The 57,425-nt window shown below is 62.4% G+C and carries 49 protein-coding genes, 1 tRNA gene and 1 pseudogene (2 of these 51 only partly in view); 20 read left to right on the top strand and 31 right to left on the bottom strand.

Annotated elements, in window-relative coordinates; genetic code table 11:
* Together DH08_RS28770 and parC are read right to left on the bottom strand one after the other, a co-directional pair.
* Nucleotides 1-897, bottom strand: partial view of an AI-2E family transporter gene (locus DH08_RS28770; RefSeq protein ID WP_192182646.1) — the 5' portion only. 324 nt of this gene lie to the left of the window's left edge; 897 of the gene's 1,221 nt are visible here — the first part of the coding sequence; it begins with the start codon at nt 895-897; the stop codon falls past the left edge of the window.
* A 192-nt stretch (nt 898-1,089) separates the two neighbouring features.
* Nucleotides 1,090-3,342: a DNA topoisomerase IV subunit A gene (gene parC, locus DH08_RS28775; protein WP_192182647.1), complete on the bottom strand. Its 2,253-nt coding sequence runs from the start codon at nt 3,340-3,342 to the stop codon at nt 1,090-1,092.
* 435 nt (nt 3,343-3,777) lie between these two features.
* On the opposite strand from parC, the gene DH08_RS28780 reads away from it, so the two are divergent.
* Nucleotides 3,778-4,965: a hypothetical protein gene (locus tag DH08_RS28780; RefSeq protein ID WP_192182648.1), complete on the top strand. Its 1,188-nt coding sequence runs from the start codon at nt 3,778-3,780 to the stop codon at nt 4,963-4,965.
* Between the two features lie 114 nt (nt 4,966-5,079).
* Here DH08_RS28780 and aspS read toward each other — a convergent pair whose 3' ends face one another.
* The gene (aspS, locus tag DH08_RS28785; RefSeq protein ID WP_192182736.1) at nt 5,080-6,870 is read right to left on the bottom strand and encodes an aspartate--tRNA ligase; all 1,791 of its coding nucleotides are present in this window, start codon (nt 6,868-6,870) and stop codon (nt 5,080-5,082) included.
* A 126-nt stretch (nt 6,871-6,996) separates the two neighbouring features.
* Entirely contained in the window at nt 6,997-7,755 is a 759-nt protein-coding gene (locus DH08_RS28790; RefSeq protein ID WP_192182649.1) for a DeoR/GlpR family DNA-binding transcription regulator, read from the bottom strand.
* 120 nt (nt 7,756-7,875) lie between these two features.
* Here DH08_RS28790 and DH08_RS28795 point away from each other — a divergent pair, with 120 nt between their 5' ends.
* Nucleotides 7,876-9,108: an MFS transporter gene (locus tag DH08_RS28795; RefSeq protein WP_192182650.1), complete on the top strand. Its 1,233-nt coding sequence runs from the start codon at nt 7,876-7,878 to the stop codon at nt 9,106-9,108.
* 31 nt (nt 9,109-9,139) lie between these two features.
* On the opposite strand, the gene DH08_RS28800 is transcribed toward DH08_RS28795, so the two are convergent.
* On the bottom strand, nt 9,140-9,934 hold the full coding sequence (locus tag DH08_RS28800; protein ID WP_192182651.1) for a GNAT family N-acetyltransferase: 795 nt from the start codon (nt 9,932-9,934) through the stop codon (nt 9,140-9,142).
* Nucleotides 9,935-10,117: 183 nt separating this feature from the next.
* Here DH08_RS28800 and DH08_RS28805 point away from each other — a divergent pair, with 183 nt between their 5' ends.
* Both DH08_RS28805 and rnd read left to right on the top strand, forming a co-directional pair.
* Entirely contained in the window at nt 10,118-11,362 is a 1,245-nt protein-coding gene (locus DH08_RS28805) for an MFS transporter (protein WP_192182652.1), read from the top strand.
* A 73-nt stretch (nt 11,363-11,435) separates the two neighbouring features.
* Entirely contained in the window at nt 11,436-12,587 is a 1,152-nt protein-coding gene (gene rnd / locus DH08_RS28810) for a ribonuclease D (RefSeq protein WP_192182653.1), read from the top strand.
* An 18-nt stretch (nt 12,588-12,605) separates the two neighbouring features.
* On the opposite strand, the gene DH08_RS28815 is transcribed toward rnd, so the two are convergent.
* Genes DH08_RS28815 through guaB form a run of 3 tightly spaced genes read right to left on the bottom strand, consistent with a single transcriptional unit; the run spans nt 12,606 to nt 15,134 of the window.
* Complete coding sequence (locus tag DH08_RS28815) at nt 12,606-13,025, bottom strand: MAPEG family protein (RefSeq protein ID WP_192182654.1); 420 nt, start codon at nt 13,023-13,025, stop codon at nt 12,606-12,608.
* Complete coding sequence (locus DH08_RS28820) at nt 13,022-13,582, bottom strand: hypothetical protein (RefSeq protein WP_192182737.1); 561 nt, start codon at nt 13,580-13,582, stop codon at nt 13,022-13,024. The genes DH08_RS28815 and DH08_RS28820 overlap by 4 nt, the downstream gene beginning before the upstream one ends.
* A gap of 49 nt (nt 13,583-13,631) precedes the next feature.
* Complete coding sequence (gene guaB, locus DH08_RS28825) at nt 13,632-15,134, bottom strand: IMP dehydrogenase (RefSeq protein ID WP_192182655.1); 1,503 nt, start codon at nt 15,132-15,134, stop codon at nt 13,632-13,634.
* Here guaB and DH08_RS28830 point away from each other — a divergent pair.
* Nucleotides 15,121-15,336: a hypothetical protein gene (locus DH08_RS28830; protein ID WP_192182656.1), complete on the top strand. Its 216-nt coding sequence runs from the start codon at nt 15,121-15,123 to the stop codon at nt 15,334-15,336. The genes guaB and DH08_RS28830 overlap by 14 nt on opposite strands.
* A gap of 89 nt (nt 15,337-15,425) precedes the next feature.
* Nucleotides 15,426-16,847: an MFS transporter gene (locus tag DH08_RS28835; protein WP_192182657.1), complete on the top strand. Its 1,422-nt coding sequence runs from the start codon at nt 15,426-15,428 to the stop codon at nt 16,845-16,847.
* A 38-nt stretch (nt 16,848-16,885) separates the two neighbouring features.
* Here the strand turns inward: DH08_RS28835 and DH08_RS28840 are convergent, their stop codons facing one another.
* Both DH08_RS28840 and DH08_RS28845 read right to left on the bottom strand, forming a co-directional pair.
* The gene (locus DH08_RS28840; protein WP_192182658.1) at nt 16,886-17,623 is read right to left on the bottom strand and encodes an RlmE family RNA methyltransferase; all 738 of its coding nucleotides are present in this window, start codon (nt 17,621-17,623) and stop codon (nt 16,886-16,888) included.
* Nucleotides 17,620-18,963, bottom strand: coding sequence for a Ppx/GppA phosphatase family protein (locus DH08_RS28845; RefSeq protein WP_192182659.1), 1,344 nt, complete (start codon nt 18,961-18,963; stop codon nt 17,620-17,622). The genes DH08_RS28840 and DH08_RS28845 overlap by 4 nt, the downstream gene beginning before the upstream one ends.
* A gap of 244 nt (nt 18,964-19,207) precedes the next feature.
* Between DH08_RS28845 and DH08_RS28850 the strand changes: the two genes are divergently transcribed.
* Both DH08_RS28850 and DH08_RS28855 read left to right on the top strand, forming a co-directional pair.
* A complete protein-coding gene (locus DH08_RS28850) occupies nt 19,208-20,137 on the top strand; it encodes a lysylphosphatidylglycerol synthase domain-containing protein (protein ID WP_192182660.1) in 930 nt (309 codons plus the stop codon).
* Nucleotides 20,138-20,337: 200 nt separating this feature from the next.
* A tRNA-Gln gene (locus DH08_RS28855) sits at nt 20,338-20,411 on the top strand.
* A 145-nt stretch (nt 20,412-20,556) separates the two neighbouring features.
* Here DH08_RS28855 and DH08_RS28860 read toward each other — a convergent pair.
* A complete protein-coding gene (locus DH08_RS28860) occupies nt 20,557-21,132 on the bottom strand; it encodes a hypothetical protein (RefSeq protein ID WP_192182661.1) in 576 nt (191 codons plus the stop codon).
* Nucleotides 21,133-21,470: 338 nt separating this feature from the next.
* Here DH08_RS28860 and DH08_RS37230 point away from each other — a divergent pair.
* A pseudogene (locus DH08_RS37230) lies at nt 21,471-21,765 on the top strand (SOS response-associated peptidase family protein); the annotation flags it as partial.
* Between the two features lie 222 nt (nt 21,766-21,987).
* Nucleotides 21,988-22,302: a hypothetical protein gene (locus DH08_RS28865; protein WP_192182662.1), complete on the top strand. Its 315-nt coding sequence runs from the start codon at nt 21,988-21,990 to the stop codon at nt 22,300-22,302.
* 292 nt (nt 22,303-22,594) lie between these two features.
* On the opposite strand, the gene DH08_RS28870 is transcribed toward DH08_RS28865, so the two are convergent.
* The 3 genes from DH08_RS28870 to DH08_RS28880 all read right to left on the bottom strand — a co-directional run bounded on the left by DH08_RS28870 (nt 22,595) and on the right by DH08_RS28880 (nt 27,767).
* Entirely contained in the window at nt 22,595-24,760 is a 2,166-nt protein-coding gene (locus tag DH08_RS28870; protein ID WP_192182663.1) for a tetratricopeptide repeat protein, read from the bottom strand.
* Between the two features lie 502 nt (nt 24,761-25,262).
* Nucleotides 25,263-27,098, bottom strand: coding sequence for a putative bifunctional diguanylate cyclase/phosphodiesterase (locus DH08_RS28875; RefSeq protein WP_192182664.1), 1,836 nt, complete (start codon nt 27,096-27,098; stop codon nt 25,263-25,265).
* A gap of 147 nt (nt 27,099-27,245) precedes the next feature.
* A complete protein-coding gene (locus tag DH08_RS28880; protein ID WP_246801032.1) occupies nt 27,246-27,767 on the bottom strand; it encodes a putative pterin-binding protein in 522 nt (173 codons plus the stop codon).
* 376 nt (nt 27,768-28,143) lie between these two features.
* Between DH08_RS28880 and DH08_RS28885 the strand changes: the two genes are divergently transcribed.
* The gene (locus tag DH08_RS28885) at nt 28,144-28,449 is read left to right on the top strand and encodes a hypothetical protein (RefSeq protein ID WP_192182666.1); all 306 of its coding nucleotides are present in this window, start codon (nt 28,144-28,146) and stop codon (nt 28,447-28,449) included.
* A gap of 88 nt (nt 28,450-28,537) precedes the next feature.
* Here DH08_RS28885 and DH08_RS28890 read toward each other — a convergent pair whose 3' ends face one another.
* The 8 genes from DH08_RS28890 to DH08_RS28925 all read right to left on the bottom strand — a co-directional run bounded on the left by DH08_RS28890 (nt 28,538) and on the right by DH08_RS28925 (nt 39,236).
* Nucleotides 28,538-31,399: a nitrate reductase gene (locus DH08_RS28890; RefSeq protein ID WP_192182667.1), complete on the bottom strand. Its 2,862-nt coding sequence runs from the start codon at nt 31,397-31,399 to the stop codon at nt 28,538-28,540.
* A gap of 4 nt (nt 31,400-31,403) precedes the next feature.
* On the bottom strand, nt 31,404-31,733 hold the full coding sequence (gene nirD / locus DH08_RS28895) for a nitrite reductase small subunit NirD (protein ID WP_192182668.1): 330 nt from the start codon (nt 31,731-31,733) through the stop codon (nt 31,404-31,406).
* A gap of 5 nt (nt 31,734-31,738) precedes the next feature.
* Nucleotides 31,739-34,189: a nitrite reductase large subunit NirB gene (nirB, locus tag DH08_RS28900; protein WP_192182669.1), complete on the bottom strand. Its 2,451-nt coding sequence runs from the start codon at nt 34,187-34,189 to the stop codon at nt 31,739-31,741.
* Between the two features lie 20 nt (nt 34,190-34,209).
* Nucleotides 34,210-35,511, bottom strand: a complete 1,302-nt coding sequence (locus DH08_RS28905; RefSeq protein WP_192182670.1) for an MFS transporter — start codon at nt 35,509-35,511, stop codon at nt 34,210-34,212.
* An 18-nt stretch (nt 35,512-35,529) separates the two neighbouring features.
* A complete protein-coding gene (locus DH08_RS28910; protein ID WP_192182671.1) occupies nt 35,530-35,727 on the bottom strand; it encodes a hypothetical protein in 198 nt (65 codons plus the stop codon).
* 390 nt (nt 35,728-36,117) lie between these two features.
* A complete protein-coding gene (locus DH08_RS28915) occupies nt 36,118-36,915 on the bottom strand; it encodes an ABC transporter ATP-binding protein (protein ID WP_192182672.1) in 798 nt (265 codons plus the stop codon).
* Between the two features lie 10 nt (nt 36,916-36,925).
* Entirely contained in the window at nt 36,926-37,822 is an 897-nt protein-coding gene (gene ntrB / locus DH08_RS28920) for a nitrate ABC transporter permease (protein WP_192182673.1), read from the bottom strand.
* Between the two features lie 97 nt (nt 37,823-37,919).
* Nucleotides 37,920-39,236 carry a CmpA/NrtA family ABC transporter substrate-binding protein gene (locus DH08_RS28925; RefSeq protein WP_192182674.1) on the bottom strand — a complete coding sequence of 439 codons (1,317 nt, stop codon included), beginning with the start codon at nt 39,234-39,236 and terminating at the stop codon, nt 37,920-37,922.
* On the opposite strand from DH08_RS28925, the gene DH08_RS36990 reads away from it, so the two are divergent.
* Nucleotides 39,223-39,351, top strand: a complete 129-nt coding sequence (locus DH08_RS36990) for a hypothetical protein (protein WP_280110147.1) — start codon at nt 39,223-39,225, stop codon at nt 39,349-39,351. The genes DH08_RS28925 and DH08_RS36990 overlap by 14 nt on opposite strands.
* 243 nt (nt 39,352-39,594) lie before the next feature.
* Here the strand turns inward: DH08_RS36990 and DH08_RS28930 are convergent, their stop codons facing one another.
* The 7 genes from DH08_RS28930 to DH08_RS28960 all read right to left on the bottom strand — a co-directional run bounded on the left by DH08_RS28930 (nt 39,595) and on the right by DH08_RS28960 (nt 46,370).
* The gene (locus tag DH08_RS28930; protein WP_192182675.1) at nt 39,595-40,833 is read right to left on the bottom strand and encodes a CmpA/NrtA family ABC transporter substrate-binding protein; all 1,239 of its coding nucleotides are present in this window, start codon (nt 40,831-40,833) and stop codon (nt 39,595-39,597) included.
* Nucleotides 40,834-40,835: 2 nt separating this feature from the next.
* The gene (locus tag DH08_RS28935) at nt 40,836-41,432 is read right to left on the bottom strand and encodes an ANTAR domain-containing response regulator (protein WP_192182676.1); all 597 of its coding nucleotides are present in this window, start codon (nt 41,430-41,432) and stop codon (nt 40,836-40,838) included.
* Nucleotides 41,433-41,519: 87 nt separating this feature from the next.
* Entirely contained in the window at nt 41,520-41,717 is a 198-nt protein-coding gene (locus DH08_RS28940; protein ID WP_192182677.1) for a hypothetical protein, read from the bottom strand.
* 469 nt (nt 41,718-42,186) lie between these two features.
* Nucleotides 42,187-43,578, bottom strand: coding sequence for an ApeA N-terminal domain 1-containing protein (locus DH08_RS28945; RefSeq protein WP_192182678.1), 1,392 nt, complete (start codon nt 43,576-43,578; stop codon nt 42,187-42,189).
* Nucleotides 43,579-43,955: 377 nt separating this feature from the next.
* Nucleotides 43,956-45,389, bottom strand: coding sequence for an aldehyde dehydrogenase family protein (locus tag DH08_RS28950; protein ID WP_192182679.1), 1,434 nt, complete (start codon nt 45,387-45,389; stop codon nt 43,956-43,958).
* A gap of 138 nt (nt 45,390-45,527) precedes the next feature.
* Complete coding sequence (locus DH08_RS28955) at nt 45,528-45,989, bottom strand: GNAT family N-acetyltransferase (RefSeq protein WP_192182680.1); 462 nt, start codon at nt 45,987-45,989, stop codon at nt 45,528-45,530.
* An 87-nt stretch (nt 45,990-46,076) separates the two neighbouring features.
* Complete coding sequence (locus tag DH08_RS28960; RefSeq protein WP_192182739.1) at nt 46,077-46,370, bottom strand: hypothetical protein; 294 nt, start codon at nt 46,368-46,370, stop codon at nt 46,077-46,079.
* On the opposite strand from DH08_RS28960, the gene DH08_RS28965 reads away from it, so the two are divergent.
* Entirely contained in the window at nt 46,309-47,403 is a 1,095-nt protein-coding gene (locus tag DH08_RS28965) for a YeiH family protein (protein ID WP_192182681.1), read from the top strand. The two genes, DH08_RS28960 and DH08_RS28965, sit on opposite strands and share 62 nt — an antisense overlap.
* Before the next feature lie 218 nt (nt 47,404-47,621).
* Here DH08_RS28965 and DH08_RS28970 read toward each other — a convergent pair whose 3' ends face one another.
* A complete protein-coding gene (locus tag DH08_RS28970) occupies nt 47,622-48,119 on the bottom strand; it encodes a GAF domain-containing protein (RefSeq protein ID WP_192182682.1) in 498 nt (165 codons plus the stop codon).
* 222 nt (nt 48,120-48,341) lie between these two features.
* Between DH08_RS28970 and DH08_RS28975 the strand changes: the two genes are divergently transcribed.
* From DH08_RS28975 to DH08_RS29000, 6 genes are all read left to right on the top strand, one after another.
* Entirely contained in the window at nt 48,342-49,298 is a 957-nt protein-coding gene (locus tag DH08_RS28975) for a COG2958 family protein (protein WP_192182683.1), read from the top strand.
* 163 nt (nt 49,299-49,461) lie between these two features.
* The gene (locus tag DH08_RS28980) at nt 49,462-50,439 is read left to right on the top strand and encodes a GlxA family transcriptional regulator (RefSeq protein WP_192182684.1); all 978 of its coding nucleotides are present in this window, start codon (nt 49,462-49,464) and stop codon (nt 50,437-50,439) included.
* A gap of 86 nt (nt 50,440-50,525) precedes the next feature.
* Nucleotides 50,526-51,824, top strand: a complete 1,299-nt coding sequence (locus DH08_RS28985; protein WP_192182685.1) for a M24 family metallopeptidase — start codon at nt 50,526-50,528, stop codon at nt 51,822-51,824.
* Between the two features lie 27 nt (nt 51,825-51,851).
* Nucleotides 51,852-52,529, top strand: coding sequence for an isochorismatase family protein (locus DH08_RS28990; RefSeq protein WP_192182686.1), 678 nt, complete (start codon nt 51,852-51,854; stop codon nt 52,527-52,529).
* A 17-nt stretch (nt 52,530-52,546) separates the two neighbouring features.
* The gene (locus DH08_RS28995) at nt 52,547-53,596 is read left to right on the top strand and encodes an alpha/beta hydrolase (protein ID WP_246801028.1); all 1,050 of its coding nucleotides are present in this window, start codon (nt 52,547-52,549) and stop codon (nt 53,594-53,596) included.
* Nucleotides 53,597-53,863: 267 nt separating this feature from the next.
* Nucleotides 53,864-55,504, top strand: a complete 1,641-nt coding sequence (locus DH08_RS29000; protein WP_192182687.1) for an ABC transporter substrate-binding protein — start codon at nt 53,864-53,866, stop codon at nt 55,502-55,504.
* 45 nt (nt 55,505-55,549) lie between these two features.
* On the opposite strand, the gene DH08_RS29005 is transcribed toward DH08_RS29000, so the two are convergent.
* Nucleotides 55,550-56,638 carry a LacI family DNA-binding transcriptional regulator gene (locus tag DH08_RS29005; RefSeq protein ID WP_192182688.1) on the bottom strand — a complete coding sequence of 363 codons (1,089 nt, stop codon included), beginning with the start codon at nt 56,636-56,638 and terminating at the stop codon, nt 55,550-55,552.
* 262 nt (nt 56,639-56,900) lie between these two features.
* On the opposite strand from DH08_RS29005, the gene DH08_RS29010 reads away from it, so the two are divergent.
* Nucleotides 56,901-57,425, top strand: partial view of an ABC transporter substrate-binding protein gene (locus DH08_RS29010; RefSeq protein ID WP_246801034.1) — the 5' portion only. The gene runs 261 nt beyond the window's last position; the window shows 525 of its 786 coding nt (coding positions 1-525); it begins with the start codon at nt 56,901-56,903; its stop codon lies off the right edge, out of view.

A 57,425-nucleotide genomic window follows, 5' to 3' on the forward strand; every position in this document is an offset into this window, starting at 1 on the left:
CCCCGCCACAGGCGAGCCGCTGGCGGCGAGATAGATCGAGACAAGCGTGAAGGACAGCGGTGCGCCGCCTGGGATCAGTGCCATGACGCCGGTCAAGGCGCCGAGCGTCACCGGCGAAGGCACGCCGGCCAGCCAGTAGGCGATGCCCAGCACCAGCCCCTCGCCGATCGCGATGATGGTCATGCCGGTCACGGTCGAGGAGATGGTCGCCGGTACAACCCGCGAAATCCGCTCCCATCTCATCGGCAGGATGCGCTCGCCGAGGCGGTCGACCTGGCCGGCGAAATGCTCGCCATCGCGATAGGCGAAGAACAGCGCGATCATCATGAACAGCAGCGTCAGCAACAGGCCGAAGGCACTGCCGCCGGCCGCCAGCACGCCGCGATAGATGCTGCCGATGTTGGCGCCGCTGACCAGCTGGATCAGTTCGCCGATACCGCCGGGATGGCCAAAATTGGTCGTCCATTGCTCGTTCAGCCATTCGCCGACGATAGGCATGGTGGCGATCCAGTGCGGCGTCACCGCACCGTGCCGGTTGGTCTCGATCGCCCAGGCGACCCATTCGCGGACCTCGTTGATGGCATAGGTGCCGGCGAGCGCGATCGGCACCACCAGGAAGGTCAGGATGAACAGGATCGCGAAAGTCGCGGCGATGGTGCGGTTGTCGCCGACGGCGGCAAGCAGCCGGCGGTAGAGCGGCCAGCTGGCGAAGGCGATGACCAGTGCTGCCAGCACCGGAAACAGGAAACCGTGGAAGAAGTAGACGCCGGCGGCGACGATCAGCACCAAAAGCCAGCGCGCCGCCGACAGCGGCGGGATGACGGCGGATCTCAGCGGCGCCGACAGGCCGAACAGGCGCTGCTGCCGCTCCGGTTTCTGGATCTCACTCCGCTTCAAACGCGCGTTTCTCCCCTGCCCATCCTACTGCTTATGCACGATCATAGTGCAGCAAACGTGACCATAGTCCAAATGTTTGGGTGGCGGCTCTTCCCTTCTCCCGTTGTGGGAGAAGGTGGATCGGCGCGAAGCGCTGAGACGGATGAGGGGTGCTGGAAGAAACGAGGCGTTGGTTTCGAGAGGCGCGCCTTGCTACCCGAACTTGCCCGTCCGCGGGAACCCCTTCGGCACCATGCGTCCGGCCGACGCCCGTGCGCCGATCCACTCCACCAGTTCCTCGCGCGACTTGATGAAGGTGCGGTCGGCCGAATCCTGCCAGGACAGGCCGCTTTCGAGTGTGAACGTCTTGAGATCGAGTACGCCGCCGTCCTTGTATTTCTGCAGGCGAACGCCTTTGCCGCGGCCCATCTCCGGGATCTCGGCCAGCGGGAAGATCAGCATCTTGCGGTTCTCGCCGACGATGGCGAGATGGTCGCCGGTGACCGGCAGGCACCGCTTGGCTTCGTCCGGTGCCTTGACGTTCATCACCTGCTTGCCCTTGCGGGTGTTGGCGACGACCTCCTCCTCCGGCACGACAAAGCCGTTGGCGTCGTAGGACACCAGAAGCAGCTTGCGCTTGGGATCGTGGATGAAGGCGGTGACGATGTCCTGGTCGTTGTCCATGTCGACGATGATGCGGATCGGCTCGCCATGGCCGCGCCCGCCCGGCAGCCGGTCGGCGCCGATCGTGTAGAACTTGCCGCCGGTGGTGAAGACCAGGATCTTGTCGGTCGTCTGGGCATGGAAGGCGAGCTTGAGGCTGTCGCCCTCCTTGAAGGTGAGCGTCGAGTGGTCGCTCAGATGACCCTTCATCGCCCGCAGCCAGCCCTTTTCCGAGACAACCACGGTGACCGGCTCGCGCTCGATCATGGCGTGCGCGATGTCGGTCAGGTCATGCTCGGGCGCGTCGGCGAACTGGGTCCGGCGCTTGCCGAGCTCGGTCTGCGGGCCGAACTTGTCGCGGATGCTGGTGACTTCCCACTTGATCGTCGCCCACTGCTTGGCGTTCGACGCCAGCAGCGCCTCAATCTGTTTCTTCTCGGCGGTGAGGCCGTCGAACTCCTTGCGGATCTCGATCTCTTCGAGCTTGCGCAAGGCGCGCAGGCGCATGTTGAGGATGGCTTCGGCCTGGGAGTCGGTGAGCGACCAGCGGGCCATCATCACCTGCTTGGGCTCGTCCTCCTCGCGGATGATCCTGATCACCTCGTCGATGTTGAGGTAAGCGATCAAATAGCCGGCGAGGATTTCCAGCCGCCTTTCGATCTCGCCAAGCCGATGCTTCGAGCGGCGGATGAGCACGTCGCGGCGATGCTCCAGCCACTCCTTGAGCACGCCCTTCAGCGACAGCACGTTCGGCACCTTGCCGCGCGACAGCACGTTCATGTTGAGCGGGAAGCGGCTTTCAAGCTCGGTCAGCTTGAACAGCGATTCCATCAGGATGCCCGGATCGACCGAACGGCTCTTCGGCACCAGCACGACGCGGATGTCCTCGGCGCTCTCGTCGCGGATGTCTTCCAGAAGCGGCAATTTGCGCGCCATCAGAAGCTCGGCGATCTTTTCGATCAGACGGGCCTTCTGGACGCCATAGGGAATCTCGGTGACGACGATGCTCCAGGTGCCCCTGCCCTGGTCCTCCTGGCTCCATTTCGCCCGGACGCGAAAACCGCCGCGGCCGGTCTCGTAGGCTTCGAGAATCGAGGCGCGGCTGTCGACGATGATGCCGCCGGTCGGGAAATCCGGCCCTTGGACGAATTCCATCAACGCCGTCACCGGCGCGTCCGGATTCTCGATCAGGTGCAGTGCCGCATCGCAAAGCTCGGCGGCGTTGTGCGGCGGGATCGAGGTCGCCATGCCGACGGCAATGCCGGACGAACCGTTGGCCAGCAGGTTCGGGAAGGCGCCGGGCAGCACGACCGGCTCCTCGTCCTCCTCATTGTAGGTTGGCCGGTAGTCGACCGCGTCCTCGGTGATGCCGGCGAGCAGCTCGGTCGCCACATCGGTCATGCGCGCTTCGGTGTAACGCATGGCGGCGGCGTTATCGCCGTCGATATTGCCGAAATTGCCCTGCCCGTCGACCAGCGGGTAGCGCATCGAGAAATCCTGCGCCAGGCGCACCAGCGCGTCGTAGATCGACTGGTCGCCATGCGGGTGGAACTTGCCCATCACCTCGCCGACGATACGGGCGCATTTGGCGAAACCCTGGTCTGGATTGAGCCTGAGCAGTCGCATGGCATGCATGATGCGGCGGTGCACCGGTTTCAGCCCATCGCGCACGTCCGGCAGCGCCCGGTGCATGATGGTCGACAGCGCATAGGCGAGGTAGCGCTCTTCCAGCGCCTTCTTCAGATCGACCGGTTCGACGTGGTCACCGCCGCCATCTTGAGGCGGCAAAAGCCTTTTTCCCATGGCGCTGCACTAGCCGAGCGGGTGATTCGCGGCAAGACGCGGGTGTGGGAATCCGCACTTCGTAAGGCCTTGGGGCGGTAATTAAGGGCGAAGCCCGGGCGGCGGCGGCACCTCAAATCCACCATAGGGGTGTGATGGACTTCACGGAATTGCCGGCGCGGCCACGTCTATGTGCAACAGCATCGGAAGCGGTGCCGGCGCCGGCCAACATCAATCTGTTACAAGCCCTGTCTAAGGCATGACGCGATGACGCATGGAAATCCGATCTTCATGACAAATTCACCGCACCACGCAAAGACCGAGGATCGGGTTTGCCTTTCGTCGTGATTTTCGACCATTCTGTCCGACAACGCCTTTATCCCGTCCAGTTCGTCTCAGAATGGTGATGGCGTAACCGATGAAGACAATTTTTCAGGAAATCTCAGGGGACTTGCAATGACAATCCAACACTCATTCCGCAAACTCGCTTTTTCGACCTTTTTGCTGACGCTGCCGCTGAATGCCGCTTTCGCGCAGGACACTGCCGTCGCTGACCGGCTCAAGGCGACGCTTGCCGCTCAGGGCGTCGACATTTCCTGGACCGGAGTGACCGGCGACGCCACCAGCATGGTCCTGCAGGGCGTGTCGGTGAAACCGGCGGCCGAGAAGGAGGCGCTGCCGATCGGCGACGTCAAGCTCGAGGGCGTGACCGAGGCCAATGGCGGTTATGACGTCGCAACCGTGTCGACCGCGGCGTTCCAACGCACCCAGGACGGCATCACGCTCGATCTCAGCCCCTTCGTCATCCATGACATGACTATTCCAGCTGACGGCGCCACCGGACCGACGGGATCGATGCTGATGTACACATCGGCCGAACTCGCCAACATGACGGTCAAGGTCGCCGACAAGACCGCCTTCTCGATGGACGGCCTCGCCATCGAAATCACACCGCCCGCCGACGGCAAGGCGATGGAATTCACCGGCACGACGGAAAAGTTCAATGCCGACCTAACCCTCGTCGAGGACCCGAAGTCGAAGGAGGTCATCGACGCGCTCGGCTACCAGAACATCACCGGCAATATCGACGTGGCCGGCACCTGGCAGCCTTCGGACGGCAAGATGGAACTGTCGAAATACGACATCGCGGTCGACAATGCCGGCAAGTTCGGCATGACCTTCGACCTCGGCGGCTACACACTCGATTTCGTCAAGTCGGTGCAGGAGATGCAGAAGAAGATGGCGGCGCAGCCCGAAGGCGCCGACAATTCGGCGCAAGGCATGGCCATGCTCGGCCTGATGCAGCAGCTCTCCTTCAACGGCGCCTCGATCCGCTTCGACGACGATTCGCTGACCGGCAAGGTGCTGGAGTATGTCGGCAAGCAGCAGGGCATGTCGGCCAAGGACATCGCCAACCAGGCCAAGGCGATCGTGCCGTTCGGCATGGCGCAGCTCAACAATCCGGAACTGACGGCCGAAGTGACGGCCGCGGTAAGCAAGTATCTGGACGACCCGAAGAGCCTCGAGATTTCGGCCGAGCCGCCGGCCTCGGTGCCGTTCGCGCTGATCATGGCGGGCGCCATGTCCAACCCGCTCGACCTGCCGAAGACACTGGGCGTCAAGGTCAAGGCGAACGAAGACTGATCGAGACCGTCTCACGAGATGAAAAAGCCCGGCAGCGATGCCGGGCTTTTTGTTGGATTGTCGAATCGAAAGAATCGGTTCCGGCCGTTTTTTAAAGTGCCGGCAGAAACGGAATCAGGCGTCCTTCTTGGTGGCCGCAACGCGCAGCGCCAGTTCGCGGAGCTGCTGCGGGCTGGCTTCCGAGGGCGCGTTCATCAGGAGATCGTAGGCCTGCTGGTTCATCGGGAACATGGTGACTTCGCGCAGGTTCTTGGCCCCGACCAGAAGCATGACGACGCGATCGATGCCGGCCGCCATGCCGCCATGCGGCGGCGCGCCGTACTGGAAGGCACGGTAGAGGCCGCCGAAGCGCTCTTCGACCGTCGCACGGTCGAGCCCGACCGTCTCGAAGGCCTTGACCATGGTTTCCGGCAGATGGTTGCGGATGCCGCCGGAGGCAATCTCGAAGCCGTTGCAGACCATGTCGTACTGGAACGCCTTGATGCCGAGCAGATCCCCGCCGTTGAGCGCATCGATGCCGCCTTGCGGCATCGAAAACGGATTGTGGGCGAAGTCGATCTTCTTCTCCTCCTCGTTCCATTCGAAGAACGGGAAGTCGACGATCCAGCACAGTTCGAAGCGCTCGCGGTCGACGAGGTTCAATTCCTCGCCGGCGCGCGTACGCGCGGCACCGGCGAAGGAGACGAATTTCTTCGGGTCGCCGGCGACGAAGAAGGCCGCGTCACCGTCGGCAAGGCCGAGCTGCAGGCGGATCGCCTCGGTGCGTTCCTCGCCGATGTTCTTGGCCAGCGGTCCGGCACCTTCGAGTTTCTCGCCCTCCTTGCGCCAGAAGATGTAGCCCAGCCCCGGCTGGCCCTCGCCTTGCGCCCAGGAATTCATGCGGTCGCAGAAGGCGCGCGAACCGCCGGTCTTGGCTGGAATGGCCCAGATCTCGGCCTTCGGATCGTTGGCGAGGATGTTGGCGAACACCTTGAAGCCGGACTCGCGAAAATGGTCGGAGACCGCCTGCATCTCGATCGGGTTGCGCAGGTCCGGCTTATCGGTGCCGTATTTGCGCATGGAGACATCATAGGGAATGCGCTGGAATTTCTGCGTCACCGGCTTGCCGTTGGCGAAGGTCTCGAAGACCGCGCGCAGGACGGGCTCCATGGTCGACAACACGTCGTCCTGCTCGACGAAGCTCATCTCCAGGTCGAGCTGGTAGAATTCGCCCGGCAGCCGGTCGGCGCGCGGATCTTCGTCGCGAAAGCACGGCGCGATCTGGAAGTAGCGGTCGAAGCCCGACACCATGATCAGCTGCTTGTACTGCTGCGGCGCCTGCGGCAGCGCGTAGAAAGTGCCGGGATGGATGCGCGACGGCACCAGGAAGTCGCGCGCGCCCTCGGGCGACGAAGCGGTCAGGATCGGCGTCGAGAATTCGGTGAAGCCGACCTCGCCCATGCGCTTACGCATCTCGGCGATGATCTTTGTCCGCGCCACGATGTTCTTGTGCAGCGTCTCGCGACGCAGGTCGAGGAAACGGTATTTGAGGCGGATGTCCTCGGGATAGTCGGGCTCGCCGAACACCGGCAACGGCAGTTCCTTGGCCGCCGACAGCACTTCGATCTCGCGCGCGAAAATCTCGATCTCGCCGGTCGGCAGATTGGCGTTGGTTGTCTCGGGCAGGCGCGCCTTGACCTCGCCGTCGACGCGGATCACCCACTCGCCGCGCACGGTCTCGGCGATCTTGAAAGCCGGCGAATCCGGATCGGCGACGATCTGGGTCAGGCCGTAATGGTCGCGCAGGTCGATGAACAGCAGGCCGCCATGGTCGCGCACACGGTGCACCCAGCCGGACAGGCGAACGGGCGTGCCGACGTCGCTCTTTCTCAACTGGGCACAGGTGTGGCTGCGGTAACGATGCATTGTCATGGGTGAAGTCCGGATGCTGGGTTGCGGGCCGTGCGCCCTGCTCGAAATTTGCGCGAAAAGCGCATGAGAGGCCGGCTTTGTCAAGGCAAGCGGGCGGTTCCGGTGCGGCGCGCCAACTGTTCAGGCGAAGTGGATTTCAGCGCCCTGGTGTTCGAAATCCGCGAGGATAGCGGCCGGCGCCGTCTTTTCGACCACCAGATGGCGGATCGCTTCGGGTCCGGCGACGCGGTAGGGCGCCGCCGTGGCCAGCTTGTCGTTGGTGACGGCGATGACGATGCCGGCGCTGTTCCTGGCCATGGCCCGCTTCACTTCGGCCTCCGCCGAATCGAAGGCCGTCACGCCGCGCGAGGCATCGAGACCGCAGGAGCCCAGGAAAAACAGGTCGGCGCCGAGCTGCGCGACGGCAGCCAGCGTATCGGCGCCGACGCAGGTTCCGAGGTCGCGGTCGAACCTGCCGCCAAGCACGATCAGTTCGACCAAGGCGTGATCGGAGAGAGCCGAAGCGACGCCAAGCGAATTGGTGGCTATCGTCAGCGCGAGATCGCGCGGAATGGCGCTGGCGATCGCGGCATTGGTGGTGCCGCCGTCGATGAACAGGCTCTGCCCGCTTGAGAGCAGAGCCACCGCCGCGCGCGCCAGCCGCATCTTCTCCTCGACCGCATGGCTACCGCGCAGGCTGACCGGCGCGGCGGCGAAAGGTGCGGCCGCGACCGCGCCGCCATAGACGCGGCGGCATTGCCCGGCCTTGGCCATTTCCCTCAGGTCGCGTCGGACCGTATCTTCCGAAACGCCGAAGCGGCTCGCCAGTTCGCCAGCCAGCACCCTCCCCTCCGCCGCAAGCCGGTCGCGGATGAGTTGGTGCCGTTCATCGGTGAGCATCGCATGATCCTGTTTCTTCCTGCACGTTCTTGCATGTTTTGCATGTTTGTGCAAGAAGCGGGGTGTACCGAGCCGCTTGACAAACCAACCGCCGGTTTCTCTTTCGTTGAAAGCACCGCGATGACTTTTGGCCTCAGCCTTGCCCCTCAACACCGGGTCTATGCCGGGTTTGCGATCTATTCGTTCGCCATGGGCAACATCTTTCCGCGGCTGCCAGACATCAAGCACGCCATGGGCATTGAGGACGGCACGCTCGGGCTCAGCCTGATCGGAACACCGATCGGTACCTTGACCGCGCTGACGCTGGCGACCCCTATTCTGGAGCGGTTTGGCTTCCGTCGCGCGCTGCTCGGGCTGGTGCCATTGGTCGCCGCCGCCTATGCCATCGCGGTGCATGCGCCGGGGCCTGTAGCGCTGTTCCTGATGCTTTTTCCGGTCGGCCTGATGATCGGCAGCATTGAGATCATGCTCAATGTCGAGGCCGACAGAACGGAATTCCTGCTGAAACGCCGGATCATGAACCGGGCGCATTCGTTCTGGAGCATGGGCTTCTTCGGCGCCGGCCTGTTCGGCGCGACGCTCGGCCATCTCGGCATGTCGCCTCAACTGCACCTGGCTATCGTCGTGCCGATCGTGGCGATATCGATGGCGCTGTTTCTCGGCGGCTACGAACCGGCGCCGAGCCGCTTCGCCGGCAATGGCGACAAAGCGCCCAGGCTGGCAAGGCCGACATTGCCGATCCTCGTCCTCGTCGCGGTGACGCTGTCGGCGATGCTGCTGGAAGGCGCCAGCATCGACTGGTCGGCGATCTACATGCGCACCGTGTTCGATTCCGGTCCCTTCGTCGCCGGCTTCACGGTGGCGTTGTTCGCCTTCTCGCAAGCGACCACGCGCTTCTTCGCCGACAGCTTCGTCGACCGCCACTCGCCAAGCGGCGTGGCGCGCGTGCTGCTGGCGAGCATGGCGGCGGGCGTGCTGCTGGTCTTCCTGTCGCCTGCCCCGTTCCTGTCCATGCTGGGCTTTGCCCTTCTGGGCATCGGCAGCAGCGCCCTCTTCCCACTGGCGATCTCTGCGGCCGCCCAGCGGACGGATCGCCCGGCGGCCATCAATGTCGCGGCGCTGTCGCAGATTTCCTTCGTCGCCTTCCTGCTCGGCCCGCCGCTGCTCGGCTTCGTCTCGGACCATTGGGGGATTCGCTCGGCCTTTGCCATCGGCATCCCGTTCATCGCGCTCAGCCTGCTGACCGCCGGCTCGCTTGGGCGGCGGCCTTCCTCGAATGAGGCCGCAACGCCGCTGGGCGAAGCGTCCGAACCGAAGCAAGAGAAAATACTGGCGCGGGCCGGCGAGGCATAGACTGGTCTCCCGTCATCAAGTCCCCAGGCGGTCAGTGGGTGAAGCGCGCACTTTCACTAGGCGTGGCAGCACCGCACACGACAGCAGGATCTGGACGAAGCCCGCATGATTCCACCATTCGTCTGGAAGGCATGTTCGATGCCGATACGAGCTCATAGATGTGCGTTGCATGCAGATCGCGAAACACACTGAGGATCATGCGAGCGTTGATGTAGGCACCGAGTCCCCGGCCCCTATGCGATTCCGCGACCGCAACCAGTCCGCCCCATGCATATCGGTGATAGGCACTGTAGGGATTGTGAGGCAAATAGCCATGCGCGGTTGCCGCGACAGCTCCTGTCTCGTCGCCCACCACCACTGTCGTCGCCGGTCCCAAGGTTCCTGCCAGCAGTGATCCCGAAAATGGCACGACGCCCGACGCCGCCATGAGCGCCTGGGTACGGGTCGTATACTCACCATCCGGCTCGGCCGGCATGTCTCTATCGACAAATCCGTCGGGCAATCCCCGACCGACAATCGCTTCCGATGCCACCAAGGCACTTGCCTGGTCGGCCACGAACACGTCCCAAGTGTCGAAGCGGTAGCCCCGCTTGGCCAATCGCGACTTGAGTTCGTCCACCTTGCCTGCAGGCATCATACGAAAACCGAAGATGCCGTCGCGATCAAGGATCTTGTCGATCAGCTCCCACCCGAACTGATCGGGATCATCACACCCCATCGTGCGCCCAATCTGGCACGCGCCAGGGGTCTTTCTGATGAAGTTGACACTCGCCTCAGCCTCAGCTTGCACGCGCTGCTGAAGCTTCGTGCCGAAATAGCCCGGCATGGAAAGTCCCCACCCTTTTGTCATAAGCCCCATGGAGTGTAGCAAGCCGCGGAAAACAACCAAGCTGCTTTCTGTTGGAACCAGCCGGGCTGCCTTGTTGGCTCAACACTGCCGGGAATTGCCGCTGGCATTGGCGGTAGCGATGGTTCAAGAAGGATCAACGAAAAGTGATTACCTTCCTTCATGTCCTCCATCCGCCCGCTGATCCCGCTCCTCATCGCCGCCGGCATTCTGCTCGGCGGCAATGGGCTGCAGGGCACGCTGATCGCGCTGCGTGGTGCCCAGGAAGGGTTTTCCGCCACAACTATCGGCCTGCTGGGCACGTTCTACTTCGCCGGCTTCCTGCTCGGCTGCCTGGCCGTCACCCGCATCCTCAAGGCGGTCGGCCATGTCAGGACCTTCGCCGCGCTGGCGGCGACCGCATCGGCCGGCACGCTGCTGCTGGTTTTGGTCATCGACCCGGTGATGTGGTGCGCGGTACGCTTTGCCGGCGGCTTCTGCTTCGCCGGCCTGTTCACCGTCATGGAAGCCTGGCTCAACTCCGGCGTCACCAACAAGGACCGCGCGCGCGTGCTTGCCATCTACCGCATGGTCGATATCGGCTCGGTGACATCAGCGCAGTTCCTGATCCCGGTCTTCGGCGCCGGCGGCTTCACCATCTTCGCCATCATGTCGATGATGATCACGCTGTCGCTGGTGCCGGTATCGCTCGGCGACCGCTCCAACCCGACGCCGCCGGAAGACGTCAAGCTCGATCTCGCACGCGTCTGGCGGATCTCGCCGCTCGGTTGCTTCGGCTGCATCTGCGTCGGCGTCACCAACAGCGCCTTCCGTACGCTGTCGCCGGTCTATGCCGAACAGCTCGGCATGTCGGTGGCCGACGTCGTCACCTTCGTCAGCGTCGGCATCTTCGGCGGGGCCCTCATCCAATATCCGCTGGGCTACCTCTCCGACCGCCGGGACCGGCGCACGGTGCTCCTGGCGACGACTTGCTGCGCCATGCTCGCGGCGCTGGTGCTGGCGTTCATTCCCGGCAACGACCCGTTCCTCAACTTCGTCATCGTCTTCATCTTCGGCAGCTTCGCCATGCCGCTCTATTCGCTGTCGGCGGCGCATTCCAACGATCGCGCCGACAAGGGCGAATTCGTGCTGATCAACGCGGCGCTGATGCTGTTCTATTCCTTCGGTGCCATCGGCGGCCCGTTCGCGGCCTCGACGGCGATGCAGTATTTCGGACCGGGCGCCCTGTTTGTTTTCACCGCTGTCGTGTACGCCATTCTCATCATCGTGATCCTTTACCGGATGCAGGTGCGCTCCGGCGTGCCGGCGGGCCACCGCAGCCGGTTTACCGCGCTGTTGCGCACATCGACGGTGTTTGCGCGGCTGGCGCGGCGGAACGGTGATTCCGACGGATCGACGGACACATGACCGTGCGGCGGCTTGACGAAAGCCCGCGCGGCTGAAATTGAAAGAGACCTAATATGATGCCAAAAGCGATTTGATGCACGTCATCACCACCCAAAGTGAACTCGAGACCGTTGTCGCCGCGTTCGAAAAGTCGGATTTCGTCACCGTCGACACCGAATTCATCCGCGAAACGACCTTCTGGCCGATTCTCTGCCTGATCCAGATGGCGACACCCGGCGTGACGGCGCTGATCGATCCGCTGTCGCCGGACATCGACCTGAAACCATTCTTCCGGCTGATGGCCAACGAAGCGGTGGTCAAGGTCTTCCACGCGGCGCGGCAGGACATCGAAATCATCGTCCATCTCGGCGATCTCGTGCCGCATCCGGTGTTCGACACACAGGTGGCGGCGATGGTCTGCGGCTTCGGCGACAGCGTCTCCTACGACCAGCTGGTGCAGCGCATCACCGGTGCCCGGCTCGACAAGTCCTCTCGCTTCACCGACTGGCGCCATCGTCCCTTGTCCGACAAGCAGCTCGACTACGCGCTGGCCGACGTCACCCATCTGATCGAGGTCTACCAGCACCTCAGCGCCGAACTGGTACGGGAAAACCGCGCCCATTGGCTGAACGAGGAAATGGAGGTGCTGACCTCGCGCGAGACCTACGATCCGCATCCTGAGGACGCCTGGAAGCGGCTGAAGATGCGGCTGCGCAAGCCGCAGGAGCTGGCGATCGTGCAGGCGGTGGCGGCATGGCGCGAGCGCGAGGCGCGCGAACGCGACGTGCCGCGCGGGCGGGTGCTGAAGGACGACGCGATCTACGAGGTCGCGCAGCAGGCGCCGCGCGATGCGGCGGGACTTGGCCGCCTGCGCACCACTCCGAAAGGCTGGGAACGCTCGGCGACGGCAACCGCCCTGCTCGGCGCGGTCAACACCGCGCTGGCTTTGCCGAAGGAAGCGATGCCGAAGCTGCCGAAGAGTTTCCAGCCGCCGGAGGGCTCGAATGCCGCGTCGGAGCTGCTGAAAGTGCTTTTGCGCATCGTCGCCGAAAAGGAAGGCGTGGCGTCGAAGGTGCTGGCTTCCAGCGACGACATCGACCGCATCGCCGCCGAGGGCGAGGCCGCCGACGTGCCGGCCCTGCAGGGCTGGCGGCGCGCGGTGTTCGGCGAAGCGGCGCTCAAGCTGGTGCGCGGCGAGATCGGCATCAAGTTCGACAAGCGCAAGATCGCGCTGTTCGATCTGTAGCGACTGCGCTGGCGCGGCTCAGACCGCCCCGAGCAAATGAAACGCGAACCAGATCCAGGCCAGCAGCAGGACAACCGCGCCGAAGAAAAAGGCGCGGCTGCGCAGCATCACCCGGTTGCTGGTCAGATGCACCCACGCATGGACATAGCGCGACAGGATGAAGATCCAGGTCAGCGCCAGCGTCAGGTAGTTGACGCCGTTGGTGACGAAAAGCGCCAGGCAGAGCGCGTGGAACAGCACCGGCAATTCGAACTGGTTGATCAGATTGTTGGCGACGGTGACGCTGGAGGCCGGCTCGGTCGAACGCACCTTGTACTGACCGACCTTGGCCTCGCCGGACTTGATGGCGAAATACCGGCGACGGGCCATCACGAGATAGACGATATAGACAAGCAGCACATGCGCCAGGACAGGCCAGAAGATCGCAGTTTGATTCACGATCGCTCCCCGCCCTCAGCGGATCGCCGCTGCCCCGCCAGGTAAAAGACCGCGATGACGGCGAAGGGTATCGCTAGCAGCGCGAATTTGGTGACGGTCAGCGCCGAGGCGAAAGCGAGCGAATCGGGATTGGCCGACTGGAAGTCGGACAACAGCCGCGCCACCGCGAAGTTCTGCGCGTAATCGGCGAGCGTGTAGGGCAGCACGAACACGACCGCCAACAGCGCCTGGACCGGCGCGATCATCGCCCGGAAATTCCTCAGCCGCCGCCCGGTTGCCAGAATCAGGCTAACCAGGGTCAGCGACAGCAGCGCCGGGAACAGCAGATCGAAGGTCAGGTAGTGCCAGACCAGGATGATCTCGCCGCCGCGCCGGCCAAGCGCCGTCAGCCAGGCCATGCCCTCGTCCGGGGTGAAGCCGGCAAGGCGCATGTCGAGCGACGGCAGGCCGCCGCTCAAACTGCGGAAATAGAGGAATTCCATCGCATTCATGGCGACAAAGACCGCCGCGGTGGCGACACAGAGCGCCGCGGCGTGGCGCGACAGCCTGAGCACCATCGCCGTCAGGCTACGCCAGAGCGCCTGCCGCTCCGGCTGATCGGCCTGATCAAAGTCCACCCGGATAGTTCGGGCTTTCGCGGGTGATCGTGACGTCATGGGCGTGGCTTTCACGAAGTCCGGCGTTGGATATGCGCACAAAAGTGGCGCGGTCGCGGAAATCGGCAAGATCGCGACCGCCGACATAACCCATAGCGGCTTTCAGGCCGCCCGCAAGCTGGTGCAGTACGCCGGACACAGGTCCTTTGTAGGGAACCTGCCCTTCAATGCCCTCCGGAACCAGTTTCAGCGTGTCGCGGACCTCGGCCTGGAAGTAGCGATCGGCGGAGCCGCGGGCCATGGCGCCGACCGAGCCCATGCCGCGATAGGCCTTGAAGGAACGTCCCTGGTGCAGATAGACCTCGCCCGGGCTCTCGTCGGTGCCGGCGAGCAGCGAGCCGATCATGGCCGCACTGGCGCCGGCGGCGAGCGCCTTGGCAAGATCGCCCGAATATTTGATGCCGCCGTCGGCAATCACCGAGACGCCTGATTTGTGCGCCGTCTCGACCGCCGACATGATGGCCGAAAGCTGTGGCACGCCGACGCCGGCGACGATGCGGGTGGTGCAGATCGAGCCCGGACCGATGCCGACCTTGACGGCGTCGGCGCCGGCATCGATCAGCGCCTGCGTGCCTTCTGCAGTGGCGACGTTGCCGGCCAGGATGCGCACCGAGTTGGACAGCTTCTTGGCGCGGGTGACGGCATCGAGCACGCGCTGCGAATGACCGTGCGCGGTGTCGATGACCAAAAGGTCGACGCCGGCATCGATCAGCCGCTCGGCGCGCTCGAAGCCGTCATCGCCAACGCTGGTGGCGGCGGCGGCCCGCAGGCGGCCCTGCGCATCCTTGGTGGCGTGCGGGTTGAGCTGCGACTTCTCGATGTCCTTGACGGTGATCAGGCCGACGCAATTGCCATTTTTGTCGACGACGACCAGCTTTTCGATGCGGTGCTGATGGAGCAGACGCTTGGCCTCGTCCTGGTCGACATTCTCCTTGACCGTGATCAGGTTCTCACGGGTCATCAATTCGTAGACTTTTTGCGCAGGGTCGGAGGCGAAACGCACGTCGCGATTGGTCAGGATGCCGACCAGGTGGCCGACCGTGTGGCCGCCCGCGCCGCCGTTCTCGACCACCGGAATGCCCGAGATCGAGTAGGTCCGCATCAGCGCCAGCGCGTCGGCGAGCGTGGCGTCGGGACCGATGGTAACGGGGTTCACCACCATGCCGGATTCGAATTTCTTCACCTGCCGCACCTGCTCGGCCTGCTCGGCCGGCGAGAAATTACGATGGATGACGCCAATACCGCCGGCCTGCGCCATGGCGATGGCGAGCCTCGCCTCGGTGACAGTATCCATGGCGGCAGAGAGAATCGGAACGTTGAGGTCGATGTCGCCGGCGATGCGGGTACGGATGTCGGTTTCGCCGGGCATGACCTCGGAATGGCCGGGCTGCAGCAGCACGTCGTCAAAGGTCAGCGCCAGCGCGCCGGTGGACGTTTCGATGATTTTTGCCATGGCCAGCCCTCGGAATACAAAAAAGCGCTGGACCGTAATGGACAGCGCCGACTCGTTTCTTCCCTTTCAGGATTGGCGCTGGCTGGTAACACGTCGCGGCGCCGATGAAAAGCCGATCGTTGCAACGCGATCGCAAAGTCTGGGATTTGTCCTGACAGCCGCCACCAAGGATTGCGGTCGCACAAAAGTGACAGCAAATTAATGCGACATCCGGACCGAGGCATGATAACCGCCCCTGGTGTCGGCTTGCCCCCGGTCGACGACACAGAGAATCAAGTCCGGACGCGTTTTGTGAACCGCACCATTCCGCTCATCCTGGCGGTCGCTCTTTTCATGGAAAACATGGATTCGACCGTCATCGCGACGTCATTGCCGGCGATCGCCATCGACATCCACACCAGCCCGATCGCGCTCAAGCTGGCGTTGACCGCCTATCTGGTGTCGCTGGCGATCTTCATTCCGATCAGCGGCTGGATGGCGGATCGCTTCGGCGCCAAGAATGTCTTTCGCGCCGCGATCGCGGTGTTCATCGTCGGTTCGGTCGCTTGCGCGGTTTCCAATTCGCTGCCGGCCTTCGTCGTGTCGCGCTTCCTGCAAGGCATAGGTGGCGCCATGATGACTCCGGTCGGGCGCCTGGTTCTGGTACGCGCGACGCCGAAGAGCGAACTGGTCGCCGCCATGTCCTGGCTGACCGTTCCGGCGCTGGTCGGACCGCTTGTCGGGCCGCCGATCGGCGGCTTCATCACCACCTATTTCACCTGGCACTGGATCTTCCTGATCAACGTGCCGATCGGGCTCATCGGCATCTGGCTTGCCACGCGCTTCCTGCCGGAAACCGAAGCAGCCGAGACGCCGCCGCTCGATTTCATCGGCTTCGTGCTGAGCGGACTGGCAGCGTCAGGCGTCGTCTTCGGCCTGTCGGTGGTCAGCCTGCCGGCCCTGCCGCCGATTGCCGGCTTGATCACCGTGGCCGTCGGGCTGATCTCGGGCGCCCTCTATCTCCTGCACGCGCGTCGCGCCCAAAACCCACTGCTGGCGCTGGAGCTGTTCCGCAACCAGGTGTTCCGCTCGTCCGTGCTCGGCGGCTCGCTGTTTCGCATCGGCATCGGCGCGGTGCCCTTCCTGCTGCCGCTGATGTTCCAGATCGGCTTTGGGCTGACGCCGTTCCAGTCGGGCATGATCACCTTCGTGTCGGCGATCGGCGCCATCGGCATGAAATTCGTCACCGCGCTGATCTTCCGGGTGGCGGGGTTCCGCCGCGTGCTGATCGTCGGCTCGCTGGTGGCGGCGGCATCGATTGCCGTCTACGGCCTGTTCACGCCCGACACGCCCTATGTGCTGATGCTCGCCATGCTTTTGGTCGGCGGCTTCATCCGCTCGATGTTCTTCACCGGCGTCAATGCACTGGCCTATGCCGAGGTTGCGGCCGCCGACACCAGCAAGGCGACGCCCATCACCGCGGTTTTCCAGCAGTTGTCGATCGCGCTCGGCGTGGCCGTCGCGGGCGGCGTCCTGGAAGTGTCGACATCGATCCACGGCGGGCCGCTGACGCTCGGTGATTTCCACATCGCCTTGTTCATCGTGGCGGCGATATCGGCGGCCGCATCGCTGTCGTTCATGCGGCTGGCGCCCGATGCCGGCAACGCCGTTTCGGGACATGGCCGATTGACAATGCCCAAGGAACTGGAGCCGGTCAGCACGCCGGGGAGCTGACGCCACGACTTCGTCGTCCCAGAGTCTCCGCGACGTTGCTACGCTCCTGCTTCGCCCTGGGATGACGAAGGTGGGAGTTCTCGCCCTTTGAAATCCTTCGCCAGCAGATAAAGCTCCACCGACTCATCCCGCGACGCCGGCGGCTTGACGTGGTGCACCGAGCGGAAATTCTTCTTGAGCATGGAGAGCAATTCGTTTTCGGCGCCCCCCTGAAAAGTCTTGGCGAGGAAATGGCCGCCGGGCTTCAGGACCGAAAGCGCAAAATCCGCCGCCACCTCGCACAAATGCATGGTGCGGATGTGGTCCGTCCGCTTGTGGCCGGTGGTGGGTGCTGCCATATCGGAGAGCACGACATCGGGATTGCCGCCGAGCGCCTCGGCGAGTTTCTGCGGCGCCTCGGGGTCGAGGAAATCCATCAAAAGAACCGGCGCGCCGGGCACGGCATCCATTTCCAGATAGTCGATGCCGATGACATGCGGATTGTCCGCCGTCGACTTGGTGCGTGCCGCCGCAACCTGGCACCAGCCGCCGGGGGCGGCACCGAGGTCGATCACCTTCATGCCGGGCTTCAGCAGATGGTGCTTGTCGTCGATCTCGATCAGCTTGTAGGCCGCGCGCGAGCGATAGCCGTCGGCCTTGGAGCGCTGCACATAGGGGTCGTTGATGTGGCGCTGCAGCCAGCGGCGCGACGATTCCTTCAGGCCACTCTTCTTCTTGATCCTGGTCTTCAGGACGCGAATGCCGGCCGAACCTGGCTTTTCCGGTTTCTTGCTCATTGCCGGCCGCGCCCATCGTTACGCCAGACGCAGTCGTCGGCCATCAACTCGCTCAATATGCCTTCGCGCAGGCCGCGGTCGGCGACGCGCAGCCGCTCGGACGGCCACACGGCCCGGATCGCTTCCAGTATGGCGCAGCCGGCAAGCACCAGGTCGGCACGATCGGCGCCGATGCAGGGGTTGGCGACGCGCTGCTGGAAATCCCAGCCGACCAGTTTTTCGACCATGCGGTCGACGCTGTCGCGGTCCATCCACAGCCCGTCGACGCGGCGGCGGTCGTAGCGTTCGAGGTCGAGATGGACGCCGGCCAGCGTCGTCACCGTGCCCGAGGTGCCGAGCAGGTGGAAATTCGGACTGGCGAGCACATGTGCCAACCGGTCGCGCCCGTCGAAGGCCTTCAGCCGGACCGCGACATCCTCGACCATGGCGGCGAAGATCTCGCGCGTCACGGTACGACCGCCAAAGCGCTCGGCCAGCGACACGACGCCGACGGGCAGCGAGGTCCAGGAGACGATGTGGTTGGCGAGCCGTGGCGAACGACGCCCGGTGAGGTCGATCAGCGCGATCTCGGACGAGCCGCCGCCAATGTCGAACAGGACGACGCCTTGTGTGTCGCGCTCGACCAGCGAGCCGCAGCCCGATACCGCAAGCCGCGCCTCGGTCTGGCGGTCGATGATCTCGAGCTTCAGCCCCGCCTCGCGCTCGACGCGCGCGAGGAATTCGACGCCATTGTCAGCCGAGCGACAGGCTTCGGTGGCGATCAGCCTCGCCTTCCTGATCTTGCGGTTGCGCAGCTTGTCGCCGCAGACCTTCAGCGCCTCGACGGCGCGGTCCATGGCGGCCTGACCGAGGCGGCCATTGGCGGTGAGCCCCTCGCCCAGCCTGACGATGCGCGAAAAGGCATCGATAACCCGGAACTGGCCATGGCGCGTCGGCACCGCTACCAGCAGGCGGCAATTGTTGGTGCCGAGATCAAGCGCGGCGAACACAGGCAGTTCCTGCATCGGCGGCCGGCCGTACTGCGGCCGGGCCGCTACCGGCGAAGGCGCGGCTTCGGGCTGACGGGTGACCGGCGCGACACTCGCGACTGGCGCCGGTGCCTTCGCGGCAGGATTGTCGTCGCGGGCGAAAACCTTGCGGCCGCGCCGGCGCTTGCGCCGTTTTCTTGATTTGCCTTTCTGGTGCTGGGCCTCGCCCGCCTCGTCAGCATGTCTGCTGCCTGGCCCCGCATGGCGTTCGTGATGCCGCCCGGCGGATGGGCTTGCCTGACCTGGCGGCGTCGGCGAAGCCCTGGACACGCCCACTGCCGGCGCACCAGCGCCGGTGTCGTGGTCTTCCACTTCAGTTCCTTCCGGCGCCGCGCGAACCGGAGACCGGACGCAGCAGGCGCTTAAATGTTTCAAGTTGCGGCCAGACTAACAGCGCCGGGCCGGATCACCAAGAGTGCACGTGGGTGAATTTTCGCGGCGCAATGCGCCGGCAACGCTTGCCTGTTGAATAGCCGGCTTCAATCAGGCATGTCTGAAATCGAGGGCGGACTGGGAAAGAGATGCGGGGCCAAAGCCTGACGATGAGCTGCGACGCATGAACTGGAGACGCTATCTCTGGCCGGTCATCGGCATTGCGGCAGTCATCTTCTCGCTCCTGCTTTTGTGGCACGAACTGCGCGGCATCTCGATCGACGATGTCTGGGACGGCATCGTCGCGATTCCGGCGCGCGGCTGGCTGCTGGCAGCCTTGAGTTCCGTCATCGCCTATGCCTCGCTCGCCGGCTACGACCACATCGCGCTGCTCCATATCGGCAAAAAGGTCTCGTGGCTGTTCGTCACCTTCTGCTCGTTCACCACCTATGCGCTGTCGCACAATATCGGCGGTTCGGTCATCTCGGGCGCCGTGATCCGCTACCGCGCCTACGGCACCAGGGGGCTCAGCGGCCAGGATGTCGGCGTGCTGGTCGCCATCTGCTGGATCACCTTCGTGCTGTCCAGCCTGCTCGTCGGCGGCCTCGTGCTGGTGTTCGAACCCGAGATCATCGACCGTTTTTCCGGCGCCCCGCACCATGGACTGGCGATCGCCGCCGGCCTCGCCATGCTGATCCTCGTTGGCGCCTATGTCTTCGGCAGCTGGCTACATCTGAAGCCGCTCAAGATCGGCAGCTTCCAGCTGCACTATCCGGCGCTGCCGATCGTGGCGCGGCAATTGCTGATAGGTCCGATCGAGCTTTTGGCGGCGGCGGCGATCATCTTCTTTGCGCTCCCCGCCGGCAACCCGGGCTATTTCGTCATAGTCGGCGTCTTCCTGGTGTCGTTCTCGGTGGCGCAGATCTCGCATGCGCCGGGCGGCCTCGGCGTGTTCGAGGTGGTGTTCCTTGCCGGTCTGTCGCACATGGACCCGGTCGGCGTGCTGGCGGCGCTCCTGGTGTTCCGCCTGTTCTACCTGATCATCCCGCTGATGATCGCGCTCTGTGTGGTGCTGTTCTTCGAACACTCGCAATACAGCCGGACGGAGAATTGAGGTGCTGGGCGAATTGAGGCGCCGGGTAAAGCTCGGATGACTTTCTCGGCCTGACGACGCGCCGGTGAACGCGGCGTTGGAACAGTCTGATCAAACCTGGTGATTGAAACGCGGCGCAGGCTTGACTATTTTCCGGCGGCGGCTACAAGGCAGCCGCAACGGCGAATTTGCCGTCAGCTTCGCGTGGTCTCCGCGCCTGCTGGGGAATAGGTTAACGGTAGACCCACGGACTCTGACTCCGTTAGTCCTGGTTCGAATCCAGGTTCCCCAGCCATCTCTATTTTTTCAATAAATCAGCCAGTTGGCTCGTTTCAGAAAATCACAACCGGACCAGTTTAGCGGCCTATCCGGTCGGCCCGCTCGCAGACCAACGTTCAACTAGCGAACCAAAAGCCGCACCGGCGACTACAGCCTAGCGACTACTCATCTCGCCTGTTGGCGGAGTGCGAGAGATTCAAACGAGACAAATCGATGAGAGGGCGGGTATCACTAGGGATGATTCTTTCGATGGCAGTTATTCTTCCGCTTGGGATCAATAAGAGCCGTTTATCTACCCCCATTGCTACAACATATGTCGAACCAACGCTAATAATATTCACACTATAAGCAAGATCCTTACCTTCCACGTATATCCAGTGATCCGGAGCTTTGATGGACACAATGACTGCGGCATTTGCTAACCCGTAAAGTAGTGGAACAGCCATGTAGCTAAATAATGTTGTCAGAATCATTTCTGTTGCAAATTGCCTTGATGACACTATTATCATCCATGCAACCTTCAGGGCAACGATCATGAGGATTACAAAAGTCAAATATAGCCAAATCTTTTGTGTAAGTTCCAGCAAAAGTGCTATCACAAAAACCGGGAAGCTCAATACAACCTTAACCAATACATTATTTTCAACTATGTGAAGTTTCTCTTCGACCCACGTCCATAGGCTGTGAAGTTTCCCACTGCTTGGTGTGGCGCTAGGCGCGCGCGCCGCACTCTGCATGCCAGCTCGATACGACGAGAAGCCGTCATGCATATTGGACGCGTTTTATATTAGATATACGACTGTAATGACCCCCAAACTTACGCTATCGAGAGGAAGCAGCTTACCAATCTGATGGGTAAGGGACGCCGCAATAGAAAGGGCAGAGGCGATAGCTATTATGGTCGGCGCATTAGAAATTATCTCAGCTAGTGAAAGTTCATTGATCTCAGTTCCTTTTCTGCCATCTTCAATCGCCTCCTTGTGAGTCATTGGCATGTGATTCCCCTCCACTCCGATACGATTGACGCGAGAAAGCAAAAAAGGAAAGCTCGCCGGCACCTAGTTGAGGCGCCAGCATGTGCAATCTCTACAACATCACCACGTCGCAAGCGGCTATCCGCCAATGGACTCGCACCTTGCGAGACATATTGGGCAACTTTGAACCGTCCATAGACATCTGTCCGAACCGGCCCGGCCCTGTGGTCCGCAATGCGCTGGACGGGCAACGCGAGCTTGCTAATCTGTTGTGGGGCATGCCGACGCCGCTGGAGCGGGTGAAGGACAAGGCCGACTACGGCACTACCCAACATACGCAATCCGCAATATGGCCACTGGCAGCAATACGTCGGCATCGAGCACAGATGCGTTGTGCGTCCGGGGTGTCGCCCTTTGTGGTGGTGCCAGTATGGTCCTTAACGGGTATCAGCCGGGCGGACTTTTGCTCTTACCGACAGTATAGCAGAATCTTGGGAGCGCCGTGAAAATATATCGGCACCTTGTTGAAATCCCACGGCGATCTCGGTGCAAGGCGAACTATTAGGGCGTTGCCCCGCCTAATAGTTTCAAGCTACCGTTGATCAAAAGGAGATCAGAATGCGTGCAGTCGTCGTATTGGGTTTAATGCTTTGCGCCGGTACTGCACGCGCTGGCGAACTAGAGGCTCTTCTCAACGAGAAAATTGGAGGCTGCTTAGTCATTCCAGTCTTTGCGGACGTTCCATTCAAAGTGACTTTTGAGGTCACATTAGATAAGGCCGACAAGGCCAAGACTGTTTCCGTGATCACCTATGAACCTCATTCCGATGCGATGGCGAAGGCTGCTCCGTTCCTTGCAAATGGCGTGAAAAGGTGTTGGCCGCCAGGGATCAAAACCAATCCAGTTCGTTTCACATTTTCGATGAGCGAATAGCACGCGGAACTACGTGCCCCATGCGATTGGTGGCGTATGGGCTATCTTCCGCGATTGTTGGCGAGATTGCCCGGTCGTTGCGCGCGCCTTCTCATCGGCCACCACGCCCCGCATCGTCGCCTCTAGCTGCCGGCCCATTTTCTTGGCCAGGTCATCGTTCTGCGCGGGCGTGCCGGCACTCGACGGCAGAAACGTGGATAAAGCGTCCTGACCTCCATTGTCGACGGGCTGCCGCATCTGACCAAACGCCGAATTCGCGCCGAACACTGGGGAGGGCGATTCTCAAATGGTCTCATTTGATGGTCGAGAACTCAAAACGATCAAAACGGAAAACTGCCGTATACTCGTGGCCCTGCCCCGGCGTCCCTGCAGGATTGCGGAAGATCGCGCCGCAGGTTGTCTGAACTTTCGGAATAGCGTCGCACAGGAAGTTCTCCTGCACCCAACTGGTTCCTTTATCTATCCATGCGCCTCCCCCGCGCAGGTCATGACCGAGGATGAGCGACCTGATCTCCGAACCGGTAAGCCGGTCCTTCGCATCCAAATCGAGCTGTTCTGGCAACTCCGGCACACCGGCCTTGTCCAGGCCGTTCAGCAGGCGCCCGATGTCAGCCGGGTTCTTGAACACAAAATACCTCTGCGTAACCAGCTGATTTGCCCCTCCATCCTTTCGTTCCAACATGACGTTCCTTAGCCCGTCGCTATAGGCGGCGACCTGGTCACTACGCCCGAGATGTGCGTAGGCCGAAACCAATACCTGCAGGCCGTAGAATTTCGGCCATGGATCGGGCGATTGGAGATCGATCCTTTCAAGGTAGTCGACGGCTTCCTCGAAACGACCCTGGCCAAATGCAGCCAGCCCAGTCTGGTAGTGCCGATGGTCATTGCCGCCTGGGTCGACACGGTTGGCCGCGTCGAGATAGTCGCGGGCCTCGTTCGGCCTGCCATTGAAACTCAGGGCTTCTGCCAGCCCGACATAGTTCAGGGGATCGCTCGGGTCGAGCGCCACTGCCTTGAACATAACCGCGACTGCCTCGTCGGACCGGTGCTCGCGAACCAGCAAACTGGCGACGAGCTGATAGTAGGACGGCGAAGGATGCTTGGCCGCCTCCCCCAGGTACTTGTAGACGTTGTACAGCGCACCGATGTCCGAAACGACTAAAGCTTTGCCCCGCGGCCCGTCTATGTCCCAATAGGCCCAGGCGAGCGAGGCTGCCGCCGCGCCGAAATTCGGATCGAGTTCCAGCGCCTGCCGGAAAAACCTCACCGCCTGCGCAAACTCGTCTGGAGTATTGCGACGATTGTAGATTTCCATGCCCTGGAGGTAAGCCTCGTAGGCTGCGGGATTGCGCGTGCCGCCCGCGACATCCGCCTTGCCTTGGGCGCTGACGAGACGGAGCTTGAGCGCGCCTGCGATGCTGGCAACGACCTTGTCCTGCAGCGCAAACACATCCGTCCACTGGCCGTCGAAACGTTCTGCCCAGAGATGACCGGTGGTCGAGCCGTCGATCAATTGCGCGTTGATACGCATGTCGTCGCCGACCCGACGTATCGAGCCCTCCAGTATGTACCGGACACCAAGCGCTGCGGCGAACTCAGCGGGTTTAGTCTCCTTGGCCTTGTAGGTGGAAGCCGCGTTTCGCGATACGACGAACAGGCCGGGTACGCGTGCAAGTTCTGTGGTCAGGTCCTCGGTGAAACCGTCAGCCAGATAGGCTTGCGCCTTGTCGTCGCTGAGATTGTCAAATGGAAGCACGACGAGGGATGGCCGGGTGTCGGCTTTCGCATTGGCCGTCAGAGCGGTGGGCCGAAGCGGTGGCTCCCACGGTCGCCACCACGCTGCTGCAAGGCCGACTGCGACAGCAAGGACCCCAAGTGCGGCGGCCAGATTGCGCCTGAAGCGCGGGTGTCGATTGGCCGCCATGGGCTTTTCCGCCACCGCGGGATCGAGAAGCACCCGGTACGCTTGCACCGGTTCGGCGATGTTCTTCAGCTTCTGTTCGCCCATCGGCTCAAAGCCGAAAGCCAACTTCTTCTCGACCTCTTTGGCGACCTTTCCTGAGACGCAGATGCCGCCAGGTTGCGCTAGCTGTTGAAGCCTGGCAGCGACGTTGACTCCCTCGCCATACCGATCCTCACCCTCGACAATCACCTCGCCGAGATTGATCCCGATCCTGACGCGAATCCGATGATCTTCGGAAACGGCGGCGTTGCGTTCCACTAGGCCGCGCTGCAACGACACGGCACATTCGACCGCGTCCACGACGCTGCCGAATTCGGCCAGCAGTCCATCGCCTATCAGCTTGAAGATGCGGCCGTGGTGGCGGGCAATCTCGGGCTCGAACAGTTCCTTGCGTCCAGCACGAAGGCGCTCGAACGTGCCGGCCTCGTCGCGCTCCATCTGGGTGGAATAGCCCACAACATCGGCGGCGAGAATGGCGGAAAGCTTGCGGTCCATCGGCCTGGCCCATCCCCGACGGATTATAGAACTAGTTGCGCTGAAATGAAAACGACTGACCTCACCAGCGTCCGCCGTGGGCGTCTCGGGATCCAGCAGCCGTCGATAAAACTCGCGGAAGGAGTTCGCAGATACGGCCGCATCAGCGGCACCAATCCTGTCATCAAGGATGACGGAACTGTCGCTTTGATGCAGAGCGCCAAGCAATGGTGGAACAGTGCGTTGGCCCAGCCTATGACAGCTACGCGACCTGGCTACCTGCAGTCAACAGCGAGTTGGTCGTCCCGAAAAACGGAGAAAGTTTCTTTTCAGCGCCCCCTCTACCCAGTTTTCTGAAACTGAACAGGCGGCGGCAACACCTCCGCTACGCAGCCAGCCTGATTTGCTCGAGTTCATCGAACAGATGCCGGATTTCTGGGCTTGGCGCGAGACAGCAAGTTCGACAAGCGTTCAAGAACGGCAGCCAATTCAAGTTCCAGCGATGAAAAGTCCACGCAAATGATCAGGCCGAGAGGTTCAGTCTGGACCTGGCCTTGGCTTTGAGGCTGCCTCGCCGTGCGATCAGCTGATTTGTCAGCACTTTCACGTCGATGGGTTCCGACATGAAAAACCCCTGGGCGCCGTGGCATCGTTCGGCGATCAGGAAAGCCAGCTGCCCTTCCGTTTCGACGCCTTCGGCCATGACGACCAGGCCAAGCGAATTGGCCAATGCGATGATCCCCCTGACCACGTCCTGCTTCTTCCCGGATGACTCCAGATCGTTCAGGAACGATCGATCTATCTTCAGGCGATTGAGGTCGAGGTCGGCAAGGTAGCCGAAACTCGAATATCCGGATCCGAAATCGTCGAGCGCCAGACTAACGCCGAGGTCTCGAATTTTCGACAAAGTGTCCAAGGCGACCCTGCTGTGGATGAACACGCCTTCCGTTATTTCCAGCTGCAGGCGCGACGGCGGCAATCCGGTCCGCCGCAGCACCTCGACGAGGTGAAGGAAGAAAGCATCCTCCTGCAGGCTCTTGCCCGAAGCATTCACCGCGCAGACGAAATCGTCGGCGGAAATCGACATCCAATGCGCTGCCTGCGCGCAGGCCTTGCTCAGCACGTTCTTGTCGATTTCCAGTATCAGATCACTCCGTTCCGCTGTCGGAATGAATGAGTCCGGCAAGCGAACCGTCCCCGAAACGCCGTCGCGCCAGCGGACCAGGGCTTCGGCACCGATCATGCGCCCGGTCGCCAATTCGAATTGCGGTTGCCAGACAAGGAAGTACTCGTCGTCATTGAGCGCTCGCTTGATCGCCGCTTCCTCGCCGAGTTGCACGTCGATCTGGCTGAGGATAGCGGGCGAGTAAGTCACGAATCCGGATCGTCCCTCCGCTTTCGCGACATAAAGGGCGCTGTCTGCGTTGCGCAGCAAGGTGGAGATATCCGACCCATGGTCCGGGAAGGACGCCATGCCGATGCTGGCACCAATGCGCACCTGATGGCCGTCCAGATCGGCAAAGCGGTTCAATTGCTCGCGAAGACGCTGCCCCAAATCCGCCGAGTGGCTATCCCCGATCGCGATGACGGCGAACTCGTCGCCACCCAAACGGACGGCGGCCACTTCATCAGGCAGTTCGACCGCCTGCAGGGTTTCGGCAACGGCTTTCAGCAACAGATCGCCGATGTGGTGGCCGAACGTGTCGTTGACGCCCTTGAAATGGTCGAGGTCGATCAGGAACAGCCGAAGTTGCTTGCCGGCCAACCTCGCCCGCTCCAGCAGCCCGTCCCGGTTGGCGGACATCCAGGCGCGGTTCTTCAACTCCGTCGTCGCGTCTTGCCAGGCGAGAAATTCGAGTTTCCTGATCGTCTCGCGACGACCGATCAGCAACACGGCTGTTCCTATCGCGAGCGCCGACAAGACGGTCAAGGCAAAGGCGATCTGGTAGTTGAACCTGTTCAGGTTCTTCTCCGCCGAATAGAGATCGACGTTAACTTCCTCCCCATATTTGTAGTATTCATCGTTCATGCGAGCGACAATCTGGTCGAGCTCGTTTCCCACCTCCTTCAGGCTCTTTTCGTCCAGAGGCACGCCGGCCGCAATGATGGCGTCAAGTTGTTTCACCGCGTCGTTGACCCGCGGCACGATACCGGCATAGGCGGGGATTTCGCTGATGGTGTCGCCGCCGTCGATGCGCTCGAAACGGATGTAGATCAGGTCGTTCGCGGTCGACAGTTGCTCGAGGCTTTCCGGTGATTTGGGAGCCGCCTGGGCAAGCGAAATCATGTCCCGCAGATGCGTCACGTCGCGTATAGCAATGTGGAACTCACGAATTGCGAAGAAGCCGAAACGCGGCATCGCGGTCTCTATCCTGCTTATGCTCGTGAAGAGCACCGCGATCAGCGCGGCTGAGCAGATGGCTGCCGACGCCGCCGCGGCCGCGTAGGTTGCAGGAACCCGCCAGGCTGTGCTTTTAAACCACATGGCTGGACGTCACGCTGGGGTTCAATTGGGTGGCGCGATCGTCTTTATCAACCAGATCCATCGCGGTTTGCGAACCGGCGTATCAAAGGCCGGATGGTCTTCGAGAGGGTAGATCAGCCGCGTGGGACCTTGCGTACGCCTTGTCAGCAGCTGGCCGTCCTGGCGCGTGGCAAGAAGAAGCGGACCTTCCGTCCAGTCTTCCTTTGGGATTGTCTGCACATAGTCGTCCTGCGCGCGCAGCACGACGGATCCCTCGCCGTCCAATCCAATCAGCTTGAGCACATCCCGGAACAGAACACCCTGAAACTTCAGTTGCCCCTTTTCAAAGGGACTTGGGGTGGAAACGCTGTAAAGGCCGAGCTTTTCAAGCTGCCGCAATGTGACCGGGATCGATTCCCCGTTCTTCTCAACTTTGAAGGCGACGGTGTCGGGCGGCTCCGGATATTTGGCTGGCTCCAGGGCGAATGCCGGCAACACGCCGATTGCGGAAACAACCAGCAGGATCAGGCTGCGGCGAAAGGCGAATAATCTCCCTTTGAGCATCGACACAACGCAGTCCTTTCCATTTTATGGTCAGCACCAACTCTTGCCGGCTCGCCGATACTGTCGGCGGAACAGCTATCTTTCCATCGAATGATTGTTTTTCAGTTAGCTTTTGGTTTCACGCGCTTGACTTGCGGCTGCAAGGCAGCGCTTGCAGCGTAAGCAGCCGCTTCGCAGGGGTTCTTTGCCGCCCGGCTTTCGACCCGGCACCGGCCGCCCCGACAAGCAAACCGTCAAGCAGGCGAATATATTAGCGATCAACGATATATTAACGGCTGTCATGCAGCCTTTCGGCATTGGGGGCAGGAACCAACCTCCGATCGACGTTCCAGCGCCCCTCTGGGCCGGGACGTTCGACCGATGCGGAGCAAAACGCATGAGTGTCGAAACAGCACTGGCACAGCTGCTGCGGATGATCCACTGCCGCGCCCTGACTTTGGCGGCGTTGCCGGACGATGAAAGAGATATGCACTACGATCTCATCCGCCTGTCATGTTGCGGAGCCGCCGAACAGATTGGGCAAAGTCCCGACAAGGCTGCCGTCACTGCAAACAGTGTGGTTGAATTTACGCGCGCAATGGTCGGGGTCATTGAGGCAGGGCGCGGGCCAGACGCAGGGCGAACCGCCAATTGGCCGCTGGGCGACAGTTCGACAGTTTGGCAGCCTGGGCGATCGCAGTAGGCCTAATCGCCGGTCGCCTCGCCCATGCCTGCCAGCCTTCAAAAGGGCGACGCGTCACCAAGGTCCAGAGGCCTGCGCTGCGCCCTTTTCACTCCGCCGCCTGTACCCGCCTCGCCTCGATTATCGCGCGGATCTCGGCGCGGCAGGAGCCGCAATTGGTGCCGGCCTTCAGCGTCTCACCGATGGAAGCCACGGTCGTGCAGCCGGCAGCCACCGCCGCCGCGATCTGGTTGGCGCCGACGCTGAAGCAGGAGCAGACCGTGGCGCCGGCATCCGGCCGCTCGGCGCCGGCGCGGCCGGCGACGATGCGGAAGCGCTCGCGCTGGCCGGCATGGGTTTCTTCGAGCTGTTCGGCCGCCCAGCCACGCGACACCGCGACCGGGCCGGGGGCGACGAACAGCGCGCCTGCGAGGCGCTCGCCGTCGAAGGCGGCGATGCGATGCTGGCCGGCGTCGCGGTCGTGATAGGCAAGCATGTCGGGTGACGCGCCGAACAGCGCAGCGGCAAAGCCCGCCCAGTCGATGTCGTCGTCGGCGAAAGCGAGTTCGACCCGCCAGCCGCCCCGGCATTTGGCCACGGCCCAATAGGTCGCGGCAACCGGCGCCGGGCGTTGTCGCATAACCGCAAAGCCGAAGGCTTTGGCCGCGAACTTCTCGATGCGCACCGCGACATGTTTCAAAGCCGGCTGGCCGGAAACGGGATCGGTGAGCGACGCCGTCAGCGCGTCGAGCCGGCCCTTGGCGGCAAACTGGTCGGTCCAATGCATCGGCGCAAACAGGCTGCCCTGGCGTTGGCGCGATGTCACCAAGGCTCGCACGAGCACCTCGCCACGCGGGCTGGAGATACGCACGATGTCGGCATCGCCGATGCCGAAGTGCTGCGCATCCGCCGGGTGGATTTCGACGAAGGGTTCGGCGATGTGCTGGGACAGGCGCGGGCTTTTGCCGGTGCGCGTCATGGTGTGCCAGTGGTCGCGGACACGGCCGGTGTTGAGGATCAGCGGGAATTTTTCGTCCGTGCGGGTTTCCGCGACGGGGCGGACGGCGATGAAGTGCGCCCTGCGATCTGGGGTGTAGAAATTGCCGTTAGCGAAGAAGCGGGTGGAAGGACTACGCGCTGCCTGACCATCCTTCTCGGGTTGACGTCCAGCTTGAACGCCCCCCTCTGGCCTGCCGGCCATCTCCCCCTCAAGGGGGGAGATTGGCAGTTTCGCCGACGGCGCTCGCTCTGAAACGTTGGTAATTGGCGAAGGCGGTTGCGACCGCTGATCTCCCCCCTTGAGGGGGAGATGGCCGGCAGGCCAGAGGGGGGTGGCTTGGCTCGGCGCTGGCCATTGGAATGGAACGAGATCTTCGTAGGTGTCCGCATCGATCCCGGCATACGCACCAATATCAAAATCCCGCGCCCCATCATTCTCATACGCCGATAGCGCCGCGTGCTCCGCAAAAATCTCCGCCGGCGTTGCATGGGCAAACCCCTCGCCAAACCCCATCAGCCTCGCCACCTCGGCGACGATCCACCAGTCCGGCCGCGCCTCACCGGGCGCGGGCAAAAAGGCCCGCTGGCGCGAGATGCGGCGCTCGGAATTGGTGACGGTGCCGTCCTTCTCGCCCCAGGCTGTTGCGGGCAGCCGGACATGGGCATGGCGGACCGTATCGGTGCTTGCCAGCACGTCCGAGACGACGACGAAGGGGCAGGCCTTGATCGCCGCCTCGACGGCATCGGCATCCGGCATCGAATCGACCGGGTTGGTGGCCATGATCCACAGCGCCTTGATGCGCCCATCGCCCACCGCCTTGAACATGTCGACCGCTTTCAGACCGGGCTTGTCGGCGATGTCGGGCGCGTTCCAGAAGCGGCGCACGCGCGCTCGATGCGCGGGGTTTTCGATCTCCATATGGGCAGCGAGCATGTTGGCCATGCCGCCGACCTCGCGGCCGCCCATGGCGTTGGGCTGGCCGGTGACCGAAAACGGCCCTGCCCCGGGCTTGCCGATGCGCCCTGTGGCGAGATGGCAGTTGATGATGGCGTTAACCTTGTCGGTGCCCGAGGACGACTGGTTCACCCCCTGGCTGTAGACGGTGACGGTTTTTTTCGTCCGGGCAAACAGGCTGTAGAAGCGGCCAAGCTCGTCCTCGCTGAGGCCCGTGGCTTCTGCGACGCCGGCAAGGTCGAGGTTCGAGGCGGCGAAAAGGGCCTTGCCGAAGCCGGTCGTGTGCTCGGTGATATAGGCGCGGTCCAGCGCATTGTGCTGGCCAAGATAGGCGAGCAGCCCGGTGAACAGGGCCACGTCGCCGTCCGGCGCGATCGCCAGATGCATGTCGGCGATGTCGGCGGTCATGGTGCGGCGCGGATCGATCAGCACGATCTTCATCTCCGGCCGCTTTTCGCGCGCCGCCGCGATGCGCTGGTAGAGTACCGGATGGCACCAGGCGAGGTTGGAGCCGACCAGCACGATGAGGTCGGCAAGCTCGAGATCCTCGTAGGTTCCCGGCACCGTGTCGGAACCGAAGGCGCGGCGGTGGCCGGCGACCGAAGAGGCCATGCAGAGCCGCGAATTGGTGTCGATATTGGCCGAGCCGACAAACCCCTTCATCAGCTTGTTGGCAACGTAATAGTCCTCGGTCAGCAACTGCCCGGAGACATAGAAGGCGACCGAATCCGGGCCATGCTCGGCGATGGTCTGCGAAAAAGTCAAAGCGACGCGCTCGAGCGCCTCGTCCCAGCCGACGCGGCGGCCGTCGATCTCCGGATGGAGCAGCCTGCCGTCGAGGTCGATGGTCTCGGCAAGGGCGGAGCCCTTCGAGCAGAGCCGGCCGAAATTCGCCGGATGGTCAGGATCGCCGCGGACCGACACTTGCCCGTCCGCGGCGACCTTCGCCAGCACGCCGCAACCCACCCCGCAATAGGGGCAGGTGGTCCTCACCTCGCGCACTGCGTCGATCTCCATGATTTCAGGCCGCGCGGCTGGCCAGCGCTTCCAGCGCGATGAACAGACGCTCGCCATCGATGCGCACCGGGATGGTGCGCACAACGCCCTCATCGGCGCCGAGCGCCTTGCCCGTTTCCAGCGAGATCACCCAATTGTGCAGCGGACAGGTCACCGCCGCGCCGTGGACGATGCCCTGGCTGAGCGGCCCGCCCTTGTGCGGGCAATGGTCGTCAATGGCGTAGACCTGATCGTCCGCGGTGCGGAAAACGGCAATTTTGCCCTCGGGCGTAGCAACGCAGCGCGCACCGCGCCGGGGGATGTCGGAGAGCGTGCCGATAGCGATCCAGTTCATCATGCTCACTCCGCTGCCTCGGCGAACCCGACCGATGCCATCGGCCGGAATTCGTGCTTGTCCTTGCCGGAGACGCGCTCGGACCATGGATCGACCTGGGCGAATTTCTGCGAGAATACGAAGCGCTCGTAATAGGCCTTGCGCTTCTCGCCATCGTCCATGATCTGGCGCTTGATCTCGGGGATGCCGATGCGCTTGGCCCATTTGTAGATGCGCTCGAGATAGCGGCCCTGCTCGCGGTACATCTGCGTCAGCGCCACGATATGCTCCAGCGCTTCGTCCTCTGTCCTGACCAGGCCGAGCACTTCGGTGCCCTTGATGTCGAGGCCGGCGGCTCCGGCGAAATGGATCTCGTAGCCGCTATCGACGCAGATGACGCCGACATCCTTGCAGGTCGCCTCGGCGCAGTTTCGCGGGCAACCCGACACCGCCATCTTGACCTTGGCCGGTGTCCACGAGCCCCACATGAACTTCTCGATGCGGATGCCGAGACCCGTCGAATCCTGCGTGCCGAAGCGGCACCAGTCGGAACCGACGCAGGTCTTCACCGTGCGCAGGCCCTTGGCGTAGGCATGGCCGGAAACGAAGCCGGCCTGGCCGAGATCGGCCCACACCGCAGGCAGGTCTTCCTTGCGGATACCCAGCATGTCGATGCGCTGGCCGCCGGTGACCTTGACCATCGGGATCTCGAACTTGTCGACGACATCGGCGATGGCGCGCAACTCGGATGCGCTGGTCACGCCGCCCCACATGCGCGGCACCACCGAATAGGTGCCGTCCTTCTGGATGTTGGCGTGGACGCGCTCGTTGATGAAGCGCGACTGGTAGTCGTCGGCGTAGTCGTTCGGCCAGTCGCAGACGAGGTAGTAGTTCAGCGCCGGCCGGCATTTGGCGCAGCCGCAGGAGGTCTTCCATTCCAGCTCCTGCATGACGGCGGGAATGGTCTTCAGGCTCTTGGCCTTGATCAGTCGGCGGACCTCGTCATGGCCGAGCGTGGTGCAGCCGCACATCGGCTGCACGGCGGCCGGGTTGTAGTTGTCGCCGATGGTCAGCACCATCAGCTTCTCGACCAAGCCGGTGCAGGAGCCGCAGGAGGCGGACGCCTTGGTGTGCGCGCGCACATCGTCGAGTGAGGTCAGGCCCTTGGCCGTGATCGCGCCAGTAATCTTTCCCTTGCAAACGCCGTTGCAGCCGCAGATTTCCGCATCATCCGGCAAGGCTGCAACGGCCGCCATAGGGTCCAGCGGGGCACCCCCCTGGTAGGACTGGCCGAAAATGAGCGTGTCGCGCATCTCCGATATGTCAGTCTGCTTCTTCTTCAAATCATTGAACCAGGCGCCGTCGGCCGTCTCGCCATAGAGCACGGTGCCGATGATGCGGTCGTCCTTCAGCACCAGGCGCTTGTAGACACCGGCCGCAGCGTCGCGCAGCACGATCTCCTGGCGGTCCTCGCCCTCGGCGAAGTCTCCCAGCGAGAACAGTTCGATGCCGGTGACCTTGAGCTTCGTCGGCGTGTCCGAATGGACGAAGGCCGCAGCCTCGTCGCCGGCAAGCTGGCTGGCCGCGACACGCGCCATCTCGTAGAGCGGTGCCACCAGCCCGTAGACCATGCCGTTGACCTCGGCGCATTCGCCGAGCGCGAAGATGTCGGGGTCGTTGCTGCGCATGCCGGCATCGACGACGATGCCGCGGTTGACGGCGATGCCAGCCTCCTTGGCCAGCGCCGCGTTCGGCCGGATGCCGACCGCCATCACCACCAACGTCGCCGGGATTACGGTGCCATCGGCAAGTTCCACCTGCTCGACCTTGCCGTTGCCGGTGATCGCCTGGGTATTGGCCTTGGTGATGACCTTGATGCCGCGCTCTTCCACGGCGCGCTGCAGGAGGTAGCCAGCGGCCGGATCGAGCTGGCGCTCCATCAGCGTCGGCATGACATGCAGCACGGTGACGTCCATGCCTTGCGCGTTGAGACCGGCCGCGGCTTCGAGCCCGAGCAGGCCGCCGCCAATGACCACGGCCTTGGCCCGCGACTGGGCGGCAAGCATCATCGCGCGGACGTCGTCCAGGTCGCGATAGGTCAGCACGCCCGGCAGATTGTGGCCCGGCACCGGGATGATGAACGGCACCGAGCCGGTGGCGATGACCAGCTTGTCGTAGGGCTCGGTCACGCCGTGATCAGAGGTGACGGTCTTGGCCTGCCGGTCGATGGCGACGATCTTGTGGCCCTTGTAGAGGGTGATGCCGTGCTTGATGTACCAGCCATCGCCATGGATGATGATCTCCTCATAATCCTTTTCGCCCGACAGAACCGGCGACAGCATGATGCGGTCGTAGTTCACGCGCGGCTCGGCGTTGAAGATGGTGACCTGGTAGCGGTCTGGCGCCTTTTCCAGCAGATGCTCCAGCATGCGCCCGGGGGCCATGCCGTTGCCGATGATGACGAGTTTTTCGGTCATATTCCTGATCCGCTCCAGTCTCACTCAGCCGCGTAGGAAAGGGCTGAAGTTTCGGCAGATGCCGCGCGCTCCATCCGCCGGATGGAGACGTGCATCCAGGCAAAGCAGGTGGCGACGATGACGAAGAGCAGCATGAAGCAGCTCGACCATACGCCCGTGAGGTCGTTGAGGGCGCCAAAGGCGATCGGCAGGACAAAGCCGCCGAGCCCGCCGATCATGCCGACAACGCCGCCGACCGCGCCGACGCTGCCTGGATAATAGGCCGGAATGTGCTTGTAGACGGCGGCCTTGCCCAGGCTCATGAAGAAGCCGAGTATCGAGGCGACGGCGATGAAGGCGACCGGCCCGATGGCGAAGTGGAAGGGGATCGGCCCGCTGATGCCGTGAACGACATAGTCGGCCGACGGCAGCGACAGGATCAGCGTGGCGACGGACGACACAGCGAAGGTCCAGTAGAGCACGGTGCGAGCGCCGATCCGGTCGGAGAGCACGCCGCCATAGGCGCGGAAGATGCTTGCCGGGATCGAATAGGCAGCGCCGATCATGCCGGCTGTCGCCAGCCCGAAGCCGTAGACCCCGATCAGGTAGCGCGGCAACCACAGCGACAACGCGACGAACGCACCGAAGGCGAAGAAATAGTAGAGGGCGAAGCGCCAGACCTGCAGGTTCTTCAGCGGCGCGAATTCCTGCCAGAAGCTTCTCGCGGGCGCCGCCTTGCCGGCGCGGCGCTCACGGATGACCGGATCGTCGCTGGTCGTGAACCAGAAGACGACGGCCATGACGACGAGTGCCGCCGCCCAGATCAGCGCGACCGACTGCCAGCCCCAGGAGAGAAGCACGAACGGAGCCAGGAACTTGGTGACCGCGGCCCCGACATTGCCGACACCGAAGATGCCGAGGGCCGTGCCCTGCTTGCCGGCGGGGAAAAAGCGCGAGACATAGGCGACGCCGACGGCGAAGGAACCACCGGCGAGCCCGACGCCGAGCGCGGCGACCAGCATCTGCCCGTAGGTGTGCGCAAAGGCGAGCAGGAAGGTCGCGACCGCCGCCGCAAGCATGGTCGCGGTGTAGACCAGCCGTCCGCCAAAACGGTCGGTCCAGACGCCGAGCACCATGCGCACGAGCGAGCCGGTGAGGATCGGCGTGCCGACGAGCAGGCCGAACTCCGTCTCGTTCAGCCCCAGCTCCTGCTTTATGCGGACGCCGATGATTGAAAAGATCGTCCACACCGCGAAGCAGACAGTAAAGGCGATGGTGGACATCATGAGCGCCTGCCTGGGGGCACTATCCTGGCTGGGCGCGGCTGGGAGATTTGCAGTCATTTCAGGCTCCGGTGATTGTCAGCGGCGCGGCATCGGCGAGCTGGATGAAACCGAGCTCTGCGCGGTCACCGCGGGACCCTGGCCGTTAGTCTTGGCGCCTGCGGGAAAGAGGAGGAGCGCGGCGGTGAACAGTGCCGCGGTCAGCGCGCTGCTGGCCAGAAAATCGCGGCGCGTGAAGTCCGCGAGGGACGCGCCAGTTCCGATCCGTTTCGTCATCGTCGTCTCCGTTGGGCGCCGCTTGGGACCAGCGCCGTCGATTGCGTGTTCGGTCAAAACAAAAAAGCTGCCGGCCAGGCCTCGCGCGTCCGCCCATCCGGGATCGCGTGTTGACCTGAGCGGCAGCTTTGCCTGTGGCGCCCGTCATTGGACGCCGTGTTTCTTGGCCCATGCGGGCCTGCATTCTGGAAAGCAGGAAGCGTGCCAACTCGACAGCGCGCTGGATTATCGAATGAACTCAATGCGAAGCCGCAGCATCGCGACTTTTCAAGCCCGGCTGCGGATCAAAGATTAGTCAGAATGCCTTGCACGGCAGCATAATATTTGTGCAATGCGGTATATCGCCTAATGCCGATGCAGATTCCCCGTTGCCGATGATCGGTCATGGCCCTACTCCGCGGCTTCGACGAAGCGGTGGCGTTCGTAGAGGAACTTCAGCACCGCCTCGCGGCAGCGCAGGAAGGTGCGGTCGGAAGAGAGCTCGACGCGGCGGCGCGGCCGGGCCAGCGGCACGGCAAGCACCTCGCCGATGGTCGCCGCCGGACCGTTGGTCATCATGACGATACGGTCGGAGAGCAGCACCGCCTCGTCGACATCATGGGTAATCATGATCGTCGTCGAGCCAAGCCTGGAATGGATGTCCATCACCGCGTCCTGCAGATGCGCGCGGGTCAGCGCGTCCAGCGCGCCGAACGGTTCGTCGAGCAGCAGGATCTTCGGTTCCATGGCGAGCGCACGCGCAATGCCGACGCGCTGCTTCATGCCGCCCGAGATCTCGGCCGGGCGCTTGTCCCTGGCATGCGCCATCTGGACGAGGTCGAGATTGCGCATGATCCAGTCGTGGCGCTCGGCCTTTGTCCTGGTCGAACCGAAGACTTTCGACACCGCCAGGTTGATGTTCTCGTAGACGGTGAGCCAAGGCAGCAGCGAGTGGTTCTGGAACACCACGGCGCGCTCCGGTCCCGGGCTGTCGACCTCCTTGTCCTCGAGCAGCACGGCGCCGGCGGAGACCTTGGTCAGCCCGGCGATCAGGTTGAGCAAGGTCGACTTGCCGCAGCCGGAATGGCCGATGATGGAGACGAATTCGCCCTTGTCGATGGTCAGTCTTATGTCTTTCAGCACCTCGCTGACCTGGCCGCCGCGGGCAAAGGATTTGTCGATATGGTCGAGCTTCAGATAGGCCGTCATGGCGCTTTCCTCACTTTGCCGTTGTGCCGCGGGTGACGAAGGCGCCGACCGCCGCGACCAGGCGGTCGAGGCAAAAGCCGGTGACGCCGATATAGGCAAGCGCGACGATGATGTCGGGCAGCCGCGACGAGTTCCACGCATCCCAGATGAAGAAGCCGATGCCGACGCCACCGGTCAGCATTTCGGCGGCGACGATGGCGAGCCAGGACAGGCCGATGCCAATCCTCAAGCCGGTGAAGATGTAGGGCGCTGCCGCCGGCACCATGATCTTGACGAAGAACTCGATCTGGTTGAGCCGCAGGATACGGGCGACGTTGCGGTAGTCCTCGGGAATGTTGCGGACGCCGACGGCGGTGTTGATGATGATCGGCCAGATCGAGGTGATGAAGATGACGAAGATCGCCGACGGGCTGGAATCGCGGAAAGCCGCCAGCGACAGCGGCAGCCAGGCGAGCGGCGGCACGGTGCGCAGGATCTGGAACACCGGGTCGAGGCCGCGCATCGCCCAGATAGACTGGCCGACCAGGGCACCCAGCGCGACACCGACGATTGCCGCGAGGCCAAAGCCGATGGCGACCCGCTGCAGCGAGATCAGCACCCGCCAGGCGAGGCCGATATCCTGCGGACCATTATCGAAGAAGGGATGCGCGATCAGGTCATAGGCCTCGGTCCAGACCTGACTCGGCGGCGGCAGGCTGGCCGTCGGCGACGAGCAGGCGATCTGCCATACGACAAGCATGAGCACGATGACGACGGCCGGCGGCAGCAGCGTGCCGGCCAGTTTGCTCAAGATCGCGAGCAGGTCGAAGCGACGCCGCGCCTTGGTGGCGAAAGCGATCACCCTCGACGGCTCGGCCGGCGCTGGAAACACCTTCACCTTGGTGTCCTCGATGGCTTGGATTGACATGTCTGAGGGTAACTCCGTGGTCGGATCTGGCGACAAGCGGCTGATGCCGCTTGCGCCTGGCGCTGGAGGCGACAACGGCGCTAAGGCGCCGTTGCGCTTAAGCCGATGCCTTGATCTTCAGGCTGTCCAGATAGGCCGACGGGTTGGCCGGATCGAAGGTCTTGCCGTCGAAGAAGGTCTCGACGCCGCGAGACGACGATGCCGGAATATCAGCAGCGGCGACGCCGAGGTCCTTTGCCGCCTCGCGCCACAGATCCTCGCGGTTGACCTGGTCGACCAGCGCCTTGATGTCGGTGGTCGGCGCGAACTTGCCCCAGCGGATGTTTTCGGCGAGGAACCAGCTGTCATGGCTCTTGAACGGATAGGACACGCCGTCCTTCCAGAACTTCATGTAGAGGTCGGTGCCAGAGGCGACGCGGCCGTTGCCGTAGTTGATGTCGCCCTTGAGGCGGCCGATGATGTCGGCGGTCGGCACGTTCATCCATTGCCGCTTGCCGATGATGGCGGCCATCTCGTCCTTGTTTTCCTTGGCCTCGCACCATTGCTGGGCTTCCATGACGGCCATCAGGATGGCCTTGGTGGCGTTCGGGTTCTTTTCGATGAAGGCTGCGCGCAGGCCGAGCGCCTTTTCCGGATGGCCCTTCCACAATTCGCCCGTGGTGGCGGCGGTGAAGCCGACGCCCTGGTGGACGAGCTGCTCGTTCCACGGCTCGCCGACGCAGAACACGTCCATGTTGCCGACCTTCATGTTGGCCACCATCTGCGGCGGCGGCACGACGATGGTCGAGACGTCCTTGTCGGGATCGATGCCGCCTGCGGCCAGCCAGTAGCGCAGCCACAGGTCATGCGTGCCGCCCGGGAAGGTCATGGCGGCCTTGACCTCCTTGCCCTCGGCCCTCTTGGCGGCGAAGGCCTCCTTCAGCTTGGAGGCGTCGAGGCCGACGCCGGTGGCGGCATATTCCTGCGCGACCGAGATGCCCTGGCAGTCGTAGTTCAGCCGCGCCACGATCGCCATCGGCAGCGGCTGGTTGTTCTGCGTCACCTTGCCGGTGTGCATCAGGTAAGGCATCGGCGTGAGGATGTGGGCGCCGTCGATGCCGTTGGCCTCGCCGCCGAGCATCAGATTGTCACGCGTCGCGCCCCAGGAGGCCTGCTTCAGCACCTCGACATCGGGCATGCCGAACTTGGCGAACAGACCCTTTTCCTTGGCGATCATCAGCGGGGCGGCATCGGTCAGCGCGATGAAGCCGAGCTTGGCGCCGGTCACTTCCGGAGCGGCCGGCGCCGCATAGGCGCCGGAGGGCAGCAGCGCACGCGCCGCCGCCAGGGTTGCCGCGGTGGCAGCACTTGCCATCAGGAAATTGCGGCGGGTCATGCCCTCGAGAGGGGCTTCGGTCTTGATGCGTTTCGTCATCGTCATCTCCGGTTGGGCGCCGCTCGGGATCGGCGCCGTCGATTGCGTGTTCGATCAAAACAAAAAAGCCGCCGGCCAGGCCGCGCGCGTCCGTCCATCCGGGATCGCGTGTTGACCTGAGCGGCAGCTTTGCCTGTGGCGCCCGCCATTGGACGCCCGTTCCGTGACCCTAGAAGAGCCTGCCTATGACAAAGCAGGAACCGTGCCAGTTTCGAGCCGGAGCGAAAATATCAATGAAATCAGTGGTAGATGTGGAGGACAACTGCGCCGGGCTACAAATCAAACAGGCCAAAGATTGTTCATTAGCGCAAGCGCACGCACAATTTTTGTGCATTGCACAAGAATGGCGCGAAAATGATCAGGCCTCAGCGCGGGCCGATTTCTGGCCGGCAATGTAGGCGTCGATCTCGTCGGGATCGAAGATCTGGCCGTCGAAGAAACCGTCGGGACCGAGCACCAGACTTGCCCCTGCCGAACCGACCGGCGTCGCGGCCTTCAGCGCGCCCTCGACCTTGGCATTGGCGCCGGGAAGCGCCACGCCGAGCGGCTTCAGCGCCGAGCGGTAGAGGTCGGGCCGATAACACTCCCTGGCGATAGCAAGGTTCTCCGGCGTGTGCGCGACATGCCCCCAGCGTACCATCTGCGTGTAGAACCACAGCGCGTGGCTCTTCCAGGGAAAATTCGCCGCCTTGTCGAAAGGCACGAAGAAGTCGTCGATCGCCCGCTTCGCGCCGCCGCCCAGATCGAGATGGCCGGTCAGGATCGGCATCTGCACTGCCGGCGGCAGGCCGAGAAAGCCGGGCTGCGCCATCAGCGCAGCCAATTCCCCGTGGTTGGCCGGATCCTGGCACCAGCGGGCCGAATGATGCAGGGCGCGCAGCAGCGCCGCCAGCGCATCCGGGTTCTCCTCGGCCCACGCCTTGCGCACACCAACCACCTTCTCTGGGCTATTGCGCCACAGCAACGCCTTCACGGTGACGATATGGCCGGTGCCGGCGGCGACCGAGGCACTGTTCCACGGTTCGCCGACGCAGTAGCCGTCAATGCGGCCGGCGGCCAGCGCATCGGCCATGAAGGGCGGCGGCACGATGACGATCTCGATCTCTTGGGTCGGATCGACGCCGCAGGCGGCGAGCCAGTAGCGCAGCTCGTAATTGTGCCCGGAATGCGGATGCACGACGGCGAAGCGCAGCGGATCGCGGCCGGCCCCTGCCCGTTCGCGGATCAGCGCGCGAAGGGCCGCACCGGCGCGCGCCGGGTCGAGGTCCGGCTCGGCGCCGTGCGTCGCCATGCCGGCCCAGACGGCATTGGAGATGGTGACGCAATTGCCTCCGAGCCCCAGCGAGAACGGCACGATCGTCTCCGAAGCGAGCGGCGTCAGGCCGAGATTGCAGGCGAGCGGCATCGGCCCCAGCATATGGGCGACATTGAAATGACCGATCGCCATGCGGTCGCGGATGTTGGCCCAGGAGGTCTCGCGGTGCAGCGTGAGCTCGATGCCTTCGCGCGCGGCAAAGCCCAATTCGCGCGCCGCGACCAGCACGGCGCTGTCGAAGAGCGGCATGAAGCCGGCGGTGATCTGGTGCGCAGCAGTCATGCCTATTCGTCCTCCGAGAGCAGCCCGGCGGCGGTCACCAGGCTCTGGGCGATGTCGCTGATCTTGCGGTTCTGGTTCATCGCCGTCTTGCGCAGCAGCGTGTAGGCCGCCTCTTCGCTCAAGCCGCGCGACTTCATCAAAATGCCCTTGGCGCGGTCGATGACCTTGCGGCTCTCCAATTCGCTGCGCGCCTCCTCCAGTTCGCGCGCCATGCGCGAGAAGGCGTTGAAGCGGCTGACCGCCATGTCGAGGATCGGCTTGACGCGCTCCTGCCGCAGACCATCGACGACATAGGCCGACACGCCGGCATCGACGGCCGCCTCGATCGAAGCCTGGTCGGAGCGGTCGACGAACATGGCGATCGGCCGCTTCACCGCGCGCGACAGCTGGAACATGTTTTCCAGCATGTCGCGGTTCGGGTTTTCGAGATCGATGACAATGACATCAGGCTCGATCTCGGCAATGCGTCGCGCGATGCCGGTGACGTCATGGATGACGGTGACCCGCTCATGCCCGGCCTCCCGCAGCCCGGCCTCGATGATCGAGGCACGGATGCGGTTTTCGTCGATCACCAGAACGGCGAGTGAGGAGCGGACCATCGCTCCAATATGTCGAAGCGGGGGGATTGTGCAATGCGGGATGAAGGCCGCGCTCGGCCTGAAGAGGCGCGCGCTGGAAATTGACAGCTATGATTTTGTCGATGCGGATCCGCCTGTGACTGCAAGACAGCGCGCGGCGCGTTGTCTTGTTGTCAGCGTTGTCTTTGAGAGCACCTGCGCCAGGTATTTGGGGGTGCAGCCCATATCTTCGGCTACCGCCACAATGGAATTGCGGCCATCAGAGTTCGGCGTGTCTAAAATTGTGTAATTGATTGCGAAATCCATCTGACGCTTTGCTGCCGTGAAGGTAATTGTTCCGAAGGCGATTTATTATCAAAAGAATTGCGATCAGTTCATGCCTTGGTCCTGTTCGAACGTCGTCAAAAACCTCTAACACGCGCGCCTCCCCAAGGCCCCGCAGGCCCAGGGGATCATAATGTCGTGTCGGGTGGCCGCCGCTATAGTATCTATCTCGGTAGTACCCGAACGCGTCAGAGAATGCCTTCTGGGCAAACGCGGCTCCTCGCGGTAGCCGATCGACTGCATCGATTATTCCGCGAGCATCTGCCGTAGCTGGATGGGAAATCTTCAATTCGAATAGTGCCCAAAGAACGGGGAAATCTCGAATTGCCATTCGCTCTTGTGGACTGAGCCGACGCCAAGAACCGTTCGTGTTAGCACCCAGCCACTGTCCTACATTCATAGTTCCCCCCAATTATTTTGCGTGAAAGAGCAACCTTGCCCGCGCCGCCTTCTATGCGCCCCCGCCTCTTAGCTTCTGAGCCACTTCAGAGGATTTGCCGACTAAGTCCGAAATTTCGGCTTTTGAAAATCCCAAAACCGTCAACAGTTGGAGTTGAAAAATTGCCTCCATCTTAATATAAATTGGCCATATTGCTTTTCCCGTCGCCGCTCTTGTCTTCAATCTTTCATCAAAGTGGGTAAGGTAGTTTCGTGTATCAATCTTTCTTACAAAGCTTTCTCTATCTCTGCTTCCACCAAGAATTTCCTTGAAAGGAGCAATAATGTTCTTTAATCTTTTTGATAGGCTAATTTCGTTGCCATAAGCGAGCCTGCTCTCGAGCCATTCCTTCTTGTCATCGGGGCACGCTGATAATAGTCCTTCTTTTATGGTAGAAAATTCTGCGTCATCCATCGTCTTCTCGTCGCAAGTTCTCCGGCTATATGTCTCAAGACCCTGAGCCAATGCTAAGAACTTGCTATCTAAATACTTATGGCCTACCAATTTTGCTGCAAAGTATAATCCCATAGAGGGTGCTATAATATCATAAGCAGAAAACCAATTGCGAATGAACCTTTCTGCCTCATGCCTAATGTCAGCATATCGAAATAGCATTCTGTGACTCGAAATCGCGGGAATCTCTGCAGAAAACGGCAAACTTGAGTAGTAAATCGATATTTCTACTGGCCTTGTTTCTTCACCAACAATCCCTATATTTACATTTTTTAACATAGTCGTTACTTCATTTATAGATACGGTTTGATCTATTGCAAAACACAGCATATTTGCTATCTTATGTGCCACACTTGTAAAATACGAAAACCGTTTTTCCTCTTTTGAGTTTATTCTAAAGTAGGCTTTTTGAGTCACCTTCGCCTCGGAAATTTTTGAAGGCGCCGGGAGTGTGTATGCAAACAAGACAGAAATGCCTGTTCCATCACCTAGATGATATACTAACTTCTCTGGCGGATTGTACGAAATCGATGCAGATCTAAACTCATTAAAGTACTCTATTTCTATTCCACTTATCTCCAACCATTCGTCCAAACCCTCGACGGAAAACGTCATCTCAGTAAATAGAACGTCCTCCCCTTCGTCGTACGAAACTCCAAAGAAGGCCTTGTTTACTACAATTTTTGATTTTGATATCCCTACAAAAGCATAATTCTTGTACTTATAGAAACAATCATCCAACGTCACTAGACCATGCTTTTCGACATTCCCAATTATACGCTTCAGCTCGTAATCTTTTTTCTCGATCGAAGGATGTTCCTTGAACAATCCGACAACATCGAGCTTGATATCTCCGCCATCTGCGATGGATAGAGTTCCGGGTAATTTGTGATCAGCCTTGTCCGGAAGCCAGAAATAACCTGACAGTTCGATTTTCTCGCGAACCCTCATACGAGCCTCCCGCAACGCCCACCTAAGAGAATGCAAGTGTGTCTTAGACTATTCTGGCTGCGATCGCGATGCGCCCAAGGAGTATTCTTCGATCCGCTGCCTATGCGGCGCTACATCGGTGTCCCGGTCGGCCGTATTTGTGCCTCGGCATGTTGAAGCCGCGAACACTCGCACGGCCAAGCGAAACCCGCCAACGCCCATGCTGTTGATTTTCCTAAGAGGGCGTTAGATTCAGAGACGATGCGCGGGGCCAATATGTTGGCGAAAGAGAGAACTGGCGCTGGGTGACCGCCGGTGGAGGCCTCCGACGGCGTGTCGACGATGCGCCGAAGATCGGTTGCATCGTCGTCTGATCGGGCGATAAATTGCAGCCAAGCCTACTCCGCCGCCTCGTACCCAGCGATACCCTTGATCTCCAGAAAATCCTCCAGCCCATACTCCGCATATTCGCGGCCGTTGCCGGACTGCTTGTAGCCGCCGAAGGGCAGGCCGGCGTCCCAGGTCGGGTAGTTGATGTAGACGTTGCCGGTGCGCATGCGTGTGGCGACTTCGCGGGCTTTCTGGATGTCCTTGGCCTGGATGTAGGAGGCCAGGCCATAGACGGTGTCGTTGGCGGTGTGGATCGCCTCGTCGACGCTGTCATAGGGCATGATCGCCAGCACCGGTCCGAAGATCTCTTCGCGGGCGATGCGCATGTCGTGGGTGACGTCGGCGAATACGGTCGGCCGGACATAGTAGCCGCGGTTGAGTTCGGCAGGACGGCCGGGGCCGCCGGCGACCAGGGTGGCGCCCTCGTCGATGCCGGCCTGGATCAGGTCCTGGATCTTGTCGAACTGGACCTGGCTGACCACCGGGCCGAGCTTTGATCCGGGCGCATCGGCCGGGCCGACAGTGAATTTTTCCGCCGCCGTCCTGGCGTAAGCGGCCGCTTCGTCGTGGCGGTCGCGCGGCACGAACATGCGGGTCGGCGCGTTGCAGGACTGGCCGCTGTTGCTAAAACAGCCGGCGACGCCCTTGCTGACGGCGCTTGCAAGATCGACATCGGGGAACAGGATGTTGGCCGACTTGCCGCCCAACTCCTGATGCACGCGCTTGACCGTGTCGGCGGCGGCCTTGGCGACTAGGATGCCGGCACGGGTCGAGCCGGTGAACGACATCATGTCAACATCGGGGTGGCTGGAGAGCGCCTGGCCGACGCCCGGCCCGTCACCATTGACGAGGTTGAAGACGCCCTTCGGCACGCCGGCCTCGTCCAGAATCTCGGCGAAGATGATGGCATCGAGCGGCGCGATTTCCGACGGTTTCAGCACCATGGTGCAGCCGGCGGCGAGCGCCGGGCCGACCTTGCAGGTGATCTGGTTCAGCGGCCAGTTCCACGGCGTGATCAGGCCGACGACGCCGATCGGCTCCTTGACCACCAGCGAGGAGCCCTTGACGTGCCGGAACTGAAAACTCTTCAGCACCTCGGCCATCTTCTGCAGATGCGCGAGACCGACGCCGACCTGGCTGTCCAGCGCCATCTGGCGCGGCGCACCCATCTCGCGCGACACGGCAACGGCAAGATCGGCGCTGCGCTTCTTGTAGATGTCGATGATGCGGTTCAACAGGTCGAGCCGCTCGGCGACCTCGGTGAAGCCAAATGTGTTGAAGGCGCGCCTGGCGGCGGCCACCGCCTTGTCGACATCGGCCTTGGAGCCGAGCGAGATCTGCGCGAAGGCATCTTCATTCGACGGATCGATGACGTCGAGCGTGTTTGGCACGACCGGATCGACCCAGGCACCATCGATGTAGAACTGCAGATTATGGGACATGGTTTCCTCCTCGCACGGATCTCGATTTTGATGGGGGGATCGTCGTATTTTTCCAGAGATAACGATGCGCGATCGGCACTGTCAAACGCAAGCACCAAGTGATTGAGCCAGGCCTGTTCGGCTCGGAGCCAAACAAAACTACGCGAGCGCCTTGCTCATATAGACGGTTATCCCGTTCATGAATTCCTCTTCCCGATCCACCGTATAGCCGTGCTTGCGATAGAGCAGCACATTGGCTTCGAACGCGCCATTGGTCAGCAGGCGAAGCTTTGGGCAACCGGCTTCGACGGCCCTGCGCTCGGCGCCGTCGAGCAGCAGCCGGCCGATGCCCCTGCCCTGCGCCTTGGGCGCGACGGCGACATTCTCGATCCAGATGTGATCGTCATGCCGCATGGTTTCGATCAAGCCGACGATCTCGCCGTTCTCGACGGCGAGATCGAACTGATGCTCGCGGACGGCCTTGTCGTAGTCGGCGCGCATCGGCAAGGGCTCGCGACCGATCACCGGCACCCATCTGGCGTAGGCGGCGCGCACGATGTCCCTGATGGTGGCGGCATCCGCCGGCTCGGCCGACCGAAATTGGATGGAAAGATCAGTCATTCAAGTGCTCCAAATGCAAAAAACCCGCCGATCCGTTTGGATGGCGGGGCTGGGGACGAACAGACCGGATTGTCGACTAGCCGGCCTTTATCTTCGCGCAATCAGCTTGCCGCTCGTGAGAACGGCGGCGTCGCTTTGAATTTGCGGGAAAGGCGAACATGGCGGCAAGCTGAAGCAGAAACGGCGAAGCGTCAAGCCGCCTGCCGGGGCGGATAGAGGCGGTTGCGCAACCCCATCATCCGCAGCCAATTCGACGGCCTCGCAATCGTTCTGAAAAATCGATCGTTGTGATGCGAATAATTCGTTGGAAAGATCGGTAATGGAATGGCATTCCACTGGCGAATTCGTCTGGAGAATTTCCTTGTCTTTCCTGTCGACCACCGCGAACGATCTTCCAAACGGACCCGGTATTGAAACGCGCACAGGCCCGGCCGCGCTCAATTGGGCCGGCGTGGTGCCTGGCATCGTCCTGGTGGCGATGATCACCAGCGTCGCCTACTCGGCCCGCAGCGTCTCAGGCTTCGCGCTGTTCAGCCCGATGATCCTGGCCGTGGTCGCCGGCATGATCTATTCCAACGTGCTCGGCACGCCGGCGCACGCCAAGGCCGGCATCGCATTTTCACAGCGCCGGCTGCTGCGCTTCGCCATCGTGCTGCTAGGCTTCCAGCTGACGCTCGGCCAGGTGGCGGCGATCGGCGCCGGCGGCGTCGGCATCGTGGCCGCCACGCTTGGCGCCACCTTCGTCTTCACCGTCACGCTCGGCCGGCTGCTCGGCGTCGACCGCAAGCTGGCGCAGCTGATCGCCGCCGGCACCTCGATCTGCGGCGCCTCGGCCATCGTCGCCACCAACATCGTGACCGACGCGCGCGACGAGGATGTCACCTACGCCGTTGCCGCCATCACGCTGTTCGGCACCATTGCCATGCTCGGCTTTCCACTGCTGGCGCCGGTGTTCGGCCTCGACCAGCACGCGTTCGGCCTGTGGGCGGGCGCCTCGATCCACGAGGTGGCGCAAGTGATCGGCGCCGGCTTCCAGAACGGCATGCAGGCCGGCGAGACCGCAACCGTCGCCAAGCTGACCCGCGTCGCCATGCTGGCGCCGATGGTGCTCGCGCTCGGCCTGATGGCGCGCCGCGGCAGTGCCGATCCGTCGGCGGCCAAGGCGCCCATGCCGTGGTTCGTCGTGGCCTTCATCGCGGTTGTGGCGCTGAACAGTCTGGTCGCAATGCCCACCCAGATCCACTCGGCGATCGCTCTCGCCACCCAGATCATGCTGACCATGGGGCTCGCCGCCATGGGGCTTCAGGCCGATATCTCGCAGCTGCGCTCGCGCGGCCTGCGCCCGCTGATGCTGGCCTTCTCGGCATTTATGTTCATCGCAGCGTTTGGTTTGATGCTGGTGAAGCTCGCCTAGGGCTCCAAGGAGCGCTCTACGGCGCCCCCCTCTGTCCTGCCGGACATCTCCCCCACTTGGGGGGGAGATCAGCAGCTTCGCCGACGGCGCTTCATCCTTCAGCCTTGGAGGTAGGCGAAAGCCGCGATGACAGCCAATCTCCCCACCCGTGGGGGAGATGTCCGGCAGGACAGAGGGGGGCGCCGTAGAACTCGACGACTGAGTTCTATGTCGAGGAACTAATCCTCAAACGAACTCGCCGCGACATAGATCGCCGCGAGCTGTTCGATGCCGGCCTGATCTTCCTTGTCGAAGCGGCCGGGCGTCGGGCTGTCGAGGTCGAGCACGCCGAAGACGCCGTCATTGTCCCTGAGCAGCACGACCAGTTCCGACCGCGAGGCCGCGTCGCAGGCGATGTGGCCGGGAAAGTCGTGCACGTCCTTGACCAGCATCGACATGCCGAGATCGACAGCCGTGCCGCAGACACCCTTGCCGACGGCGATGCGCACGCAGGCCGGCTTGCCTTGGAAGGGGCCGAGCACCAGTTCCTCGTCCGATGCCAGGAAATAGAAGCCGGCCCAGTTGAGGTCGGGCACCATCTGGAAGATCAGGGCCGACGTGTTGGCGGCGTTGGCGATCGAGTCGCGCTCGCCCTCCAGCAGCGCCTTCAGCTGGGTGGCGAGATCGCGATAGAAGGCGATCTTGTCGGTGCCGTCGATAGTTTTGGCCGCAAACATCGTGTCGTGTCTCCGTTGCCAGTGTCCCGAAACGCCCGCTACAGTTTCTCTGCCACCAATGAAGCGGTGAGGAAATAGCCTGCAAATGAATACCAGTCATGCCAAGAAGATCCGGATCGCAGCCGGCGTGGTGTGCAAACGAGACACCAGCGCCCTTCACGCCGTTGCGCCAGCCGCGCGTGTGCCTATGATCGTGGCTGGCAGAGCAGTTTCGAGGCGATAATGTCGTTTGCACTAAAGAAAAGAGTAGTCGAACTCCTGTCTGCGAACCCCGAGAAGCGATTCAAAGCCCGCGACATAGCGCTTTGGATCACCGAGAAATATCCTGAGGACGCAGCCGCCAAGATCGAGAGAAGTGTTTCCATCGAAACGCATGACCAACTGCTTTACCAGATCGTGGCTGAAATAGGAGCGAACAGGCCTTCATGGCAGAAGCAGATTCCACAGTTGCGGACTACGGAAGGGGTGCGACCACGACTGTTCTACTGGTCGGAAAAGACTGAGGAACAGGAAGTCGAGGACGTGGAGAGTGGTCGCGATCGGTTCGTGAAATTTGCGGCGGCGGACGAAGTCGGTGTTGATGATCCCGCCACTGTCATCGAAAAGAAGATAGCGAGGAGGAGCGAACAAGATCTGTATCCAATGCTCGTCGAATTTTTGGGGTTCGAGCATAATGTGAAGGGTTATCGTATCGATGAAAAGAAGTCGTCGAATGCTTATGGGGCTGGTGGAAACAAGTGGTTGTTTCCCGATGTCGTCGGAATGGAAAACCTAACCGATGGCCTTCATCGTGAAGTCGTCACGGCAGTTCGGGAAAGCAGGGACCGACAGATAAGACTGTGGTCCTTCGAGGTGAAGTTGCTCGTCAACCGATCCAATGCCCGGGAAACCTATTTCCAAGCAGTCTCGAATTCGTCCTGGGCAAATTTCGGCTACCTTGTTGCCGCCAACATCGAAGGCTCAGAGACCCTCAAGGAACTTCGAATCCTTTACGCCATGCACGGCATCGAAATCATTCGACTGGATGAGGAAAATCCAACGGAGAGCGAAATCCTCGTTCCGGCCAGGGAAAGGCCGGATCTCGAGTGGGCAATGTGCAGCCGTCTGGCCGTCGAAAATAAGGACTTTCATCAATTCATGACTAAGGTCAGGCAGTTTTTTCAGACTGGGGATATGTGACGACTCAAATCTTCTTGGAATCAGGATCGGTAGATTTCGGCGGCTGGGTTCTCGACCGATATCCCAACAATGATCTGTCGTCATTGGGCCGAATAACGTTGGTAATATGCGCTCTCCGCTAGAAACGCGGTCTTTGTAGCAGTTCGACCAAAATGTTGACTCCATGAACACCGGCCCACGCACGCAATCCAAACCGACCGAGGCTCCCCTTACCTTCGCTGTGCTGGTCTTCCCGGGTTTTCCGATGATGGCGTTCAGCTCGCTGATCGAGCCGTTGCGCGCGGCCAATGTGCTGGCCAAGAAGGAATGCTACCGCTGGGTGATCGTCGGCGCCGGCAAGGGTCCGGTCGAAGCCTCGAACGGCGTCGTCATCCAGCCGGGCTTTTTTGCCGGCGATGCACCGAAGGTCGACCGCATCGTCGTTTGCTCCGGCGGCGATGCCGACCATCTCGTCGCCGACGAGGCGTTGAGCTGGATCCGCAAGAGCCTCAGGGGCGGCGCCGATATTGGTGCTGTGGCGGATGCGGCGTTCTTCCTCGCCCGCGCGGGCCTGCTCGACGGCCATGCCTGCACCTTGCACTGGACCAGCCAGGCGGCCTTCACCGAAGCATTCCCAGATATCGAGCTGAGACGCGATCTCTATGTCATCGACCGCAAGCGTTTTACGTCGGCCGGCGGCGTCGGCAGCCTTGACATGATGCTGGAGATCATCACCCACGACTATGGCGCCGAGCTCGCCGCCGGCGTCGCCGAATGGTTCGTGCACAGCCCTTTGCGATCGAGTGTGGACCGCAAGCTGATGCCGCTCAGGCTTCGCACCGGCGTGCAGAACGAGCTGGTGCTGTCGGCCATCGCCATCATGGAGGACGCGGTGGAGGAGCGGCTCGGCATGGCGGAATTGGCGACAAGGCTCGGCGTTTCGCCCGACAAGCTCGAGCGCAATTTTCGATCCGAACTCAGCATCTCGCCCAATGGCTACTATCGCCGGCTCAGGCTGAAACGCGCCGCCGACCTGCTCGCGCATTCGACGCTGATGGTGCGCGACGTGGCGCTCGCCTGCGGCTTTGCCTCGATGTCGAGCTTTGCGCGGGCGTTTCGCGAGGAGCATGGGCATGCGCCGAAGGGGATACGACGGCATTAGAGTGCGGCATTCGGCACGACATTTGCGGGATTCCGCACAGCGTTTGCATGACGCATGGCCCATCTTCGCCGCTTCAGGAGGCACCCATGAGCATCGTCATTTTCGACCCCGACAGCACCGAGGACGTGGACTTCAAGGATCGCATGCGCCACCCCGCGGCGGCCGATCCGGCCGGCGGCATGTGGCTGTCGGACACCGAGCCGTCCTTCATCGATGCGGATGCGTTGCGCAAGGGGCGGCTGGCCAAGCTGCGCGCCTGGATGCGCGAGGCCGGCTACGGCGGCGTCGTTCTGTTCGACCCCTACAACCAGCGCTATGCCACCGGCTCGCGCAACATGTTCGGCTATTTCCTGCGCAATTCGACCCGCTATTTCTTCATCCCGACCGAAGGGCCGATCGTGCTGTTCGAATATCCGCAGAGCTACCATGTCTCCATGGTGCTCGACACGATCGACGAGGCGCGGCCGTCCAAGCTGGTCTGGTCTTCCGTCTCGGGCCGCGACGACGAGACCGCCGGCCCGTTCGCCGACGAGATCGCCGAGCTCCTGAAAAAACATGGCGGCGGCTCGATGAAGCTCGGCCTCGACCGCTGCGGCCATCTGCAGGCGCTGGCGCTTGAAAAGCGCGGCTGCGAGGTCAGGGATTGCCAGGGCGAGATCCTGGCGGTGCGCGCGGTGAAGACGCCGGAGGAAGTGAAATGCCTGCAGGTGTCGATGGCCGGCGCCGAGGCTGCTGTGTCAGCCGTGCGCGAGGCAATAAAACCCGGCGTGTCCGAAAACGATTTGTTCGCCATCATGTATCACGAGGTGATCCGGCAGGGCGGCGAGTTCATCGAGACCCGCCTGCTCACCTCGGGCCAGCGTACCAATCCGTGGTTCAACGAGGCGAGCGGCCGCAAGATCAGGCCGGGCGAGCTCTTGGCGCTCGATACCGACACGATCGGCTGCTACGGCTATTATTCGGACTTTTCGCGCACCTTCCGCTGCGGGCCGGGCAGGCCGACCGACTATCAGAAATCGCTCTACCGCATGGCGCATGACCAGGTTCAGCACAACATCTCGATCGTCAAGCCCGGCATGGCTTTTCGCGAGATCGCCGAAAAGGCGTGGAAGATCCCCGACCGCTTCGTCGACCAGCGCTATACGTCGGTGATGCACGGTGTCGGCATGCATGGCGAGACGCCGTTCATCGCGCATGCCATGGACTACGAGACCTATGGCCGCGATGGCATCATCGTGCCCGGCATGGTGGTCAGCGTCGAAAGCTATATCGGCGAGAAAGGCGGCCGCGAGGGCGTCAAGCTGGAGGACGAGATCCTGATCACCGAGACCGGCACCGAGCTTCTGTCGCGCTTCCCCTATGAGGACGAATTTCTTGACAAGTAGCCCCGACGCACCGACAGCCACATTCGCATGAAAACGCCTATTTCCATCCGGCGCGGCACGGTGGCCGCAGTGTTCATCGATCTCCAGGAGGAGCATCGCCAGGACAAGCGCTATCTGGTCGAAGGCTTCGGCGACATCCTCGCCAACGTCCAGCGTCTGCAGGAAGCAGCGCGGCGCAATTTCGTGCCGCTCTATCACTGGGCCTATATCGTCGACCTCGCCAAGGCACGGCCGTTCCATCCGGTCGATGCCGATGGCAAATCGGCCTTCTCCGACAAGGACGATCCGCTGACCGCGATCTGCCCGGAAGTGGCGCCGGCTTCCGGCGAGACGATGCTGGTCAAGACCGAGGCCAGCGCCTTCGGCAAGGGAAATTTCGCCGACCAGCTCAAGGCTGCCGGCATCGAATGGCTGGTGATCGCCGGCGTGTGGACCGAGGCCTGCATCGACGCCACCGTTCGGGATGCGGTGGCGCTCGGCTTTCGCGTGCTGCTGGTCAAGGACGCCTGCGGCAGCGCCAGTGCCGCGATGCACCAGACCGCCATCCTCAACCTCGCCAACCGGCTCTATGGCGGCGCCGTCGCCAACACCGTGGATGCCTGCCGGCTGCTGTCGGGCGACACGGTCAGCGTCTGGCAGGTCGAGGGTTCGGTGCCGCTGCGCTTCACCTATGAGAACGCGGCCGGGCTTTACGACGACCTCTGACGCGAGGATCGGATGCGATGGGCACGGTCCACCACATGACCAGGCGCGGGAAATATGCCCGTCGGCTCGATCCGGCTTTGTGGGTCTATATCGACCGGGTCAACGAATGGTATCCGCCCGAAATCGCCGAGTTGCCGATCGCCGAGCAAAGGGCGGTCTATGACGCGATGTGCCGGGCCTTCCACCCGGGCCATCCGCCGGGCCTATCAGCCAGTGACGGCTTGGTCGCCGCCGCCGCTCGCGACATTCCTGTCCGGGGCTACCGGCTCGCCGGCAAGGCGCCGCAGGCGATCGTTGTCTACTATCATGGCGGCGGCTTCGTGCTGGGCGGGCTCGACAGCCATGACGACATTTGCGCCGAGATCTGCGCAGCCACCGGCTTCGAGGTGCTGTCGGCAGACTACCGGCTGGCGCCGGAACATCTTCATCCTGCCGCTTTCGACGATGCGCTGGCCGTGTTCGAATGGGTGGCCGCGACGAGCGCCCTGCCGATCGTGCTTTGCGGCGAGAGCGCCGGCGGCAATCTGGCCGCCGCCGTCGCGCATGCGACGCGCCGCCACCCGCGCCGCGCGGCCGGACAGGTGCTGATCTATCCCGGTCTCGGCGGCGACGAGGCCGGCCGCTCCTACATCGAGCACGCCGAGGCGCCGCTGCTCACGCTCGGCGATATCGATTTCTATCGCCGCATCCGCTCCGCACCCGGACAATCGCCCGACGATCCGACCTTTTCGCCGCTACGCGACAGCGATTTCTCAGGCCTGCCGCCGACATTCGTCATTACGGCGGAATGCGACCCGCTATCGTCGGACGGCGAGGCCTATCGCGACCGCATCGTTGCCGCCGGCGGCTCGGCCTGGTGGCAGGAGGAGCCGCGCCTCGTGCACAGTTTTTTGCGCGCCCGCAAGAACGTGCCGCGCGCCGGCGAGGCTTTCCTCGACATCCTCTCGGCCATCGCTTCCGTCACCATGCTGGGCGCCGGCGACGGAGATCTGATCTCCCCCCTTGTGGGGGAGATGGCCGGCAGGCCAGAGGGGGGCGCGAAGGATCGCGAACCTTCGGGTTCTTGATCACCCGCCCCCCCTGAGAACGCAGCTATTGCTAACTGAACCGTAAGGCGGGACAGCGCCCCCTCTGTCCTGCCGGACATCTCCCCACGAGGGGGGAGATTGGCTGTACCCATGCCCTGCGGAACAGCGCACAAGAACTGCGGAAAAGCGAACATTTCCCTGCGTAAGCCCGCCCTATCATCGGCGCAGGCCAAAGGGCGCTCCGGCGAAACGCATCCGCCCCCCGCACCGCGATCGGCCGGGGCGCCCAACAGGGAGGGATCGACGATGAAATTCATGCTGACCGACAGGAAACTTCACCCGCGCGCAAAGCCGATCGCCGACGATTTCAGAAAGGGCGGCATGAACCGGCGCGAGTACCTCGCCCTGATGGCCGGGTTCGGCGTCAGCGCCGCCGGGGCGCTGGCGCTGGGCGGCCTCAGCACCTCGCCCGCCCGCGCCGAAGAACCGAAGCGTGGCGGCACCTTGCGCGTCGCCATGAACGTCAAGGGTTTCAAGGATCCGCGCACCTTCGACGGCGTCGAAATGTCGAATGTCGCGCGCCACTGCAACGAATATCTGGTGCGCTGGAACACCGACTTCAGCTTCGAGCCGTGGCTGCTCGAAAGCTGGGAGACCAGCGACGACGCCAAGACGCTGACGCTTCATGTGCGCAAGGGCATCACCTGGTCGAACGGCGACACGTTCAACGCCGACGACGTCGTCCACAATCTGACGCGTTGGTGCGACGCTTCCATCGCCGGCAATTCGGTCGCCGCGCGCATGGGCGCGCTGGTCAACGCCGACACCAAGAAGCCGGTCGACGGCGGCATCGAGAAAGTCGACGACTTCACCGTGAAACTCAATTTGCCAAAGCCCGACATCTCGTTGATCGCCGGCATGGCCGACTATCCGGCGCTGATCATGCATCGCTCCTATGAGGGCGACGGCGACCCGATGAAGGCGCTGGCGATCACCACCGGTCCTTGCGAGCTGGTGAAATGGGATGCCGAGACCAGTGCGGAGGTGCGGCGCAAGGACAAGCCGTGGTGGAAGGGCGAGTTCCATCTCGACGGCATCACATGGGTCGATTACGGCTCCGATCCCAACGCCATGCTGTCGGCCTTCGAATCCGGCGAGATCGACACCGACCACGAGACCGCTTCCGATGCCGTGTCGCAGACCGAAGACATGGGGCTCGAGAATTCCGAGATCGCCACCGGCTCGACCATCGTGGCGCGCTTCAATGTCGGCAATGCACCCTATGACGACGTCAAGGTGCGCCGCGCCGCCCAGCTTGCCGTCGACAATTCGGCCGTGCTGAAGCTCGGTATCGACGGCCGCGGCAAACCCGCCGACAACCACCATGTCGGCCCGATGCACCCCGAATATGCCGATATCGGCCCCGCCAAGCGTGATGTGGATGAGGCGAAGAAGCTGCTCACTGAGGCCGGCAAAGTCGACCATGAGTACGAGCTCATCTCCGTCGATGTCGAATGGCAAAAGAGCACCGGCGATGCGATCGCCGCGCAGATGCGCGAGGCAGGCTTGAAGATCAAGCGCACCGTGCTGCCGGCCGCAACCTTCTGGAACGACTGGAGCAAATACCCCTTCTCCTGTACCGAGTGGCTGGGACGGCCGCTCGGCGTCCAGGTGCTGGCGCTCGCCTACAAATCGGGCGCCGCCTGGAACGAAAGTGCCTATGCCAACAAGGAGTTCGACGAACTGCTCGACAAGGCGCTGGCAATGCCCGACGCCAAGGCGCGCAAGGAGATCATGGCCAAGATCGAGCAGAATTTGCGTGACTCCGGCATCATCGTCCAGCCCTACTGGCGCTCGGTCTATCGCACCTACCGCAAGGGCGTGCATGGCTGCGAACAGCACCAGTCGCTGGAACAGCATTTCGAGAAGGTCTGGCTGGAGAGCTGACCTGTTTGACCGGGCTTCCGACGCGGCCACTTTGTTGTGGGCGCGTCAGGCGGTGGCCTGCCTGGCGACATCCGGAGCTTGCGCGACCGACATACGCTCGATGATGGTCGTCGGCAGGATGATCCTTTCGGGCGGCCGGTCATCGCCTTTCAGGCGGCGTATCAATAGCTCTGCCACGGATTTTCCCAGCGCGTAGACCGGCTGGTCGATGACGGTGATGGGCGGCGTGGTCACGCTCGTCCAGTCGGCATCGTGGAAGGTGATCAGCGACATGTCCTGCGGAATGCGCAGGCCGCATTCCCGGATCGCCTTGAACAATTCGAGTGCCACGACGCTATCCGATGCGAGGATCGCCGTCGGCCGGTCTGGGCTCTTCAGCAATCCATGCATCACGGCCCGCGACGTCTCGGATCGCCCGGAGCCAAAATGGATGTTGCGTTCGGCTCGCTCTATGCCGGATTCCCGGCAGGCATCGAGAAATCCTAGAATGCGCTCACGCACGGTGGACGTGTTGATCCTCGACTCGCTGCCGCGAAAGTCCCCGGACAAGACTGCGGCGGTCATATAGGCGATCCTGGTGTGCCCTGCCCGCGTCAGGATGCGGGTGGCGCGCAAGGCCGCATCCCGATCATCGACGGTCACGGTATCGACATCGAGATCCGGCAGCGCCCGGTCGAGCAGCGCCAAGGGACAGGCGGAGCGCGCAATCTCCACGAGATGGGCGATTTCTCCGGATTGGGCCGGCGTTACGATCAGCCCGTCAACCTGCTTTGCCATGAGAACGCGTATCGCATTCTTCTCGGCTTCGACCTGTTCGCCCGAATTGGCCAGGATGACGTTGATGCCCGACAGGCGCGCCACGTCGCTGATGCCGCGCACCGCCAGCGAGAAGAACGGGTTCTCGATGTCGCCGACGACCACGCCGATGCTGCCTGAGCGTCCCGTCGTCATGCTGCGCGCCAATTCGTTTGGACGATAGTCGAGCGCCTTCGCCGCTTCGAGTACAGCGGCGCGCACCGTCTTGCTCACCCGGCCATAGCCGCCCAGCACGCGCGCTGCCGTCGCTTTCGAGACCTTCGCCTGGCGGGCGACATCGCTGACGGTGATGGAGGGAGCCTTGGGCGGACGTTTCATTGTGGAAAAAATCGCTTCCGAATTCGTTGACGGATGGTCATTCCCATGACTACAAATGTCAAGAGACCGGTCTCATTTACATTTGAGACCGGTCTCACAGGAAAAAGAGCGCCTGGAGGCGTCACATCGCAAGCCGTATTGAAAATTGGCGCGTGTCCGCCGTGAAAGCTTCAGCGCCCCCGCGGACCGATCTTCAGAGTGGAGAACAACCATGAGCATCAGAGGTCTTTTCACATCGAGCCCGCGGCAGCGCATCGGCTCCATGATCTTCGCCGTCACGCTGGCCGCCCTGTCCCTGCCCAAGGCGTGGGCCGCCGACAATCCGTATAATCTGATCGATGCCAAGACCATCAGCGTCGGCACGATGGGCGATGCAAAGCCCTATGCCTTCACGACCGCCGACGGCAAATTCACCGGCTTCGACCTCGAATTCTTCCTGAAGGTGGTGGGGCGGATGGGATTCAAGGCGGATCAGGTGACCTTCACCGGCCAGGAATTCTCCGCGCTCATGCCCTCGGTCGCCAATGAACGTTTCGATGTCGCGGTCGCCGCCATCGGAACCACCGCCGAGCGGAAGAAGAACGTCGATTTCTCCGACGGCTACCTGGCCGGATATCTTTCGGTGCTGACGTCGGACGCCAGCATCACCAGTGCCGAAGGCCTCGACGGCAAACGCCTCGGCGTCGTCCAGGGCACGCTGCAGGAGATCTATGCCGCGAAGAACTTCAAGGACACGGACCTGGTGAAATTCCCGGACAACAACTCCGCCATCGCCGCACTCAACAAT

It is taken from the genome of Mesorhizobium amorphae, assembly GCF_014843845.1.
In the GTDB taxonomy this organism is placed as follows: domain Bacteria; phylum Pseudomonadota; class Alphaproteobacteria; order Rhizobiales; family Rhizobiaceae; genus Mesorhizobium; species Mesorhizobium amorphae_A.

Excerpts from the sequence above, each read along its gene's own strand:
- parC (WP_192182647.1), bottom strand. The coding sequence starts at position 3,342 with ATGGGAAAAAGGCTTTTGCCGCCTCAAGATGGCGGCGGTGACCACGTC.
- DH08_RS28780 (WP_192182648.1), top strand. The coding sequence starts at position 3,778 with ATGACAATCCAACACTCATTCCGCAAACTCGCTTTTTCGACCTTTTTG.
- aspS (WP_192182736.1), bottom strand. The coding sequence starts at position 6,870 with ATGCATCGTTACCGCAGCCACACCTGTGCCCAGTTGAGAAAGAGCGAC.
- DH08_RS28790 (WP_192182649.1), bottom strand. The coding sequence starts at position 7,755 with ATGCTCACCGATGAACGGCACCAACTCATCCGCGACCGGCTTGCGGCG.
- DH08_RS28795 (WP_192182650.1), top strand. The coding sequence starts at position 7,876 with ATGACTTTTGGCCTCAGCCTTGCCCCTCAACACCGGGTCTATGCCGGG.
- DH08_RS28800 (WP_192182651.1), bottom strand. The coding sequence starts at position 9,934 with ATGCCGGGCTATTTCGGCACGAAGCTTCAGCAGCGCGTGCAAGCTGAG.
- DH08_RS28805 (WP_192182652.1), top strand. The coding sequence starts at position 10,118 with ATGTCCTCCATCCGCCCGCTGATCCCGCTCCTCATCGCCGCCGGCATT.
- rnd (WP_192182653.1), top strand. The coding sequence starts at position 11,436 with ATGCACGTCATCACCACCCAAAGTGAACTCGAGACCGTTGTCGCCGCG.
- DH08_RS28820 (WP_192182737.1), bottom strand. The coding sequence starts at position 13,582 with ATGGTGCTCAGGCTGTCGCGCCACGCCGCGGCGCTCTGTGTCGCCACC.
- DH08_RS28830 (WP_192182656.1), top strand. The coding sequence starts at position 15,121 with ATGATTTTTGCCATGGCCAGCCCTCGGAATACAAAAAAGCGCTGGACC.
- guaB (WP_192182655.1), bottom strand. The coding sequence starts at position 15,134 with ATGGCAAAAATCATCGAAACGTCCACCGGCGCGCTGGCGCTGACCTTT.
- DH08_RS28840 (WP_192182658.1), bottom strand. The coding sequence starts at position 17,623 with ATGAGCAAGAAACCGGAAAAGCCAGGTTCGGCCGGCATTCGCGTCCTG.
- DH08_RS28850 (WP_192182660.1), top strand. The coding sequence starts at position 19,208 with ATGAACTGGAGACGCTATCTCTGGCCGGTCATCGGCATTGCGGCAGTC.
- DH08_RS28860 (WP_192182661.1), bottom strand. The coding sequence starts at position 21,132 with ATGCAGAGTGCGGCGCGCGCGCCTAGCGCCACACCAAGCAGTGGGAAA.
- DH08_RS28865 (WP_192182662.1), top strand. The coding sequence starts at position 21,988 with ATGCGTGCAGTCGTCGTATTGGGTTTAATGCTTTGCGCCGGTACTGCA.
- DH08_RS28870 (WP_192182663.1), bottom strand. The coding sequence starts at position 24,760 with ATGGACCGCAAGCTTTCCGCCATTCTCGCCGCCGATGTTGTGGGCTAT.
- DH08_RS28875 (WP_192182664.1), bottom strand. The coding sequence starts at position 27,098 with ATGCCGCGTTTCGGCTTCTTCGCAATTCGTGAGTTCCACATTGCTATA.
- DH08_RS28880 (WP_246801032.1), bottom strand. The coding sequence starts at position 27,767 with ATGCTCAAAGGGAGATTATTCGCCTTTCGCCGCAGCCTGATCCTGCTG.
- DH08_RS28885 (WP_192182666.1), top strand. The coding sequence starts at position 28,144 with ATGAGTGTCGAAACAGCACTGGCACAGCTGCTGCGGATGATCCACTGC.
- DH08_RS28890 (WP_192182667.1), bottom strand. The coding sequence starts at position 31,399 with ATGGAGATCGACGCAGTGCGCGAGGTGAGGACCACCTGCCCCTATTGC.
- nirD (WP_192182668.1), bottom strand. The coding sequence starts at position 31,733 with ATGAACTGGATCGCTATCGGCACGCTCTCCGACATCCCCCGGCGCGGT.
- nirB (WP_192182669.1), bottom strand. The coding sequence starts at position 34,189 with ATGACCGAAAAACTCGTCATCATCGGCAACGGCATGGCCCCCGGGCGC.
- DH08_RS28905 (WP_192182670.1), bottom strand. The coding sequence starts at position 35,511 with ATGACTGCAAATCTCCCAGCCGCGCCCAGCCAGGATAGTGCCCCCAGG.
- DH08_RS28910 (WP_192182671.1), bottom strand. The coding sequence starts at position 35,727 with ATGACGAAACGGATCGGAACTGGCGCGTCCCTCGCGGACTTCACGCGC.
- DH08_RS28915 (WP_192182672.1), bottom strand. The coding sequence starts at position 36,915 with ATGACGGCCTATCTGAAGCTCGACCATATCGACAAATCCTTTGCCCGC.
- ntrB (WP_192182673.1), bottom strand. The coding sequence starts at position 37,822 with ATGTCAATCCAAGCCATCGAGGACACCAAGGTGAAGGTGTTTCCAGCG.
- DH08_RS36990 (WP_280110147.1), top strand. The coding sequence starts at position 39,223 with ATGCGTTTCGTCATCGTCATCTCCGGTTGGGCGCCGCTCGGGATCGGC.
- DH08_RS28925 (WP_192182674.1), bottom strand. The coding sequence starts at position 39,236 with ATGACGAAACGCATCAAGACCGAAGCCCCTCTCGAGGGCATGACCCGC.
- DH08_RS28930 (WP_192182675.1), bottom strand. The coding sequence starts at position 40,833 with ATGACTGCTGCGCACCAGATCACCGCCGGCTTCATGCCGCTCTTCGAC.
- DH08_RS28935 (WP_192182676.1), bottom strand. The coding sequence starts at position 41,432 with ATGGTCCGCTCCTCACTCGCCGTTCTGGTGATCGACGAAAACCGCATC.
- DH08_RS28940 (WP_192182677.1), bottom strand. The coding sequence starts at position 41,717 with ATGGATTTCGCAATCAATTACACAATTTTAGACACGCCGAACTCTGAT.
- DH08_RS28945 (WP_192182678.1), bottom strand. The coding sequence starts at position 43,578 with ATGAGGGTTCGCGAGAAAATCGAACTGTCAGGTTATTTCTGGCTTCCG.
- DH08_RS28950 (WP_192182679.1), bottom strand. The coding sequence starts at position 45,389 with ATGTCCCATAATCTGCAGTTCTACATCGATGGTGCCTGGGTCGATCCG.
- DH08_RS28955 (WP_192182680.1), bottom strand. The coding sequence starts at position 45,989 with ATGACTGATCTTTCCATCCAATTTCGGTCGGCCGAGCCGGCGGATGCC.
- DH08_RS28965 (WP_192182681.1), top strand. The coding sequence starts at position 46,309 with ATGGAATGGCATTCCACTGGCGAATTCGTCTGGAGAATTTCCTTGTCT.
- DH08_RS28970 (WP_192182682.1), bottom strand. The coding sequence starts at position 48,119 with ATGTTTGCGGCCAAAACTATCGACGGCACCGACAAGATCGCCTTCTAT.
- DH08_RS28975 (WP_192182683.1), top strand. The coding sequence starts at position 48,342 with ATGTCGTTTGCACTAAAGAAAAGAGTAGTCGAACTCCTGTCTGCGAAC.
- DH08_RS28980 (WP_192182684.1), top strand. The coding sequence starts at position 49,462 with ATGAACACCGGCCCACGCACGCAATCCAAACCGACCGAGGCTCCCCTT.
- DH08_RS28985 (WP_192182685.1), top strand. The coding sequence starts at position 50,526 with ATGAGCATCGTCATTTTCGACCCCGACAGCACCGAGGACGTGGACTTC.
- DH08_RS28990 (WP_192182686.1), top strand. The coding sequence starts at position 51,852 with ATGAAAACGCCTATTTCCATCCGGCGCGGCACGGTGGCCGCAGTGTTC.
- DH08_RS28995 (WP_246801028.1), top strand. The coding sequence starts at position 52,547 with ATGGGCACGGTCCACCACATGACCAGGCGCGGGAAATATGCCCGTCGG.
- DH08_RS29000 (WP_192182687.1), top strand. The coding sequence starts at position 53,864 with ATGAAATTCATGCTGACCGACAGGAAACTTCACCCGCGCGCAAAGCCG.
- DH08_RS29005 (WP_192182688.1), bottom strand. The coding sequence starts at position 56,638 with ATGAAACGTCCGCCCAAGGCTCCCTCCATCACCGTCAGCGATGTCGCC.